47 protein-coding genes (2 of these 47 running past the window's edge) are annotated in these 57,671 nt (G+C 47.4%); 25 read left to right on the forward strand and 22 right to left on the reverse strand.

The features are described 5' to 3' along the window. Positions 1-56 carry the start of a glutamate synthase-related protein gene (locus ACO05Z_RS16850; protein ID WP_421903344.1) on the reverse strand. The gene continues 1,579 nt to the left of window position 1, outside the view, so 56 of the gene's 1,635 nt are visible here — the first part of the coding sequence; its start codon is at positions 54-56; its stop codon lies beyond the left edge, outside the window. Then, positions 20-1,156, reverse strand: a complete 1,137-nt coding sequence (locus ACO05Z_RS16855; RefSeq protein ID WP_421903345.1) for a glutamate synthase — start codon at positions 1,154-1,156, stop codon at positions 20-22. The genes ACO05Z_RS16850 and ACO05Z_RS16855 overlap by 37 nt, the downstream gene beginning before the upstream one ends. Before the next feature lie 312 nt (positions 1,157-1,468). Between ACO05Z_RS16855 and ACO05Z_RS16860 the strand changes: the two genes are divergently transcribed. Next, a complete protein-coding gene (locus ACO05Z_RS16860) occupies positions 1,469-1,651 on the forward strand; it encodes a hypothetical protein (protein ID WP_421903346.1) in 183 nt (60 codons plus the stop codon). 390 nt (positions 1,652-2,041) lie between these two features. After that, positions 2,042-2,341 (forward strand): hypothetical protein, encoded by a 300-nt coding sequence (locus ACO05Z_RS16865; protein WP_421903347.1) that lies wholly within the window; start codon positions 2,042-2,044, stop codon positions 2,339-2,341. A gap of 5 nt (positions 2,342-2,346) precedes the next feature. Here ACO05Z_RS16865 and ACO05Z_RS16870 read toward each other — a convergent pair whose 3' ends face one another. The 3 genes from ACO05Z_RS16870 to ACO05Z_RS16880 all read right to left on the reverse strand — a co-directional run bounded on the left by ACO05Z_RS16870 (position 2,347) and on the right by ACO05Z_RS16880 (position 4,934). Beyond that, positions 2,347-2,970, reverse strand: coding sequence for a TetR/AcrR family transcriptional regulator (locus ACO05Z_RS16870; RefSeq protein ID WP_421903348.1), 624 nt, complete (start codon positions 2,968-2,970; stop codon positions 2,347-2,349). A 16-nt stretch (positions 2,971-2,986) separates the two neighbouring features. Next, on the reverse strand, positions 2,987-3,568 hold the full coding sequence (locus tag ACO05Z_RS16875) for a class I SAM-dependent methyltransferase (RefSeq protein WP_421903349.1): 582 nt from the start codon (positions 3,566-3,568) through the stop codon (positions 2,987-2,989). A gap of 175 nt (positions 3,569-3,743) precedes the next feature. Then, positions 3,744-4,934, reverse strand: coding sequence for an HD-GYP domain-containing protein (locus ACO05Z_RS16880; RefSeq protein ID WP_421903350.1), 1,191 nt, complete (start codon positions 4,932-4,934; stop codon positions 3,744-3,746). A 405-nt stretch (positions 4,935-5,339) separates the two neighbouring features. Here ACO05Z_RS16880 and greA point away from each other — a divergent pair, with 405 nt between their 5' ends. The 5 genes from greA to ACO05Z_RS16905 all read left to right on the forward strand — a co-directional run bounded on the left by greA (position 5,340) and on the right by ACO05Z_RS16905 (position 9,077). After that, a complete protein-coding gene (greA, locus tag ACO05Z_RS16885) occupies positions 5,340-5,825 on the forward strand; it encodes a transcription elongation factor GreA (protein ID WP_421903351.1) in 486 nt (161 codons plus the stop codon). Between the two features lie 110 nt (positions 5,826-5,935). After that, positions 5,936-6,706: a hypothetical protein gene (locus ACO05Z_RS16890; RefSeq protein WP_421903353.1), complete on the forward strand. Its 771-nt coding sequence runs from the start codon at positions 5,936-5,938 to the stop codon at positions 6,704-6,706. Between the two features lie 85 nt (positions 6,707-6,791). Next, positions 6,792-7,226, forward strand: coding sequence for an META domain-containing protein (locus tag ACO05Z_RS16895; RefSeq protein WP_421903354.1), 435 nt, complete (start codon positions 6,792-6,794; stop codon positions 7,224-7,226). A gap of 17 nt (positions 7,227-7,243) precedes the next feature. Beyond that, positions 7,244-8,431 carry a sensor histidine kinase gene (locus tag ACO05Z_RS16900; protein WP_421903355.1) on the forward strand — a complete coding sequence of 396 codons (1,188 nt, stop codon included), beginning with the start codon at positions 7,244-7,246 and terminating at the stop codon, positions 8,429-8,431. Positions 8,432-8,447: 16 nt separating this feature from the next. Continuing rightward, positions 8,448-9,077: a phosphatase PAP2 family protein gene (locus ACO05Z_RS16905; protein WP_421903356.1), complete on the forward strand. Its 630-nt coding sequence runs from the start codon at positions 8,448-8,450 to the stop codon at positions 9,075-9,077. Between the two features lie 67 nt (positions 9,078-9,144). On the opposite strand, the gene ACO05Z_RS16910 is transcribed toward ACO05Z_RS16905, so the two are convergent. The 8 genes from ACO05Z_RS16910 to queF all read right to left on the reverse strand — a co-directional run bounded on the left by ACO05Z_RS16910 (position 9,145) and on the right by queF (position 18,219). Beyond that, positions 9,145-12,282 carry an efflux RND transporter permease subunit gene (locus ACO05Z_RS16910; protein WP_421903357.1) on the reverse strand — a complete coding sequence of 1,046 codons (3,138 nt, stop codon included), beginning with the start codon at positions 12,280-12,282 and terminating at the stop codon, positions 9,145-9,147. 65 nt (positions 12,283-12,347) lie between these two features. Beyond that, a complete protein-coding gene (locus tag ACO05Z_RS16915) occupies positions 12,348-13,526 on the reverse strand; it encodes an efflux RND transporter periplasmic adaptor subunit (RefSeq protein WP_421903358.1) in 1,179 nt (392 codons plus the stop codon). A gap of 147 nt (positions 13,527-13,673) precedes the next feature. After that, complete coding sequence (locus tag ACO05Z_RS16920) at positions 13,674-13,976, reverse strand: late competence development ComFB family protein (protein WP_421903359.1); 303 nt, start codon at positions 13,974-13,976, stop codon at positions 13,674-13,676. A 158-nt stretch (positions 13,977-14,134) separates the two neighbouring features. Then, positions 14,135-15,373, reverse strand: a complete 1,239-nt coding sequence (locus ACO05Z_RS16925; protein ID WP_421903360.1) for a diguanylate cyclase — start codon at positions 15,371-15,373, stop codon at positions 14,135-14,137. 107 nt (positions 15,374-15,480) lie between these two features. Then, positions 15,481-15,900 carry a putative zinc-binding protein gene (locus tag ACO05Z_RS16930; protein ID WP_421903361.1) on the reverse strand — a complete coding sequence of 140 codons (420 nt, stop codon included), beginning with the start codon at positions 15,898-15,900 and terminating at the stop codon, positions 15,481-15,483. 129 nt (positions 15,901-16,029) lie between these two features. Then, a complete protein-coding gene (locus ACO05Z_RS16935) occupies positions 16,030-17,166 on the reverse strand; it encodes a permease (protein WP_421903362.1) in 1,137 nt (378 codons plus the stop codon). Positions 17,167-17,252: 86 nt separating this feature from the next. Then, positions 17,253-17,582 (reverse strand): ArsR/SmtB family transcription factor, encoded by a 330-nt coding sequence (locus ACO05Z_RS16940; protein WP_421903363.1) that lies wholly within the window; start codon positions 17,580-17,582, stop codon positions 17,253-17,255. Between the two features lie 133 nt (positions 17,583-17,715). Continuing rightward, entirely contained in the window at positions 17,716-18,219 is a 504-nt protein-coding gene (gene queF / locus ACO05Z_RS16945; RefSeq protein WP_421903364.1) for a preQ(1) synthase, read from the reverse strand. Between the two features lie 254 nt (positions 18,220-18,473). Between queF and ACO05Z_RS16950 the strand changes: the two genes are divergently transcribed. The 3 genes from ACO05Z_RS16950 to ACO05Z_RS16960 all read left to right on the forward strand — a co-directional run bounded on the left by ACO05Z_RS16950 (position 18,474) and on the right by ACO05Z_RS16960 (position 23,014). Continuing rightward, the gene (locus ACO05Z_RS16950; RefSeq protein ID WP_421903365.1) at positions 18,474-19,121 is read left to right on the forward strand and encodes a queuosine precursor transporter; all 648 of its coding nucleotides are present in this window, start codon (positions 18,474-18,476) and stop codon (positions 19,119-19,121) included. Between the two features lie 101 nt (positions 19,122-19,222). Then, positions 19,223-20,323 (forward strand): substrate-binding domain-containing protein, encoded by a 1,101-nt coding sequence (locus ACO05Z_RS16955; RefSeq protein WP_421903366.1) that lies wholly within the window; start codon positions 19,223-19,225, stop codon positions 20,321-20,323. Positions 20,324-20,335: 12 nt separating this feature from the next. Continuing rightward, positions 20,336-23,014 carry an ATP-binding protein gene (locus ACO05Z_RS16960; protein WP_421903367.1) on the forward strand — a complete coding sequence of 893 codons (2,679 nt, stop codon included), beginning with the start codon at positions 20,336-20,338 and terminating at the stop codon, positions 23,012-23,014. Position 23,015: 1 nt separating this feature from the next. Here ACO05Z_RS16960 and ACO05Z_RS16965 read toward each other — a convergent pair whose 3' ends face one another. Together ACO05Z_RS16965 and ACO05Z_RS16970 are read right to left on the reverse strand one after the other, a co-directional pair. Further along, positions 23,016-23,927: a GGDEF domain-containing response regulator gene (locus ACO05Z_RS16965; protein ID WP_421903368.1), complete on the reverse strand. Its 912-nt coding sequence runs from the start codon at positions 23,925-23,927 to the stop codon at positions 23,016-23,018. Further along, positions 23,927-28,723, reverse strand: a complete 4,797-nt coding sequence (locus ACO05Z_RS16970; RefSeq protein WP_421903369.1) for a response regulator — start codon at positions 28,721-28,723, stop codon at positions 23,927-23,929. The genes ACO05Z_RS16965 and ACO05Z_RS16970 overlap by 1 nt, the downstream gene beginning before the upstream one ends. Positions 28,724-29,155: 432 nt before the next feature. Between ACO05Z_RS16970 and ACO05Z_RS16975 the strand changes: the two genes are divergently transcribed. The 4 genes from ACO05Z_RS16975 (at position 29,156) to alr (ending at position 35,287) form a co-directional block, all read left to right on the forward strand. After that, complete coding sequence (locus ACO05Z_RS16975; protein WP_421903370.1) at positions 29,156-30,781, forward strand: sigma 54-interacting transcriptional regulator; 1,626 nt, start codon at positions 29,156-29,158, stop codon at positions 30,779-30,781. Positions 30,782-31,262: 481 nt separating this feature from the next. Continuing rightward, positions 31,263-32,384 carry an alanine dehydrogenase gene (gene ald, locus ACO05Z_RS16980; RefSeq protein WP_421903371.1) on the forward strand — a complete coding sequence of 374 codons (1,122 nt, stop codon included), beginning with the start codon at positions 31,263-31,265 and terminating at the stop codon, positions 32,382-32,384. Positions 32,385-32,627: 243 nt separating this feature from the next. Beyond that, positions 32,628-34,022 (forward strand): alanine/glycine:cation symporter family protein, encoded by a 1,395-nt coding sequence (locus ACO05Z_RS16985; RefSeq protein ID WP_421903372.1) that lies wholly within the window; start codon positions 32,628-32,630, stop codon positions 34,020-34,022. 116 nt (positions 34,023-34,138) lie between these two features. Continuing rightward, positions 34,139-35,287, forward strand: coding sequence for an alanine racemase (gene alr, locus ACO05Z_RS16990; RefSeq protein ID WP_421903373.1), 1,149 nt, complete (start codon positions 34,139-34,141; stop codon positions 35,285-35,287). 545 nt (positions 35,288-35,832) lie between these two features. On the opposite strand, the gene ACO05Z_RS16995 is transcribed toward alr, so the two are convergent. The 6 genes from ACO05Z_RS16995 to ACO05Z_RS17020 form a co-directional block, all read right to left on the reverse strand. Beyond that, a complete protein-coding gene (locus ACO05Z_RS16995; protein WP_421903374.1) occupies positions 35,833-36,687 on the reverse strand; it encodes an ABC transporter permease in 855 nt (284 codons plus the stop codon). Then, positions 36,684-37,538 (reverse strand): ABC transporter permease, encoded by an 855-nt coding sequence (locus tag ACO05Z_RS17000; RefSeq protein WP_421903376.1) that lies wholly within the window; start codon positions 37,536-37,538, stop codon positions 36,684-36,686. The genes ACO05Z_RS16995 and ACO05Z_RS17000 overlap by 4 nt, the downstream gene beginning before the upstream one ends. A gap of 2 nt (positions 37,539-37,540) precedes the next feature. Beyond that, a complete protein-coding gene (locus tag ACO05Z_RS17005; RefSeq protein WP_421903377.1) occupies positions 37,541-38,623 on the reverse strand; it encodes an ABC transporter ATP-binding protein in 1,083 nt (360 codons plus the stop codon). An 86-nt stretch (positions 38,624-38,709) separates the two neighbouring features. Further along, a complete protein-coding gene (locus ACO05Z_RS17010) occupies positions 38,710-39,768 on the reverse strand; it encodes an extracellular solute-binding protein (RefSeq protein ID WP_421903378.1) in 1,059 nt (352 codons plus the stop codon). A gap of 263 nt (positions 39,769-40,031) precedes the next feature. Further along, positions 40,032-40,127 (reverse strand): MetS family NSS transporter small subunit, encoded by a 96-nt coding sequence (locus tag ACO05Z_RS17015; protein WP_015853176.1) that lies wholly within the window; start codon positions 40,125-40,127, stop codon positions 40,032-40,034. A 2-nt stretch (positions 40,128-40,129) separates the two neighbouring features. After that, positions 40,130-41,638 carry a sodium-dependent transporter gene (locus ACO05Z_RS17020; RefSeq protein WP_421903380.1) on the reverse strand — a complete coding sequence of 503 codons (1,509 nt, stop codon included), beginning with the start codon at positions 41,636-41,638 and terminating at the stop codon, positions 40,130-40,132. Positions 41,639-42,142: 504 nt separating this feature from the next. Here ACO05Z_RS17020 and ACO05Z_RS17025 point away from each other — a divergent pair. Both ACO05Z_RS17025 and ACO05Z_RS17030 read left to right on the forward strand, forming a co-directional pair. Then, entirely contained in the window at positions 42,143-44,695 is a 2,553-nt protein-coding gene (locus tag ACO05Z_RS17025; RefSeq protein WP_421903381.1) for an ATP-binding protein, read from the forward strand. A 343-nt stretch (positions 44,696-45,038) separates the two neighbouring features. Further along, the gene (locus tag ACO05Z_RS17030; RefSeq protein ID WP_421903382.1) at positions 45,039-46,643 is read left to right on the forward strand and encodes a SulP family inorganic anion transporter; all 1,605 of its coding nucleotides are present in this window, start codon (positions 45,039-45,041) and stop codon (positions 46,641-46,643) included. A 200-nt stretch (positions 46,644-46,843) separates the two neighbouring features. Here ACO05Z_RS17030 and ACO05Z_RS17035 read toward each other — a convergent pair whose 3' ends face one another. Then, complete coding sequence (locus ACO05Z_RS17035; RefSeq protein WP_421903383.1) at positions 46,844-48,757, reverse strand: sigma-54-dependent Fis family transcriptional regulator; 1,914 nt, start codon at positions 48,755-48,757, stop codon at positions 46,844-46,846. 495 nt (positions 48,758-49,252) lie between these two features. Between ACO05Z_RS17035 and ACO05Z_RS17040 the strand changes: the two genes are divergently transcribed. From ACO05Z_RS17040 to ACO05Z_RS17080, 9 genes are all read left to right on the forward strand, one after another. Beyond that, on the forward strand, positions 49,253-50,374 hold the full coding sequence (locus ACO05Z_RS17040; RefSeq protein WP_421903384.1) for an NAD(P)/FAD-dependent oxidoreductase: 1,122 nt from the start codon (positions 49,253-49,255) through the stop codon (positions 50,372-50,374). After that, positions 50,367-50,687, forward strand: a complete 321-nt coding sequence (locus ACO05Z_RS17045) for a (2Fe-2S)-binding protein (RefSeq protein ID WP_421903385.1) — start codon at positions 50,367-50,369, stop codon at positions 50,685-50,687. Before ACO05Z_RS17040 ends, ACO05Z_RS17045 begins: the two co-directional genes overlap by 8 nt. Then, entirely contained in the window at positions 50,684-52,108 is a 1,425-nt protein-coding gene (locus ACO05Z_RS17050; protein ID WP_421903386.1) for an FAD-dependent oxidoreductase, read from the forward strand. The genes ACO05Z_RS17045 and ACO05Z_RS17050 overlap by 4 nt, the downstream gene beginning before the upstream one ends. Positions 52,109-52,163: 55 nt before the next feature. Beyond that, positions 52,164-52,514, forward strand: a complete 351-nt coding sequence (locus ACO05Z_RS17055; RefSeq protein ID WP_421903387.1) for a RidA family protein — start codon at positions 52,164-52,166, stop codon at positions 52,512-52,514. A gap of 29 nt (positions 52,515-52,543) precedes the next feature. After that, complete coding sequence (locus tag ACO05Z_RS17060) at positions 52,544-53,041, forward strand: TRAP transporter small permease (RefSeq protein WP_421903388.1); 498 nt, start codon at positions 52,544-52,546, stop codon at positions 53,039-53,041. A 1-nt stretch (position 53,042) separates the two neighbouring features. Next, positions 53,043-54,347: a TRAP transporter large permease gene (locus tag ACO05Z_RS17065; protein ID WP_421903389.1), complete on the forward strand. Its 1,305-nt coding sequence runs from the start codon at positions 53,043-53,045 to the stop codon at positions 54,345-54,347. Positions 54,348-54,485: 138 nt separating this feature from the next. Beyond that, the gene (gene dctP / locus ACO05Z_RS17070) at positions 54,486-55,484 is read left to right on the forward strand and encodes a TRAP transporter substrate-binding protein DctP (RefSeq protein ID WP_421903390.1); all 999 of its coding nucleotides are present in this window, start codon (positions 54,486-54,488) and stop codon (positions 55,482-55,484) included. A gap of 109 nt (positions 55,485-55,593) precedes the next feature. Next, positions 55,594-56,871 (forward strand): hypothetical protein, encoded by a 1,278-nt coding sequence (locus ACO05Z_RS17075; RefSeq protein WP_421903391.1) that lies wholly within the window; start codon positions 55,594-55,596, stop codon positions 56,869-56,871. Between the two features lie 410 nt (positions 56,872-57,281). Then, positions 57,282-57,671: the 5' portion of a tyrosine-type recombinase/integrase gene (locus tag ACO05Z_RS17080; RefSeq protein ID WP_421903392.1), read on the forward strand. The gene runs 798 nt beyond the window's last position; 390 of the gene's 1,188 nt are visible here — the first part of the coding sequence; the start codon lies at positions 57,282-57,284; the stop codon falls past the right edge of the window.

The raw sequence follows: 57,671 nt of genomic DNA on the forward strand, positions 1-57,671 counted from the left end.
CAGTTCAGGTCTTTAACGCCTAAAGTTGACGGGGTAATTGGTCTTTCTGTGAGCATGTCTGTATCTCCTTGCAGTCGGGTCCGACGATTACTGTATCGAGGTGCATGGGCTGAAAGTCTTTGGACTTGTCGCGGTCAGGGATGACAGCGTCGATGCCGCAGACTTCGGAAGAGAAGGCGTAAATGCCGTCTTTACCGCCCACAATGCCGGGACGAAGCTTCTTGCGATCCTGAACCATGAACATGGAACCGTCATCAAGGGTTCCGATTACACAGTTGGGGCCGTCAATGATCATCTTGCGGCAGGAACGCTTCAGGGTCGCAAGGAATTCACGATCCGGATGGTCGGCCATTTCATGGTCCATGAGCGGGGTGATGACGTGCTTGTAGGCACTGATATCAAGTCCCAGACGCTTGGTGGTGTAATGGGCGATATGGGTGAAGACCTCGGAATCGGACTGGTAGCCCTCGTAGCCGGGTACGTTTCTGGACTGCAGATATTCCTTGATGGGGATAAATGCGGTGTTTTCGCCATTAGTCATGGAGGCAACGCCTTCTATAAAGAATGGGTGACAGGCGTAAAGGTTGATGGCGTAGTTGGTGTTCTGCCTGCCCTGCGCCAGAATGCGGCGGGCATAGAGGTTGCGGTTAGCACCAAGCTGGAGCCATTCACCGATTTCAAGGGGATCACCGACTTCTTTTACAATGATAGTATCAGGCCAGAAAGAGAAAACCATGATATCGCCGTCTTCTTCGCCCATTTTGCGCAGTTCAAGGCGCATTTCCACCAGTTTCTGACCCTGCTGCTCAGGGGTAAGCTGGTTCCAGCCTCTGGGAACCTTATAAGCGATTGCTGCATATGTTCCGCGGACAGGAGTACCTTCCGGCGGTTCGGTCTCAGGGGTGTAAAGGATGCTGTACTGGGACTTGAAACCATGATCCATGGTATATTGTTCCAGTCTACGCAGACCGGCTTCGGTAAAAATACCGGAAAGGATGGGACAGCCCTGCAATTCTTCTTCAAAACGACCACCCAGTCCCCTGAGGCAGAGACCAACGCCGGAGCCGTCATGACCTTCTTTCATTGTATTAAGGGCATTGATGGCCAGCATGGGTGAAATCGGATCGCGACTTGTAAGCGCAAATAAACGGCACATATTGTCAGCTCACTCCATGATTATAAGGTTCAACAGGTGCAGCGGCCCGGGAGGCAGAAATCGGACGGTTCCGAGACTCTGGAAGGTTTCCGGCAGGCAGCTGACATGTTTTTATTGAAAAATGTATCAGCCAATGCGGCTCTAATCTATAAATATTTCGAAATGAGTAATATGTGCCAGCTCTATTTTGACGTTTTGAGTTTCCAGCTCTCAAAATTGACACAAACGTTTTTTTCAGGGATCTGAAATTGAATCGAAATCAGGTTATAAAAATCGTCTTTTTGAAGACTAGAGCGATTCAGAGATTTGACAATGTCAGAAAAAAACAATTTTGGCAAACAAAAATACGAAAATGAAGTTTTTAAATCTAAAAAGGACCTTTCCCAAGACACAGAACAAGTCAAACACCCCCCAAAAGGCAACATTTCCGGTCTACAATCCAATCGAACACAAACAACACAAAATACTAATTTAATTGCATTTAAATCAAATTAAAATTCGCGCAACAGGATAATTATACCAAAGTGACAAATCCGAAAGGCACACCATTCAACTTTTGGCAAAAAGTGACAAACCACTCCCAAAAACGCACTTCACGGATTATTGATCGCGTAATTATGCAGCCATAAATCAGGCTTGTGGATAGCTAAGCAAAACAAGCAGTCACTCAAAGCAACCACCTCAACCTCACGACAACTCAAAAAATTACAATTTTGATAAAATTTACAACACACACCAATTCTACCCTACAAATCTGTAGGTTGCTATGTTGTTAGAAACGACAACGGCATAACGAATCAAACAAACATATCATCTTATACGGCTTGCCCATTTTCGTACAAAAAAGTTATGCTCAAAACGCAATCAATATTAAGGAGAGCACAGATGAATCGCGAAGAGATCCAAAGAATATTTGAAGCTTACTTTGAGAAATACAAAAAGACTGAAGGGGACCGAACAGCGTGGTCAGCGGTCTGGCTGGAAACAACCGGGGCGGGGGTACTGGAACTGAACATGACTAAGTGCCCCAAGGGGACCACGTTCAAAATTTTCGTGAACAAGAAAAAAGAGGCGCAGATTCTGGACTGGGATGCGTATTTCGCAACCATGGACGAAATATCAGCCAGATTTCCAGGCCTCTACAATGAAGAAAAACTCTTCGCTGAAATGGAATTTGTTATTTGATGCAATCAGGGCTGAGGGACGAGCAAGTAACTTTCAAGCATCATCACCATCTGAAAGACAAGACGGTCTTCCCCCACATCTGAATCAAATATCACAGCCTTATGCGATACCTCTTCCACCACAAGATGAACCAGTTCGGCTGCAGCCTCAAGATCGTCCACTTTCAAATGATGCTTCTGGGATTCCAAAAACTCCAACAACTTTCCCCGAATCCTGCGGTCCCGCTCCCGGCCAATCGCCGAGATTTCATCATCTGTCGCTTCAAGGGCCATCACTTCGCGAAAAAACATTCGGTTGCTGCGATGTGACTCCACAGAATAAACTCCCAGCATGCGAAAGGCCTCACGAATGGACTTACCTTCACTAAGCATGGTCCGGGCCTTGGCAAAAATATCATAACTCATCTGCCCTTGGAGCATGTTCATTACTTCAATGAAGATCACCTTCTTGTTCTTGAAGTAGCGGTATACCGATCCGGTAGCAACCCCGGCAGCGGCGGCAATATTTTTGGTATTGGCTCCGGCGTATCCCTTTTCAGAAAATACATCCAGAGCCGCTTCCAAAATATCATTTCTGGTCACATCCGCCCTGTCCTGCACAGGTTCGAAGTTTCCATGCTTACGTATCATCTTGATCCTTTAAAGCTTAATGAGTTTCCGGTTTCCGCAGATAAGCCTTCCGAGCCATAAAAGACGGTGGCAGATTGTCCACTTTAAAACCGATTTCAAGGGCTATTTTCAATTCCTGCTCAAAAAAATCTGCCCTGACATGATTGCGCGGCTCAGTAAGCAGAAAACCACCTCCCGGTACCAGCAGAGCAAAAATTTCCTGCAAGGTTCTACGCTGATCCGGTGTTTCATGAATGACATTCCCGGCAATCACAAAATCAACCTTACTGGGATAACCGATACTATCCGCAGTGCACTGATGCAGAGTAACAATCCCGGCTACACCGGCTTTGCCGGCTCTCTTGATGGCGATTTCAAGCATCTTATCCTGCAAATCTACAGCAACCACTTCGCCTTCACTACCCACCAGCTTTGCCGCGCCGATGGAATAATGCCCCAAACCGCAGCCGAAATCCAGCACCCTCATCCCGGGACGCACCCATTGCTTGAGAGCCTTATCTGCCGGATCAATCATCCGGCGCAACTTGTTGTCAAAAGTATATGCCACCCACCACGGGCAGACGTGCATGCTATCATTGCTTTGCTCTGCTTTTGCCATAACTATTTTCCTCCTCGTTTTTTATAAAATGAACCTTGGTTCACCTTAAGTCAAGATAAAAAGTCGAACTAAAGTTCATTTTTAAGGCAAAACTTACCTATCTCCTTAAAATATAGGACAAAAAAAGCCGGATTCATAACAAATTTGAATCCGGCCGCACTGATATCTTAATGATCTAGATTAAGAAACGCGAAAGCTGTTGCATATCAACACCCAGAGAACGCGGGTCCGGCTGACGCAGAACCTGAACTTCCTGCCCATCTTTCCTATAAGTGGCAAGATCAAGACACTCTGAATGCACAGGCTGCATCTTACTATTAAACAAAACCTTGACCTTGGGGTGTCGCGGCTTGGTTTCATTGGTTTCCAGCACAAGTGCAAAACGGAGATCATCCAACTGGACCATAGTTCCCGGAGGATAAATACCCATTACCCGGATAAAGCGGTTCAAGTAGGCGGGATCAAAATCAGTTCCCTTCCATTTATACATCTGGCTCAAGGTCTTGGCCGGGGTAATGGCTTTCTTATAAACCCGGACACTGGTCAGCGCATCATAGACATCGCTAATGGCAATAATGCGACCAAAAGGATGAATTTCATCCCCTTTAACACCACTGGGGTAACCGTTTCCGTCGAACCGTTCGTGGTGTTCAACAACACCACGCAGGACAGCCCGGTCAAGCCCTTCAACTCCTTTCAGGACTTCCAAGCCCTTCTGCGAATGACTTTTCATTACTTCATATTCAGAATCAGTAAGCTTACCGGGTTTATTAAGTACCTTGTTCGGGATACGGCCCTTACCCACATCATGAAATAAAGCCGCAATACCAAGCATCTCAAGCTCTTCACGCTGTAAGCCGAGAGCCTTGCCCAGCAGCAAGGAATAAAGATTCACATTGATGCTATGAGTATATGTGTACTCGTCATACCTTTTAAGAAAAGCGAGAGTCAGAGCGGCAGGCTCATTGGTGGTCAGGCTGTCAATAACCTCACCGACAATGGGAGCGGCCTCCTCAACAGCCACAGTCTTACCCTTGCGCACGTCCTCAATAAATTTACGGGCATAATCGAGGGCTTCCTCGTGAACCCGGCGTGCTTCAGGCAGGGCGTCAGCCATATTACGTGCTGCATCCTCAGCAGTCATCGCCCCTTTATCGCAGGTGAAGCCCATATTCGGCAGGACCTTACCGGTTATTATCTCGACTTTTTCTGTGTCATCAGGAAGATATTTGGCTATATCTTCGTATGATTCAATATATTTGCCGACCTCAACCAAAGGATCGTGAAAAGTCCCGGCTCCATAGCTCTGGACATACATTCCCGGTTTAACGTCTTTTTTATCAATAATTTTTACTTCATCAGCCACCAGAGCACCCTCGCAATCATAAAAACAAAAATTCCCGCTAGGACAAAGACCTTATCCTTAAAAATATATTTTAAAAAGGCTCTTTCCCTTAAAATATTACTTCAATAAAACCAGTTTATTACCGTTACAATTATAAATTAAAATTAACTGCAACCCACCTTCTCCATAGCTCCTAAATGTTATTTCGCACCCGCCAACACTTCAGTAATATTAAAAAAACAGCAAAACTATTTATCTTTTACCAAATGCGACTTGACCTAGTTCAAAGGATGTTCTACCCAGAACTTTCAGCAACTGACTGGTTGCCCTGTAACCTGTACCCATAGCAGCTTCACTTCCGGAAAGACCTTTTCGGCAGTGGCTGCATTTTTATTGACAACGACGGAATAATTAGAGGTTTATGGAATGAGCAATATACCCATTTCAAAAGAAGGATTTGCAAAAATCAAAGCAGAACTGGCATCTCTTAAAAAAGAGCGCCCTGAAGTAATCAAAGCTATTGCGGAAGCACGTGAAGAAGGCGACCTGAAAGAAAATGGTGGCTATCACGCAGCTCGCGAAAGACAGGGAATGCTTGAAGCGAAGATCAATTACATTGAATCCCGCATCCCCCAGTTCAATGTTGTAGACATGACCACCCTCGGTGGTGAAAAAATCACCTTCGGCGCGACCGTTACTCTTGAAGATATCGATACCGGCGACGAAAAAACCTATACCATCATGGGACCGGATGAGAGTGATTTCAAAAAAGGAATCATCTCCATTGAATCCCCGGTGGGCAAGGCTCTGCTCGGTAAGATTGAAGGCGACGAAGTTGTGGTTAACGCACCCAAAGGCAAAATCGAATACGGCATTGTCTCTGTAATCTTTAACGGACCTATTTCCCAATAAAACAGGTTTTCCGTCAGCCAATAACAGGGCCGCAGGTTCTGGATTAATGCAATTAAACGGGGGTGTGCCTAGGCGCATCCCCGTTTTTATAATCAACAGCGGGCGTTCACATGCACGGCACGGAAATATTTACAGACAACATATCCTGCTCCGGGTACTGCTCCGGGTACTGCTCCCGGTGCGAAACCACCCACACTTTGAGTCCGGGCAACACTGTACAGTTCTGCCTTGAACTGATGCAGAAGCTGAACAATGAGAAATGTACAGACTTTGATCTGCCCCCGGAGCAGCGCCATCCTGATTTTTCAACCGACTATCTTTTCGGGAAAGCCCGTGGACAGATGTTCGGGATCATGACCTATCTGGATAATGATGGTTGTGAACGATCAGCCAAGGCATTTTCCGGACAGTACAACGGACATTGGGAAATTCCCGGCTGGGTAAGCCCGATCATCAACCCGCACGAATTCCAAAACCTGACTGAATCAACAGAAAAGGAAATTAAGAGAATCGGCAGGGAGATGGCTGAACTGAATACCGGGAATGCTGAATACAAGGTTCTTTCTTCCCGGCGCAAAAAACTTTCACAAAATTTGATGCGCGAAATTCACGCCATATACAGAGTCCATAATTTCAGGGACGAAACCCGGCCCATGCCGGAGATAATACACGGATCGAAAGGAATCCCCACCGGGACTGGAGATTGCTGCGCCCCGAAACTGCTGAACTTTGCAGCCCGCAACGGTTATACCCCGCTGGGAATTGCAGAATTTTATTACGGCAAGGAAAACCGTTCCCGCACAAAACAACACAAGCAATTCTACCCCTCCTGCACTGAAAAATGCAGCCTGATCCTAGGCTATATGCTCTGCGGCCTCTAGAAACGTTCTCCAGCAATTTATTTGATATTTTTCTGTCAAAAAGAGATCTTTCAAAGTACAATCCAATCTACGGAGGAATCTTTTTATGAAAATGTTCTATTTGAAAAAAATTATTCTGCCTCTTTTAACTGTTTGCGCATTTATACTCATTTCCGGCTGCGCACCAAAACAGACCTACTATCCTGTTTATGAAGATCCCACTAACACCAAGTGGATTGCAGAAGACATCGACGGCAAGCCCATCGGAGGATTCGCCCATATCTGGATGCGCCTTGACAGCAACGGTAAAATCTACGGTTCCGGCGGCTGCAACAGCTTTCGCGGCGACTACACTTATGTAAACGGACAATTCAGTACCGGCCCACTGGCTATGACCCGCAAAAGCTGCCCCAAAAATATGAATCTGCAGGAATTCAAATTCATGCAGGCTTTGGACAATGTCAGCACCATGCAGGAACGAAACGGCATGCTTTATATGGAAGGTGATGGCAACTCCCTGCTTTTCTATAAAGGCCATTAATCCAAATGGGATATTGCATGAGCGAAGATGTATACTCCCAGAGTTGTCCGGCCGAGGAGTTCAATCCTTGCAGCCCGGACATTCTGGATCAGCACGAGAGGATAAAAAAAGACGTTGCTGCGGAATTAATCAATTCCGTACCTAACCCGGCCTTTATTCTCAACAGCGACAGAAGAATCATCCTGTATAACGAAACACTTTCCGCTGCTGTCGGAGAAATACGGGAAAATATGATTCTGGGGCGCCGCCCCGGAGAACTGCTCCGCTGCTGCAATTCGCGAAAGAATTGGTGCGGTGAAGCTGTTCCTTGCGTCCAATGCGGAGCATTGAGAGCTATCCAGACTGCCATGACCGGCAACAGGGCTGAGGAGGAATGCATGCTGCTGTCCAATGTGGATGGTCAGGTCAAGGCGTACACATTCAAAGTCAACGCATCACCCATAAAAATCAAGGAAGAGCAATATTTCATAATCCATCTGACTGATATTTCAGACAGCAAGCATAAGGAAATGATGGAGCGGGTCTTCCTCCATGATCTGCTTAATGCTGTAAACGGCATCACTAATGCCGGAACACTGATCAAAGAGGACGCAGTAAAAAGCGAACACCGCGAGCTTGCCGGAATGATCGTTGACCGGGCCAAATTCATGGCAAACGAAATTGATGCCCACAGGATGTTCATCTCCGCCGAGACCAGACAGCTTGAAATTAATAATGAACCGGTAATCGTAAAACAGGTGCTCGAATCTGTCAGCGCCTTTTATTCCGGCAGCCAAATAGCAAAAGACAAAAATATCTCCCTTGAATCTAAGATAGAAGAATTCGCCTTAACTACTGACAAGAGAATTCTTTACCGCATAGTTGAAAATCTGGTTAAAAACGCCATTGAAGCCTCTCCGGCAAACAGCACTGTGACTATTAAAGCTGAAAGTAAAAACGGCCACGCTCTATTCACTGTTTCCAATCAGGGAACTATCCCCATGACCATTGCCCACCAGATATTCAAAAAATCCTTCTCAACCAAAGGGAAAGGCCGGGGACTTGGTACCTACAGTGTAAAAATGTTCACTGAAAATTACCTCCGGGGAAGAGTCTGGTTTGATTCATCACAAGATGACGGCACCAATTTTTATGTGGAGATTCCCCTTTCCCCTTCAGCTGACCCGCTGGAAGTTGATCCCTGTCCCCGACGTCTGCAGAACTAACCAGGAAGGAGCATTCATGACTGACAATCCCAAACGGTTGTCCCTCTACACAACAGCAGGCGCGCTTGCTGCACTGCTGCTCATTGTCCTCTTTTACCAATCTTATGATCTGCCCATAGCCAAAGCGGCCCATACCCTCAAGGGGACATTTGCGATCACACTAGGCAAGCTGCTTAGCGACCTTGCCTCCAAGCATGTCATCCAAACCATCTCATTTCTGGCTCTGCTTGGCGGAAGCATAGATGCCATGCTGGGTGGACTACGAACCAGATCCCGGGCCCTGCTACTGCTGGCATTTTCAACCATGACAGCCATGCTTATCGGCGACGAACTGAAATGGTTCTTTGGACGCTGTCGCCCGCCTTTATTCTTTGAAGACGGCTCCTACGGCTTTACTTGGTTTTCCGGAAAATACCTGCAGAACTCATTTCCTTCCGGGCACACCCTGCGCATTTTTTCGTTAGCCACAGCAATAGCCCTAATACTGCCACGCAAAAAATATATCCCGTTTATTCTGGCCGCACTGGTTGGAATCAGCCGGGTTGTGGTTGGTAAGCATTATCCCGCAGATGTGATCTTTGGCTGTTTCATAGGCATTACCTGCGCATTATGGACGCATTACTTTTTGTACCTGCGAAACAGATAGTAAAAATAGAAAAAGCCCCCATCGGAACTCTCCGGCGGGGGCTTTTATTTTGAACTTGAATTATCGGTTACTCATCAGAAGGGGCAGTCTTGTCAACAACGCCCGTCCTGTTCCGAATCTTGATCAGGACAACATAGAAGAGCGGCACGAACAATACCCCGAGAACAGTCGCTGCGATCATACCCGCAAAGACAGAAGTACCGAGTGCGTGACGGCTGGCAGAGCCGGCCCCCTGCGCAATTACCAGCGGCACAACGCCGAGGATAAAGGCAAAGGATGTCATAAGAATGGGACGGAAGCGGAGTTGCGCAGCCTGAATGGCAGCATCAATAAGCGGAACTCCTTCCTCATACTTGGCTTTGGCAAACTCAACAATCAGAATTGCGTTCTTGGCCGCAAGTCCGACCAGCATGATTAAACCGATCTGGGCATAGACGTTGTTATCCAGCCCTCGCAGGAACTGCCCGGAGATAGCCCCGAACACACCCAATGGTACCGCAAAAACAATTGCCAGCGGAATAATCCAGCTTTCATACTGTGCAGCAAGCACGAGGAAGACCATCAGAACCGCCAAGGCAAAGATTACGATAATCTCGCCACCTGATTTTTTCTCCTGATAAGCAATGTTGGTCCAGTCAAAGCCATAGCCTCTGGGAAGGGTATCATGAGCAATCTTTTCCATAATAGCCATAGCCTGCCCGGTACTGTAGCCCGGAGCGTTGGCGGCAGTAATCTCAATAGCCCTAAACAGGTTATAGCGCCTGATATATTCCGGCCCAAAGATCTTCTTCTGGTTAAGCAGTGTTGAAAGGGGAATCATCTTCCCGGTATCTCCACGCACATGAAACTTGGAAACATCTTCCGGACTGGTCCTGAACTGGGAGTCAGCCTGAGCCATAACCCGAAAAGTCCTGCCGTACTTATTGAAATCGTTGATGTAATAACCACCGAGAAAAGTCTGCATGGCGGTAAAGATTTCGTTGAGCGGAATACCCAATTTGCGGACTTTATCACGGTCCACATCTACAAACAGCTGCGGTACATTGGCGCTGAAAGTGGAGAATATCCCGGTCAGCTCCGGACGCTTTCTGAGCTCAGCCATGTAATCCTGAGCTGCCTGCGCAAGCTCTTCAACAGTTCCACCGGAACGGTCCTGCAATTCAAACTGCAAACCGCCTGTGGAACCGATGCCGTTAATTGGCGGCGGGTTAAAGCAAATGATCACAGCTTCCTGAATAGCCATAACTTTCTGCTGCACCTTGCCGAGTATGGCATTGACATGCAGTTGCGGATCAGTTCGCTCATCCCAAGGATCAAGAGAGGCAAACAATGTTGAGGTGTAGGATGAATATGCACCGGTGATCAGGTTGAACCCGCCCAATGCAAAATAAGTTTTCACACCGGGTTCATTCTTGAGGATTTCTTCTACCTGTTTAGCCACTGCATCCGAACGTTCCAAAGAAGCACCTTCAGGCAGCTGCACATTGATCATGAAGTAACCCTGATCCTCGTTAGGCACAAAGCCGGTGGGCACAGTCTGGAAAAGAGTGTAAGCCCCGAACATCAAGACCCCGAAAATTCCCAATGCAATCACAGATTTGCGGATAATGATCCTGACCCCGGAAGTATATCCGGCTGTGACTTTGCTGAAATACTTATTGAAGTACTTGAAGAACCAGCCTAACGGACCGCGCATCTCCTGCTGCGGTCGCAGCAGCAATGCAGACATTGCCGGAGAGAAAGTCAGTGCGTTAACAGACGAAATTGCCACCGAAACCGCAAGAGTCAGTGCAAACTGCTTATAAAGCTGACCGGTAATCCCGCCCATAAATGCAACGGGGACGAATACGGCAATCAGGACCGCCGTAGTTGCGACAATTGGGCCGGAGACCTCTTTCATAGCCTCTTTGGTGGCGGTCTTGGCATCCATCCCATCTTCATCAATCTTGGCCTGTACGGCCTCGACCACAACAATGGCATCGTCAACAACAATACCGATGGCCAAAACCATACCGAACAGAGTCAGGGTGTTGATGGAGAATCCCAGTACCTGAAAGAACGCAAAGGTACCGACCAAAGAAACCGGGACCGCAATCATAGGTACAATAGTGGCCCGCAGGTTCTGGAGGAAGATAAAAACAACGATAAAGACAAGGGCCATGGCCTCATAGAGAGTCTGCATGACTTCATCAATAGATGCGGTTACGAACAAAGTTGTGTCGTAAGGGATGTCATATTTCATCCCGGCCGGGAAATAGCCGGAAAGTTCCTTCATGGTGGAGCGAACGTTTTCCACAATATCAAGAGCATTCGCACCGGGCAGCTGATAAACAAGCAGCATTGCAGACTCAAGCTCATCCTGTCTACCGAATGCAGAATAGGATTTAGACCCCATTTCAACACGGGCCACATCACGGATATGGACAGTGCTGCCGTCAGGGTTGGCTTTGACAATAATACTGCCGAATTCTTCAGGCTCGCTCAAACGGCCTTTGACCCTCACGTTAAGCTGAAACTGCTGTCCGGAGGAAGCCGGGGGCTGCCCAACCTGTCCTGCCGGAGCCTGTAAGTTCTGCTCCTGCACGGCAGCAATGATGTCATCAGCGGTAATCGCCAGCCGGGCCATTTTATCAGGATCCAGCCAGATACGCATGCCGTAATCCTGATCACCGAAAAGGGTAACACTACCAACTCCAGGAATACGGGAGATGGCATCAAACAGGTTGATCTTGGCATAGTTGTTAAGGAAAAGAGAATCGTAGGTGCCTTCAGGGGATATCAAGCTGATTACACAGATCATACTTGAAGATTGTTTCTTAACACTTACCCCTGATTTAGTAACCTCAGCAGGAAGCTGGGGAGTGGCAAGGCTGACCCTGTTCTGGACATCAACGGTAGCCAATTCAAGGTCACGGCCCAGATCAAAGGTCACGTTGAGCACCATACGTCCGTCATTGGAACTGATGGAGTTCATGTAAAGCATATCCTGCGCACCGTTGACCTGTTCCTCAATGGGGGCCGCAACAGTCTGCTCCACAACATCCGCGCTGGCTCCGGTATACTGGGCCGCAATCTGCACTGTGGGCGGTGCGATTTCAGGATACTGGGCAATGGGCAGGGTAAAAATACTCAGCAAGCCCACCATTGTAATAATAATGGAGATAACGGACGAGAAAATGGGTCTGTCGATAAAGAAATTGACCATGGTTCTTCCTGCGAAAAAAAATTATCTCCCCGCTTATGCGGGGAGATTTACTATATTAAATGGGATTATTGTTTCTTCATTTTGGAACTTTCGTCTGAAATCTCAGGGCTGACCGGAGTTCCGGGGCGAATCTTGTTCACGCCGTCAGCAATAATCAGGGTCCCGGACTCAATTCCGGATTTGATAACTGTGTTGCGGTCATCGCTATAATCAACGATTATCGGCTTCTCAACAACAGTACCGTTGGCAACGGTCAACAAGGATTTACGTCCCTGAACGTCGAGCAGTGACCTTGTAGGCACAACCAGCGCATTGGGGTACTCCTTAAGGCAAACCACAACCTTGGCGTACTGTCCATCACGCAAGATTCTTTCCGGGTTGGGAAATTCAGCCCGGATACCGAGGGTTCCGGTGGAAGGGTCAACAGCACGGTCTGCCATATTAAAGGTACCGTTATGGTTATAGTAACCGCCGTCGGCCAGAATGATTTGAAGATCACTTGGTCTATCAGGCTTACCTTGTTTTCTGCGTGCTTCCATCTCCCGGATAGCAACAAGGTATTCTTTCTCAGGGATACTGAAATTCACATAAACAGGGTCCACAGCAGAAACAGTGACCAGCACGGTTGATTCAGCAGCAACCAGAGTTCCCGGCTCCACCTGAGTTCTACCGATAATGCCATCCATGGGAGAATTAATCCGGGTAAAACCCAAATCCAGATTCGCCTGCTCCACCTGTGCCTTGGCATTACTTACGTTAGCCTCAAGCACCTGCTTGTCGGTAATCTTGGAATCGAATTCTTCACGGCTGACTGCACCTTGATCAAAAAGAGCCTTGAACCGCTTGTAATCCTTACTAGCCTTGGCAAGAGTCGCTCTGGTGCTGGCAAGTTCCGCTTCTGCTTTTTTCAAGGCTTCTGTGTAAGGACGGGGGTCAATAACGAAAAGGGGCTGACCTTCCTTAACGCGCTGCCCTTCAGTGAACAGCCTTTCCTTAATGTGCCCCTGCACCCGGGCTTTGATATCTACGGTCTTCAAAGCTTCAATCTGGGCAACATATTCGCCCATTACAGGAAACCGGTGTTCTGTAACCTTGATAACTTTAACAGGCATAGCTTGAGCTGCAGCTTGTTCTTTTTTATCATCACCCAAACATCCGCCCAGTACAACCAACATGGTCAGCAGGACAAAAAGAAAAACAACGGATGCCTTCAATTCAGCAGCCGCACGAAAAAATGGTTTCACAAATTCCCCCTAAGTAATATTTCAAAGAAAGGGACCACGCTTGAAACAGTAATCCACTCCCAATCACATTTATAATAAAAAGCAAGGAGACATTAACCGATTACTATTTCAAAAAAAAGTAAATTATTATGTATCGCACCATAGAAGCTAATGATGCAGCCTGTCCTTTATCTGCTCAATTGCCCGCGGGATTTCTTCTGCAGCCAGCAACTTCAAATTATCATATTCTGCTTTGAATTCAGCGCTGGGATAAGTGCGGTCAGCAATACTGGAAGAGTACAGGCTCGGAATCTTATTCAAAACCACACAGGCAATATCAAACAAGCACTTATCACACTGACAAAATTCAATTTCCGCCCGCCCAATAAGAGCTTGCAATTCATCATATACTATCTCTTCAGCAAGATTGACGATTTCATCACTCTTAAAGAATTCCTTCATCGACAACATGGTCTCCCCCTTTGCTTGAACCATTAAGGCGTTAACACTTATTATACAAAGTATAGCGCACAACAACAGGTATTCAAAGCCATTTTAAAAAACCATGAACAAAAAAATCCGACACGAAAAAAACACGCCGGATCATTTAATACAAAGTAAATGTTCCATTACCAATCACAAAGAACCTTATTCCTTCCTGTTCTTTTGGCTTCATAAAGCTTGCCATCAGCACGGCTTACCATTGCAGTAAGGGATTCATCCATATTTGCCGTAGCCCCGATGGAGACAGTAAATTTAATGCCCTGCCCCTTGTACTCCACAGAAAAGCCCTCTGCCAGCACCCGGAAATCTTCAAGGAACTCAACAAGCTCATCCGCTTGTACCTCCTCAAGGAGAATTGAAAATTCCTCTCCCCCAAACCTGAAAACCAAGCCGGCATCCCCTACATAATCCACCAGCAGAGCGGAGAATTCCTTTAAGACCTCATCTCCGGCATCATGACCGTAGGTATCGTTAACCATTTTAAAATGATCGATATCAAGCATGACCACACAAAGCTCACTCCCACCAACGATAGCCTGCTCATACAAAGCTGTGCCATGCTCGAAAAAATATCTCCTGTTCCAAAGCCCGGTAAGAAAATCTTTATTGGCCTGTTCGCGGGAAGCTTGGATCAGTTCAAGGAATTCCAGGTTGGAGTTAACCCGGCAGAGAATCTCCTCAACAGAAGCGGTCTTCTGGATAAAATCATTGGCCCCTTGTTTAAGGAAAAGCGGGGCTGTCCGGGACTTGGTGTCTGAAGAGAGGACAACTATGCTCAATTCATCCATAGGCCTGATGGTTCGCAAATGGGCCGTTAATCTCAGCCCATCCATACCAGGCATATTGTAATCAGTCAGGACCAGTTTGATGTCACTGTTTTTATAAAAAACCTTTGTAGCAGAATGACCGTCATCAGCCTGCAGCACGGTCAATCCCTGACGCTTGAGAATTCTGGAAATCCAATCTCTCACTGAAGCGGAATCATCTACCACCAAGACCTTGATACCTTGATTCTTGTAAACACGGCTGACAATGCGGGCAATGTACTCAGCTTGATCGGGCTTCTTGAGCACGTAATCAACAATATTCTTTTGGGAAAGGGTATTAAGTACATGTTCATCAAGTGAGGCAGTAACTGCGATAGCAGGTATCCTATGCTCAAGAAGCAGGTTAATACCGCTGCCATACTCCACCTCATCAAGCACCATACTGCTCAATCCGGCAAAATAATCATTTGCAGCAATCAATCTTTCTGCACTCTCGTAAGTGCTGGCATGGTCGCAAACAAACCCGGCACGTTGTAACGTCGATGCGATAAACGATGCTGTAGCCTTGCTTGGTTCTATAATAATTACTTTACTCACTAAAAAACCGACCCCAATATAGAAACAAAAAAGGTTAAGCCTGAACTTAACCTTACAATGAACCAACAACTATCAACAAACCATTATTAATTTGTGAAACAATGCTTTTATTCTCTGACACATGTATCGCACCCACACACAGCATACTTTGAATCCGCCCGCTGCTGCCCGAACAATAACTTTATCTTCTTGCGCAGCTCTTCCAACATTGCAGGGTCAACTTCAGAAACGGGACACTCCACCCCCATCTTGGTCAAACAAAAGGTGTGCACAGGCTTAATACCCATCTTGTTCAACATAATCTGTGAACACCCCTTTTCACAGCCGTCAATAACGATGAGATCCCTGACCTTGCCAGCCTCTTCAACGCACTCGTCAATTCCGGCACCGATCCCCGCAAGGCAGACCATCTTGGCAAATCCGCTTCTGTTAAGTTCCACAGCAAGACTGTTGGCAGCCTGACCTGACCCCGATCCACCGGAACAACTTATAACCATAAACCCGGTTTCATATTCTTCATCAATCATACAGTACCTCCCGAAAAGATTGTTCCGTGTATAGGATAACACAACTCATGCCTGAGGAAAAAGCCCAAAAGAAAAACAGCCGCACTGTCCTATGGACAATGCGGCTGACAAGAACCAATTCAGGCTAAACTAAATAATCATGTTAAAAAGATAGCCGACAATAAGAATTCCACAAGCCACAACCCCGACAAAGACAGCAATAAGCTTAGGCTTGAGGACCTTACGCAGAATGACCATTTCCGGGAATGAAAGGGCGATAACACTCATCATGAAGGCCAGAACTGTTCCAAGAGCAGCCCCCTTGCCCAGCAAGGCATCAACAATGGGAATAACCCCGGCGGCATTGGTATACATAGGAATACCCAGCAGGACAGAAACAGGAACAGCCCACCAAACGCCCTTACCCATAATGGAAGCCATCATGTCTTCGGGAACATAGCCGTGGATGGCTGCACCGGCGCCAATACCGATAACAACATACAGCCAAACCTTACCTACAATATCCTTTACGGAATCAATACCGAAAACAACACGGTCCTCAACGCTCATTCCGTTCTGCGGACCATTGTTCTGGGCATTAGCCAGCTTGACCCAGCCTTCCACATGCTTTTCCATGCCCAGTCGGCCGATAACCCAGCCGGCCACAATAGCAATGGAAATACCGGTAATGAAATATAATGCAGCGACCTTCCAGCCCATTAGCCCATAGAGCAGGACCAGAGCTACTTCGTTAACCATGGGTGCGGAAATCAGGAAAGAGAATGTCACGCCCAACGGGACTTCCCCGGCCACAAAACCGATGAACAGCGGTACTGCTGAACAGGAACAGAACGGGGTGACAACACCGAGCAGGGCGGCGAGGACATTACCGTAAGATTCTCGTTTCCCGGCCAGCACTTTTCTTGTCCACTCCACAGTTACGTAGGAACGGACAATGCCGATACCGAAAACAACCAGTACCAGAAGCATCAACACCTTGGGGGTGTCATAAATGAAGAATTGTACCGCTTCACCAAGATGGCTGCCCGGAACTAGACCGAAAAGCTCAAAAGCCGCGTACTTGGAGAATGGAAGCAACTGCGAGTAAATTGCGTACCAGAGAAGCAGCCCACAGGCCATTGCCGCCCAGAGCGCATTTCCACTTATAGGAAGAGTTGATTCTTGATGCTCTTCAACAGCAGCTTCAGGTTCAGATTTCATACCCAGAGGCTCCAAGCCCTTGGGCTCAGATGAACACGCACATGGTTTGATATTTAGTTCTTCCATTGTTTTCTCCCGTCTTTATATTTTGCCAAATACGAAACTATTTACTCAAAAAAGAACAGCTACAATTAAACTGCAGCTGTTCCTGCTTACAATTTTTTAATGGAACTTGAAGCGTAGGCCTTGGCCTGCTCCTCAAATTTCTTCGCGAAAAAATTTTCAAGACAATTCAGGAATCCCGGCACACAGTCCATATCCAGACGGTAGTACACGTTGGTCCCCCGCTTGCTGTCCTTGAGCACCCCTGCGTCCTTGAGCAGGGAAAGGTGCTTGGACACGGTGGATATATCCCGTCCCACGATGGGAACAATATCGCAGACGCAAAGTTCGCCATCACACAAGGCCTCCACAATAGCAAGCCTGCTGGGATGCCCCAGTGCCTTGAACACTTTTGATTTTGTCTCGATATTTGCTGTCATGATAACTTCTCCAAACTTTCCTGTTTGGCAAAATATAAAAATTAATCCAAGTCTGTCAAGTTCCAGCAATCAAAATTATCTATGAACAACAGACTGGAAACAGATAACTACTGAATATAGCGCGTAAATAAAATTAAGCGGAATGTCTAGCTGATTCCATTTTCCATTCACGAACTGTCTCGCGGACATCTTCATACTGCGCGCTATCTTTTTTATAGTGCTCAGCAAAGACGTGCAAGGCTGTTCCACCGCGGGGAGAGAATATGCCTTTTACCCGCATCCACAGTGGAGAAAGCCGACCCACGAAATGGTCAAGCATATTATTGGTGATGGTTTCCATAAAGGACTGATGGTTGCGGTAAGCTCCCATGTACAGCTTGAAACTCTTGGACTCAACGCAGAGTTCATCGGGGATGTATTCCACAATGATCGTCGCGAAGTCCGGCTGCCCGGTAACCGGGCAAAGAGAGGTATACTCCGGGAATTCAATGCTGATGATATAAGGCCTGCCCGGAAAATTATTCGGGAAGGTCTCAAGAATTTCGGGACCGGGAGTGTTGTAGTTGTACTCTGTTGCCCCGGCCTGACCGAGAGAAACAAGAGCTTCGGTCTTATCCTGACTTTTTGTTGTTTTCACAGTGATCTTCTCCATAGATAAACAGTCTAATCTGAAAAGTGCCTTAATCGAGTCACGGCTGTTAGCAGCTTGGACGCCAAAAGAAAACCTCCACGAAGCCTTATTTCCATTTTGACTTTTCACTCAAATGCTGGCAACCCTCACCTTGAATATTTGCCCCGAAACGGAACTGTCGAGGCGCGGGACTTTCTCCCTTTTGCTCGTGTCGGGCGGAATCCGTTTCAAAACAAGAACTTCCAACACAAGGGAACCCAATGCTCTCTTCAACATTTGAACGCAAAGCGTTCACTCTTCTGACGAGCCTTTTCATCGGCTCGCTGGTCATGGCCGCGGTTGTATCAACCAAGATCATCAACATCTTCGGCTTTTACGCCCCCGCAGGAGTACTGGCTTACTCCGTCACCTTTATTGTCTCTGATATTATCAGCGAAATCTGGGGAAAGGAACGGGCAAACGAAGTTATCCACTGCGGATTCTTCGCCCTGCTGACCGCCATCGCCCTTTCATGGGCCGCCCTGCACTGGACAGCCGCCCCCTTCTGGCACGGACAGGAAGGCTTTGCCAGCGTACTCGGCAACACCCCGCGTATCGTGCTGGCCTCCCTGCTTGCTTATCTGGTCAGCCAGACCAACGATGTCTGGCTCTTCCACTTCCTGCGCAAGCTGACCAACGGAAAACACCTCTGGCTGCGCAACAACCTCTCGACCATCATTTCCCAGCTCATTGACTCAACCATCTTTGTCACTGTTGCTTTCTACGGGGTCATGCCCGTAACCGATATTATCATCGGACAATGGGTCGCCAAAGTCTGCATTGCCTTTCTGGACACACCGCTGGTCTATGCCGGAGTCAGCCTGCTCAGGCAGCGTACTCCGCTGGCCGTCACCTCCTCCCCGCTCTAAATATGTCCTTCGCGGGCTGAGCCTGCGCAGTTACATTTAGCTGTTATTCTGATATACTGTCTCCATATTTCCCGTGAAAATACTGAAATATGGAGACAGTAATGAATCTAAGACGATTTCTGGCCGTCATGGCCCTCGTTTCAATTCTGCTTCCCGCCATCCCTGCTAAAGCCGGGAAATACTATACTCTCGACCAATATATAGAACGTCATCCCAACGAAAAAGTTCTGGAAGACAACTTCAACAGACTCGTAAACAGAAATGACGTTAAACAGCTGAATAAGCAATTAAGCCCCAAAATAGCCATTGTATATCCTGGCGGACAAGTCTCAGACTACTGGCGCAGGAGCAGCAAATCCTTTGAAAACAGGATGAAGCAATACGGTGCTAGCCCCCGCATTTTCAGATTTTATATCAATTCCTCAGATTCAATGGGCAAGCAGGCCGCAGCTTTCCATAAGGCTTTGGAAACCAACCCGGACTACCTCTTTTTCACCCTTGATGCCTTGCGTCATCAAAGAATGATTGAACCGATCCTCATTACTGGAAAACCGAAAATCATACTCCAGAACATAACCACCCCGCTCAAGGCATGGGAAGATAAGCAACCCTTTATGTATGTGGGGTTCGACCATGCAAGGGGCACAAGGATGCTCGCAGAATATTTTGCCCGCAAGACAGGTGGACGCGGCAAGTATGCGATTCTCCTGCCGAACCCCGGTTATTTAAATGAAGAAAGAGGTAAAACTTTCATTTCATATATGGACAACAAGACCTCCCTCAAACTGGCCACAGCTTTCCGCACCGGAATCAATAAAGACAAAGCCCGGGTGGCAGCTTTAAATATTGCCGAACAACACCCGGATGTTAAATTTATTTACGCCTGTTCCACAGATATTGCCCTCGGTGCAGTAGAAGGACTGCAGGAGAAAAAGATGCTCGACCGGATCATGGTAAACGGCTGGGGCGGAGGAACACCGGAGATAAAAGCCCTTGAAAAAGGAGAACTGGATGTCACGGTAATGCGCATCAATGATGACAACGGAGTTGCCATGGCCGATGCAGTGGTTCTTGATATGCTTGGGAAAAAATCACAAATCCCCCTTGTATTTTCCGGCAGGTTTGAAATATTGGAAAAAGGTGTAAGTGCGAAAAGACTGCACCAACTGCAACAGGAAAGCTTTCGCTACTCCGGAAACTAAAAGGATTCATTAATGAAGCGTTTTTCAGGGAAGGCCCTCGGGCTGACAATACAACTGCTAACCCCTATGCTGGCACTGGTGGTTGTCATGGGAATATTCATATTCGCATGGTCTTTCTATTTATCCAAAACCACCCTTGAAAACGAAATAGCCATTGATATTGAAAAGACCGAAAGCATTGTTGCACTTTCTCTGAACAACACTCTGGAAGACATCAAGGACGACCTCATTGAGATGACCCTTGATCCAAGTTTCCGGGGCGCAATCATTTCCGGGGACAGCGAATCCCTTGACCAGAAACTGTACGAATTCATGAACTCCCGCCAAGGCTACCTGCTGGATGTCCTGACCATTTACCGGGAAGGCCGGAACTGGGTTGAAGCCGGAGTGATAGAGCTGCCCATCATACAACTGCGCAATAAATTCAAAAATACAATGACCACGTCCCCGGCATGGGGGTATCTCTCGTTCAGATCATTGAATACTATCAGAACCATGCTGGTCTGCGCTGTACCGGTCTTCAACGAACATACAGGTGAAGTTGCCGGCATTCTTTACGGCGGGATTGATCTGAACGCCAACGTATCTTTTATCGACCGGCTGAAAAAGGTATCCACAGCAATCAATGCAGCCCTTGTCAGCAGGCACAGGCTGATCATAAGCACATCCAATCCATCCAAAACGGAAATGAAAAAACTCATCGACTGGACCCTTGGCATTCAGCCGGGTGAATTCAAGATTGATGAGGAACAGATCTACTCCACCATCCAATTGCTTCCGCAACAGGCAGACAGCCCCCTGCTGTTCAGTTTTGTAAGGAAAAACCCCGCCTTCCAATCCCTGAAAAAGAATTACATGCAGAATCTGGGCATTCTTCTTTCGCTGGCAGCCATTTTGGCCATATTTACTGCCTGGGGATTGCAGAAGAGAATCCTGAGGGCCCTGAGGATGCTGACCGATTATGCCCAGAATGTGGCATCGGGAGAGCGGGAAACAAACTTTATGCCCGGTCAGGTAAGGGAATTCAACCAGTTGGGTTCAATGCTGGAAAACATGGTTGCAAAGCTTGATGAAAACAGCGCCTATATTTCCAAACTATTCTCCTCAGCAAAGGCTCCCATCATCAACTGCGACATAAACGGTTCCGTACTGGCTATGAACCCGGCAGCAGCCAACCTTGCAGGTTTTGCAGAAAACGAGATCCATGACAAATCACTGACTTCTTTCTTCTCCAAGGATTTTCACGAATCCATTGATGAAGCCCTGCATCAGGCAGTTAAAGGTGATTTTACCCCGGTCTTGGAACTTCCGGTCCACTCAGAGGACGGAGATGAGAAATATTTCATCTGGACTTTCTCTCCGGTACGCATGGGAACAGCCACGGATGATGCTGATTTTATCCTGCTGCAGGGACTTGATGTAACTGAGAGCAGAAGGGCAACCCAAAAAGCGCAGGAAAGTGAAGCACGGCTGCGCCAGATTATCGACCTCCTGCCACAGGAAATTTTCGCCAACGACCTAGAGGGAAAATTCCTGCTGGTCAACAGCATCAAAGCAGAAAAAATGGGTACTCCAGCTGATTCTATCACCGGAAAAATGCTGCCCGAAATCATAAAAGACCCAGTGGAAGTAACCCGCATTCTTGAAGATGACCGCATGGTCATTGAAAGAAATGAAAAGCTGCTCACCGAAGAAAGCTTCAGGGACGAAGACCGGATTACCCATTGGATTGAGACTACACGGGTTCCCTATATTTCAGCCGAGAACAACACCCCGGCCATCCTGACCATTTCCACGGATATCTCCCGTATCAAGGAAGTTGAGCAGGAAATGAAATCCTTGAACAAGGAGCTGGTGGAAAGGGTTGCCATGCGAACCACAGAACTGGAAAACGCCAACTCCGCCCTGCTGAAATCAATGGATGAGCTGCGCCAGACGCAGGACAAGCTGGTGGAAACGGAAAAGATGGCTTCCCTCGGGGAACTTGTTGCTGGAGTAGCCCATGAAATCAACACCCCGCTGGGTATCAGTGTGACCAGTGCTTCTTTTATTAAAGAACTGACTGAAACTCTGCAGCACAACTTTGAAGACGGAACTATGAAAAAGTCGGACCTTGAAAAATTCCTGAAGACAGGCAGCGAGGCCCTCGACAACATAATGAAAAATCTTGAACGCTCAGCAACACTGATCAGTAACTTCAAGCAACTGGCGGTGGACCAGGCCTCAGACGATGTCAGGCAGGTCAACCTGCACGAATACATTCAGGGGATACTGCTTTCACTGAAACCTAAATTCAAGGAATATAAACACGAGCTTACCGTGGACTGCCCCAAGGGGATGGAAATCAATATTTCACCGGGCTCTTTAATGCAGGTCATAACCAATATTGTGACCAACTCACTGACCCATGCCTTCCCGGACACGGATAAGGGCAAAATATCCATCACTGCCGAGCGTAGCGAAAGAGGAGTAAAGCTTATCTTCTCCGACAACGGTATAGGAATGGGGAATGAGCAGGTACTGAAAGTATTTGAACCGTTTTACACCACGGCCAGAAGTGCGGGAAATACAGGACTGGGCATGCATCTGGTGTACAACCTTGTGACCAGAGCATTGAACGGGACGATTAAATGCCAGAGCTCTCCGGGAGAAGGGACATCATACGAGATCTGGTTCCCCGAGGGAGAATAAATCAGGTCAGGTCAGTCCAGAGGACCATATTTCTTCCCCTGCGCTTGGCCTCATAAAGCATTGAATCTGCACCTACTGTCAAATCCTGTGCTTTTGAAAAGGTAGACGGAACCACGGTCACTCCGCCAAGACTTACCGTCAGCACATTGCTTACTGAAGAAAACCCATGCTTGATACCCAGCTCAGAAATCAAGACCCTGATCTTTTCAGCAATATACCTTCCGCCATCGGAATCAGTGTCCGGCAGCAAGAGAACAAATTCTTCTCCGCCGTACCGTGCGGCAACATCAGCCGGACGCTGGACCTCGGACTGAAGGACCTCAGCAACTTTTTTCAGGACCTCATCCCCGGCGGTATGGCCGTAGTTGTCGTTATACTGCTTAAAACAGTCCACATCGAGCATGGCAAGTGACATTTTATCCCCGGAACGGCTGCACCGACGCCACTCCCTTTCCAGCGCAAGCTCAAAACTTCTACGGTTGGGCATTTCAGTAAGACCATCCAGATTAGCAAGGCCTTCCAGAAGCTTACGCTGTCTGGCTATGGTCAGATGATTCTTGATCCTTGCCTTGACAATTGGAGGATGGAAAGGCTTGCGGATATAATCCACGGCCCCCATTTCGAGACCTCGGGCCTCATCATGCTCGGAATCAAGAGCGGTGATAAAAACAACCGGGATATCCTTGCTCTTATCTGAAGATTTGATTTTACGCAGGACTTCATACCCGTCCATTTCCGGCATAAGCACATCCAAAAGTACCAGATCCGGAGGATTCTCAGAATTCACCCGATCAAGAGCCTGATTGCCGTTCTTGGCCAAAACAACCTTATAATCCTGCCGCAGCAGATCCGAAAGAACATTTAGATTCAAACGCTCATCATCGACAATCAGAATTTTAGATCTCTCTTCCATCAATCCCATCCTTTATCCAGCGTGATATTCAGTTCACCGGCAATTCGTTTCAACAGGGAACGTCCATCATCAAAATCAAAATTTTCAATATAGCGGGTTAACTCTGCAAGCTGCTCTTCAAAACGTTCCAGATTAAAATGGGTTCGCAATTCATCAAGCACATCGCCACATTCAGCGTCACCTTCACCAAGCATTATATACAGCTTATTAATAAGATTAAAACTTTTTTCTTTATCGTACACATATTCCCGGAAGTTATCCTCACTTACAACCTTAAGTCCTTGCAAACCCTCGATTACCAGATCAAGCTCAGAAACAAAAAGCTGTAGGTCACCTTCATATCCACTACGGTCCTCCTCTCGAAGATCACCTTCCAGAATACGGCAGAATTCATAAAGCTTTACAGCTCCGATATTTCCGGAAATTCCTTTCAAGGAATGAATTTTAATCAAGGCCTGTTCCGGTCCTGACTCAGCCATAACTGCTTTCAATTCATCTTTAAAACCTGCATATCGTTCCTTGAATCCCTGCAATACCTTCAGATAACTATCCTTCTTACCTCCGATATTACGTAATCCCATTGCGCTGTCTATACCGGGGAAGTCAGGCAGATCTTCATCAGCCTCTGAAAGGTCTCTGGAATCAAGGACATAAGTAATATCACCTGCGTCCAGATATTTATCCAAAGCCTTTTTCAACTCTTCAGGATCAATAGGCTTGGTCAAATGTTCATTCATACCGGCTTCGAGGCTTTTCTCCTTATCACCCGGCATGGCATGAGCGGTCATAGCCAAAATAGGCAGATTACTGTAGCGATCATAGGATCGGATTATCTTAGCCGCAGTCAGCCCGTCCATTTCCGGCATCTGGATATCCATAATGACCAGATTGTACGCTTCTTCCTCTAAGGCCTCCAAAGCCTTGCGACCATTACCGGCCACATCAACTTCAAGCCCCATACCTTCCAGCATTCTCCGGGCAACCTGCTGGTTAAGCTCGTTATCTTCAACGAGTAGAATCTTCGGTTTCTGCCCGGTTAATTCCAGCTCAACAGCATCCTGCAACTCTGCAGCAGGAGGATCAGCATGTTTTTCCTCATTGAATTCACCCAGCAAAGCAGAATACAATGAAATACGTGAAACCGGCCTGGTAACAAACCCATCGACACCAGCAAGGGCGGCTTCCTTACGGAAGGATTCATCTGAATTTACAGGAGCCATTAAAACAATCGGAACATGCTCCAGCGAAGAAATATCCCTGATCTGATCAACGACCTCAAACACATGCATGTCTTGCAATTTTGCGGAGACCAGAATCAAACCGAAGCCATCCTTATCCACCTGCCTTTCAAGTCGTTCAAGTGCACTGGAAGCTGATCTATCCACAGCAACCATAAAACCGGCTTTTTCCAATGTGGAACGGATAAATTCACAGGCCAACCTGTTGCTATCAATAACAAGAGCTTTCAAGCCCTCTTTGCCTGCGGGTAAGGCCATGCTGCTGCCCTTGTCCATAGCAGTCAGTTGCACGGTAAAATAGAAAGAGCTCCCCACTCCGGGCTGACTTTCAACATTGACGGTCCCACCCATTAATTCCACAAGAGACCGAGCAATAGCCAATCCCAGCCCGGTCCCGCCGTATTTGCGGGTGGTGGAAGCGTCTGCCTGCGTGAAGGAGTTGAACAGCATGGTTATTTCCTCACTGCTCAAACCAATGCCACTGTCCCGGACAATAAATTTAATCTGCGCTTTATCGGTGCAGTTCTCTTCACAGGAAACAATCAGGTTGACTTCACCCTTATCAGTAAACTTGACCGCATTGTTTGCAAGATTGGTCAGCACCTGCTCAAGCCGTAAGGGATCACCGCGCAGGAACAAAGGAACTTCAGGTTCAACAGAAAGGACAAAATCAATACCTTTAAGCTCTGCCTTGACCGCGACCATGTTGCATATTTTTTCCAAAACATGATCCAACTGGAACTCAACATCCTCCAACACGAACTTACCAGCTTCAATCTTTGAAAAATCAAGAATATCACCGATAATTGACAGCAGGGAATCAGCCGAGGACATCATTTTGTTTAAATATTCACGGTGCGCCGGATCAAGGTCGGCACTTTGCATCAAATGCCCGAATCCAATAATGCTGTTCATGGGCGTACGTATTTCATGACTCATATTAGCCAGAAATTCCGACTTAGCGCGGGTAGCTGCCTCCGCAGCCAACCTTGCCCGGTTAAGTTCCTTTTCCACCCTCCTACGCTCGGTCACATTACGCATACACTCAACAGCACCGACAATCTTCCCGGAATGATCACGCAATGGCCCAGCAACACCCCAGAAATAGGCTCCCTGCCCATTGAAAGCCCTGGGAGTATATACTTCACCGTAAAGCATTCCGGAACGGCGCTCTAAAGACTCATAGCGGTCAGTCAAAGGCTCAAGATCATCCCTAAGGGCGAAATCAATAAGGATCGGTCTACGTTCTCCATAAAAAGGCAATGCATATTCATAATCGACTTTGCCGATCATATCTTCCTTGCTAACCCCGGTAACCTCTTCAACGGCCTTGTTCCAAGCGACCACCCCCCCTTCACTATCGATAACAATCGTCGGGTCTGGCAGAAATTCGATAATATCGTTCAACCGCTGATAGGAATCCCGCAACTCATTTTCACTTAAACGTTTTCTGGTCACATCCCGGAAGCTCCAAACCCTGCCTACAATATCAGCTCCGATACGCTGAGGATTGGAGTATTTTTCTACAATTCTACCGTCACTGAGTATAAGTTCCTCGACCTGTCCAGACTCTGACTCCAGAGAATAATCCCAAAGCCCGTGGGCAGAATGATCATTACTCACCTGCTCCGCAATATATCCGAACACATCAGAAACAACTCCGGATTGCAGAACATGTTCCGATATATTCCACATACTTGAAAAGCGTGAGTTCCATGCCACCACCTGTCCGTAACCGTCCACGGCAAGGATACCGTCAGCAGAAGATTCAATGGTAGCGGTCAGAAGGGAAACAGAACGCTCGATCTCTTCCTTGCTCCGGCGCTTCTCCGTTACATCACTCAAAGTAGCCTGAATCAGGGGAGTTCCGCTGATAATCATCTTACGGGCACGGACACTGGCGAAAAATTCCTCCCCATCCGAACGCCTGCAGATAAGGTCAAAATCCAACCCGCCAGAATCCATTGTAGTCTTAACCCATTCGCCCAGCAAAGCATCCAAAGATTCACCTTCAAACTGATTAGGGGAAATAAGATTTTCCGGTCGGTATGAAAGTAATTCTTCCTCTGATCCGCAGCGAAACATTGAGACAGCTTCAGGATTGGCACTGAAAAAATTATAGTCCAGATCCATAAGCAATATCGCATCACTGGCATTGTCAAAAATGGACCGATACTTGATCTCCCTTTCTTTCAGGGCCTCATTCTGCTCCCGGCCCTGCTCCATGAGAGACAGCCTCTCAAGCGCAAGCCCCACATAGGTGGAAAGAAACAGCAGAACCTCAAAGTCTTTTTTATCAAGGGGCTCACTGTCACTATAAGTCTGAACAGCCATAACCCCCACAACATCACCATGAAGCTTCAAAGGGACACCAAGCCAGATGTTGCATTCCGGACCGATAAGCCCGTACTCCCCTTCTCCGCGGAGTTGCATGCGGGTAGCCAGATCACCAAATAAGGGTTCACCGGTTTTGACAACATAATCAGTTAAACCGATCCCCATTTTCCGCGGTGCCGGAGCATTCTCTCTTTCATCTGAAAAATATGGAAAACTAATAGTGCCTGTTTCCCGGTCATAGGCAGCAATATAAAAATTTCGCGCATGCATCAGTTTATTAACCTGCCCCTGCACAATTGAATAAAACTCATCAATGCCTGAAACCCGCGACACGGACAGAGCAATCTCATAAAGGATATTATGGGCTTTCTCCATGCGGCGACGCTGCGCAACCTCAGTATTCAAAGATTCATTGAGTCTGAAAAGCTTGCGGTTCCAAAAAATGATTGTGGTCAGAGCAAGAACCATGAACGCAAAAAGAAGCAGTATCTCAGTATAGTCCACAGACTGTTCGTAACGGACATCAAACCATTTCTTACGAATTTCACGGTGGGAATTATCACTGATGGCAGCAAGCGCTTTATTGATGATAGACAAGACTTGGGGGTACTCTGGAGCTACGCCGATACGGTGCTCAAACTCAAACTTGGTAGTTCCCGCAATTTTAAGGTTTTCCACTCCAAGCCTGTGCATATTATCGACCACCACTGCAAGGTGGCCCACAAAAGCATCAACCTGCCCCTTGGTCAAAAGCAGCAGCCCATCTTCCACATCGGAAGTGCCGACCAGTTCGATCTCAGGAAAATTATCTTCCACGTAATGATAACTAGTGTACGATTGTCCTGCAGCGACCCTCTTACCGTTCAACTGCGATAAATCCCTTACTGCGCCATGTTTATTTCCGGTAACGATGACCAAGGGAAATGAGACATAAACATCAGAGAAAAGGACTTCCCTTCCGACCATATCCTCGCTGCTAAGAGCCGGAATAACATCCAGCTCACCTTCAGTATATTTCCGGAGAACATCAGCCCATGATTCACTGGCAACAAACTCAAATTTCAAGCCGGACATTTCAGAAATCATCTGCATATAGTCCGCTATGATTCCCCGGAACTGTCCTTCTTCATCAATTATAGACAAAGGTTCCCAGTCCACCTCACTGATTCTGAGTGGCAAACCGCTGCGGATGAACTGCTCTTCTTCAGGAGTTAATTTCAACGGAAAAGAAGAGCTATCCTGCAGGACAGGATCAGCAAAGACAGCCCCGGAGGGAATGCAAGAGATCGGAACGACGAGACAGAAAAAAAAGAAAAGAACACATGAAAATTGAGAGCGAAAAGAAAGGTCATTGTCCGGAGTCTTAAAAATCAATGTCACTGTCCCCTTGTAAGAAACTATTACGGTCTTAACGAAAATAGCATCAGTAAGTACAATGAACAAGGCGGGGTTTATTCCTGAGAGCCGTAATTCATTTTACCCGCAACCAAGATAATGGAAACTTATATTACCAAAACATACAGACATGCTTGTTTTAACCCGTAATTAACAACGCTTAAAACTTATCGGTCTCAAAAGTTACCACTTACCTCTTTTCTTTCCACTCACAAAAAGATACGGTCATATCCAGACAACGTACAAAACGGGGAAAGAATGGTTGAAAACAAAAAGTATAAACTTCTGTTTAGGGACCGCATCGGGATCGTTTTTGACATCACCAAACTCATGATGGAACACAAGCTGAACATCATCAGTATGGAAGTTGAGCAGAAAGAGGGCTTCGCTCAAATTTCAGTGGAAATTGAGGGAGGGCACACCCTTGATACCGAAGAAATGCTCACTCTATTTGCCACCCTGCCCGGAATTGACAGCCAGACTGAACTCAAAAGGCTTCCACAGGAAAAAAGAGAGAAATGGTTCCGTACCCTTTTTGACGGCATGAGTGAAGGCATTGTCTCAGTTAATTCCAAAGGCATCATCAATACCGCAAACAGTGTAGCCTGCCACATCCTGAACACCCCTTACGAAAGCATTGTCAATACCTATGTAGGTGAAATAACTCCTAAAAACAATCTACTCATGGAGTGCATGGAAAAACGGATTCCGGTCAATAGAAGGAAATCCGCGGTCACCAGCACAGGCCGGGTTGATTTTTACGGATCAGCAAAGCCCATCCACGATTCACAAGGAGATTTCGTTGGCGCAGTCCTGCTCATGAAGGACCTGCAGGAAGTCAAAGCCATGGTTGATGCGGTCATGACCCCCATCGACTTCAAATTCGACGACTTCATCGGCGAGAGTCCGGCTATCAAAAACCTGATCACCTTTGCCAAGCGTATTGCCGAGCTGGATACAATTGTCTCCATCACCGGAGAAAGCGGCACAGGTAAAGAACTTTTCGCCCGGGCCATCCACTTTGAAAGTGGCAGAACCGGTCCCTTCATCCCCATCAACTGCGCAGCGCTGCCCGAACAACTCATTGAAAGCGAACTTTTCGGATACATTGACGGAGCCTTCACCGGAGCAAAGAAAAAGGGCAAACCCGGACTCTTTGAAGCAGCCCAGAACGGGACTATATTCCTTGATGAGATCGGTGACATGCCCCCCGGACCGCAGGCCAAGATATTGCGCGTCCTGCAGGAAGGCTGCGTACGCCGCATCGGCGGGGTGGAAGAGATTCCAGTCAATGCCCGGGTTATCACCGCAACCAACAAGAACCTGAATGATATGGTTGCTGCCGGGGATTTCCGTGAAGACCTTTTCTACCGCATCAACGTCTTGAACATCCAGATTCCCCCCTTACGCGAACGGCACTTAGACATAACACTTATGGCTGGCAGATTCCTGAACCGCTTCAACCGCAAGCTGGAAAAGAAAGAGCAAACTATCAGTGTAGCCGGGCAGCAAAAGCTGTTGCATTACAGTTGGCCGGGCAATGTCCGTGAATTACAGAACGTGATTGAACGGGCCTCAATCTTCAGCAACTCAAATGAAATTTCCGCAGACTCAATCCACCTGAACTCAAAACAGCAATCAAGTTGCGGGCAGCAATGCAGGGCCATACCCACCACTGTAGAAGTAGGCACATCCCTGAAAGATATGGTCGGCAAATATGAGGTGCAAATACTCCTTGAGGTCCTTAATTCTACTTCGAGCATCCGCAAGGCATCTAAAAAGTTGGGCATTTCCCATACTGCACTACTAAAGAAAATTGAAAAGCACAGATTGCGTAATGAAAGCAAGATCCTTCCATGGGAACCTGCAAAATCCACCAGCTAATCCAACTCAAAAAGACTACCCCAAACCCATCCCCGTGACTCTGAAACAAGTCACGGGGATCTTTTATGGTAACTTTTTATACCAGCTATCCCTCCTTTTGTTTTCACCGATCAACGCAGATTTCACCAGACATATCTACAATGGAAACATTTACTACCATTTCATATAATTCCTTAAATTAAAGACGTTTAACTCAATACAACAGCCCACTCTGGAAACTTTTCATACCGAACTGCCCTCTTTTGAACCGCTCCATAATGCGTGATTATTTTGTGAATATTCGCACAATATTTAATTTTTTCTCATAAACTTCCGTTTTCATAAATCTTTAACTTCACACCAATATTCAATTTCACGCTCTTAACATTTTTTGGCATGCGGATTGCCATAAGAGAAACCAACCAAGAGCTCAGACTCTATTTTTCAACAGCTGTCCCGTCGTGATTGCGGGGCGTAAACAAACAAATCAGGAGAAGTGGAAATGAAAGTTGGTATCTTGAAAGAAATCAAAGCGGAAGAGAACAGAGTTTCCATGACACCATCCGGTGTTGAAGTTATGGTTGCCAACGGCCACGAGTTGTGGGTTGAAAAATCCGCCGGTGTAGGCAGCGGTTTTTCCGATGAAGACTACGTTGCAGCCGGAGCAAAGATCATCGACACCCCTGCTGAGATTTATGCAGAATGTGAAATGGTCATGCACGTTAAAGAACCCCAGGCTTCTGAATACGACATGGTTCGCGAAGACCAGATCGTTTTCACCTACTTCCACTTTGCTCCTGATGAGCCCCTGACCCGTGCATTCGTTAAGAACAAGTCTGTGGCCATCGCTTATGAAACTGTAGAAGGCGATAAAGGCGATCTGCCCCTGCTGACCCCCATGTCTGAAGTAGCTGGACGCATGTCAGTTCAGGAAGGCGCCAAGTACCTCGAACGCTACTTCGGCGGACGCGGCATGCTCATGGGCGGCGTAACCGGTGTTACTCCCGCAAACGTTGTTGTTATCGGCGGCGGTGTAGTTGGTACCAACGCAGCCATGATGGCCTGCGGTCTGGGCGCTAAAGTAACTATCCTCGACATGAACCTCGAAAGACTGCGTTACCTCTCCGAAATCATGCCCAAGAACTGCTTCCCCATGATGAGCAGCCCCGCACTCCTTCGTGAGCTGGTCCAGGAAGCTGACGTTGTTGTCGGCGCAGTTCTGGTTGCCGGTGCTAAAGCACCCAAACTGGTTACCCGCGAAATGCTTAAAACCATGAAAGACGGCTCCGTTATCGTCGACGTTGCCATCGACCAGGGCGGTTGCTTTGAAACCTCCAAGCCCACCACCCACGGTGATCCCGTCTACGACGTAGAAGGAGTTATCCACTACTGCGTTGCCAACATGCCCGGTGCAGTGCCCATGACTTCCACCATGGCCCTGACCAACGCTACCCTGCCCTACGCTCTCGAGATCGCAAACAAGGGTTGGAAACAGGCAGCTCAGGACAGCCGCGCAATCAGAACCGGCCTGAACATGGTCGGCGGCAAGGTTACCTACAAGGGCGTTGCCGACGCATTCAACCTCGAATTCACTCCCGTTGAAGGCGTTCTCTACGACAACTAAAAAATATAAAATCTGCTGACAATTCAGACAAATAAGTCAAATCAGGAAGACTGTTGAGAATGAGTTAGAAATAATCGCAAAATACACTGGGGCAATGCGCAGGCTGTTCTGCGCATGCCCCAGTGTTTTCCTATAACCCCACAGGAAAGAGAGGGCCGGTCTGCTCACCGGGACTCTTTACACCACAGCTGGAGTTTTCTCGGCAGTCTTGGATGTAACCTGAAAAACTTACAAGGGGATGATATGGAATTCTTGACTTTACTGGACGGACTGGTTGGAAAAGTAGGGGCCTTTGCTTGGGGCCCGCCCATGTTGGTTCTGCTCGTCGGAACCGGGATATGGTTAACTTTCTCTCTGCGCGGACTGCAGTTCAGAAAACTGTGGTACGCCCTTTACCTTGCCCTCATCAAACGCAAGGAAGACACTGACGAACCCGGCGACATCACCCACTTCCAGGCCCTGATGACCGCCCTCTCCGCAACAGTGGGAACCGGTAACATTGCCGGTGTTGCAACAGCCATCGCAGTAGGTGGCCCCGGCGCACTGTTCTGGATGTGGATGACCGGCCTCGTGGGTATGGCCACCAAATACGCGGAAGCTGTTCTGGCTGTTAAATACCGCATCGTTGATGAAAACGGCGAAATGAGTGGTGGCCCCATGTACTACATATCCAAAGGCCTCAAAATGCCTTGGCTGGGTACCCTCTTTGCAATCTTCGCATCCATCGCCGCTTTCGGTATCGGTAACATGGTTCAGTCCAACTCCGTTGCCGATGCAGTTGAAGCCACTTACGGCATCTCCCCCTACGTTACCGGTGGACTGCTGACAATCCTGACCGCTGCCGTTATCCTCGGCGGTATCAAAAAGATCGGTAAAGTTACCGGACTGCTCGTGCCCGTCATGATCGTTTTCTACATGGCCGGCGCATCCTACATCATTCTGATCAACATCGCTGAAGTTCCCGCAGCAATTGGATTCATCGTAGAACAGGCTTTCAACCCCACCGCAGCAGTAGGCGGATTCGCTGGTTCCACCATTATGCTGGCTGTCCGCATGGGTGTTGCCCGCGGTGTATTCTCCAATGAATCCGGTCTTGGTAGTGCTCCTATTGCAGCAGCCGCAGCCCAGACCAAGCAGCCCGTAACTCAGGCTCTGGTCTCCATGACTCAGACCTTCATCGATACCATCATCGTCTGTACCATGACCGGCCTTGTTCTGATCCTCACCGGAACCTGGTCCAGCGGTGCTACCGGTGCTGAACTTACCACCATCGGTTTCGGTGCAGGTTTTTCCGGCGGTGAACACATTGTAACCATCGGTCTGATCCTTTTCGCCTACTCCACCATCCTCGGCTGGTGCTACTACGGTGAAAAATCCATAGAATACCTGTTCGGCGTAAAAGCAGTACTGCCCTACCGCCTCGTATTCATCTGCTTCGTAGGCATCGGAGCCATTGCAAAACTCAGCTTTGTTTGGAACCTTTCCGACACCTTCAACGGACTCATGGCTATCCCCAACCTTGTCGGCCTTCTGCTGCTGACCCCGGTTGTAGTCTCCGAAACCAAGAAGTACTTCGCAAAGCAGGAAGAAAAATCCGCAAGCATGGAACCCTCCACTGCTACCGAAACCAAAAAATAGTTTCGTAAAAGCATAAGAACATACGGACCCCACATCGCACTCCTTCCGGGCGAATGCCACCGCCCGGAAGGAGTTGCTGAAAATTTCATCAGGCTTGCAGGAAAACGAGGTGCACCATGAATAACCCTAAAGCTTTCGCCCCCATCTGGGCAGAAGTAGACCTATCCTCAATCAGACATAATTTTGAAGAAGTTCAACGCCTTGTTAAAAATCAGCCCAGAATAATGGCTGTAGTGAAGGCTGATGCCTATGGACACGGCCTTACCAAAACAGCAGACTGCTTAAATAAAGCCGGCGCAGACTATTTCGCCATAGCACGCTTGGATGAAGCAATCGCGCTACGCAATCACGGTATTGAAAAACCGATCCTGATTCTCGGCTACACTCCTCCTGAGGCGACAGAAGAACTGCTTAATTACAATATCACCCAGACCGTATTTTCAAACGACTATGCCTCTGAGCTTAACAAAGCGGCCAGTCAGGCAGGGAAGAAGCTAAAAATACATATAAAGGTAGACACCGGAATGGGCCGATTGGGAATCGTGGACGAATCCAATCACGAGGCACTGCTGGAATCAGTCAGCGCAATCAATTGGCTCCCAAATCTGGAAGTAGAAGGCCTTTTCACCCATTTCGCTGCAAGCGATGAGGCGGACAAAACAAGTGCGCTTGAGCAGCTGAGACTTTTTAAAAGTATTATAACGGACATTGAAAGAAGAGGAATCAATATCCCCCTCAAACATGCTGCCAACAGTGCTGCAATAATCGATCTTCCGGAATCATATCTGGACATGGTCCGTCCCGGGATCATGCTTTACGGGCTCTATCCTTCAAACGGAGTTCATCAGCAGAATGCCGACCTCAAACCGGCCATGCAGATTAAGGCCCGCATAGCACAGATCAAGGAAGTTCCCGCTGGATTCAGGATCAGCTACGGGCATACCTACACCACCCCAAGCGCAACAAAGCTGGCAACAATCCCGCTCGGCTATGCGGACGGATACAGGCGACAACTCTCCTCAGCCGGAAAAGTACTGGTCCACGGACAGCAGGCCCCCATAGTAGGCAGGGTATGTATGGACCAGAGCGTCATTGATGTAGGAAAAATCAAGAATGTTAAGGCCGGGGATGAAGTGGTCATCATCGGCAGGCAGGAACACGCTGAAATTCCAGCAGAAAGGATGGCCTGCGAGCTTGGGACTATCAATTACGAGATTGTGTCCACGCTCATGGCCAGAGTTCCAAGAATTTACAACGACTCATAAATTTATACAAAATTTTCTGACTGAAGCCTTAAATGCGCATTCCCTCAAACTCAGTGCACTCCGCTTCCGGACACCACTGCCGGAACAAAGGCTTCAATCAGGGAACAGCTATCCGCACAAAAAGCGTTCTTCCAATCCGCATCACGGAACAACGCCGATAACCACGGAAGCTGTCTGGAAGTTCATGCAAATGGACATTGGCCGAAGGCAGGGGAATCCCCGATTCCTTCTGTCGGACACGACCTAAGACCCAGCTGGAAAGAACATGGAAGAACTCCATGCATGGCAACGGCGAATGGAGGTACTTATCAACCGAAAAGTATATACTCAGAAACCACAAAACTCCGGACAGCCCCATGGCTAGACAAGGCTGTATAACCGGAAAGACGCCGTGCAACTCTGGCGGCAAACGAATTCTTAAGCTGAAAGTACAGACAGAGTTAATGGATTCTTACCCAAACACTGCCGTTTGGGGTCATGGCTAAGGCGTGTATTATTAAAGCCCAGTCCCGGATTAGCGGGGCTGGGCTATTTTTGTTCAAGAGCTACTCCTCCCGCTTGGAGAAATAGAGATTGCAAAGCGCCAAAAGCGAAGTACCCACAATAAGCATCAGCGAGACCGCATTGATCACCGGGGTGCTTCCGTCACGGACCTGCAAGTAAAGGTTGATGGGCAGGGTCGGTTCGGAACCGACCAGAAAGAGAGTGGTGTTGAAGTTCTCAAAACTCATCAAAAAGGCCACCGCCCCGGCACCAATGATGGCCGGACGCAGGAACTTCAGGGTGATGTGCCAGATCACCTCCAGCTGTGTTGCCCCTAGATTCAGGGCTGCCTCCTCAAGGGAATGGTCAAACTTGCGCAGCCTTGCCGAAACCACAAGGGTGACAAAAGTGGTGATGAAGGAGAACTGCCCCAGAACCACCAGCCAGAAGCTAGGCCGAAAGACTTCAAAATCAAGCCCGAAAGTCTCATCAAAATATGTCCCCGCAGTGTTGGAAGCCAAAAGCAGAGAAATACCGAGGATAACTCCGGGGATAACCAGCGGGGCCAACATCAGAAAATAGAGCAATCCTTTAAAGGGAAACTCTTCCTTCTCAAATAGGAAACTGGCGCATGTACCCACGATAACGCTCAAGATGGAGACAAAGAACGCAGTCTGAAAGCTGGTCACAATGGAACGCAGGTTCTGGTCATCATGGAACAACCCTATTCGATCCGGACCGCTGGAAAGAAACCAGTCCAAGGTAAAACCCTTCCACGGCAAAGAGGGAAAATCTGAATTGTTGAAGGCCAGCACACAGGTAACCACCAGCGGGGCAAACAAAAAAAGAAAATACAAAACAATGAAACAATTGAAGGACCAATTGTATGTTTTACTGCGCGGCAGGGAACGAATCATGATGCCACCTCCCCGAGTTTCTGGCGAGTAAGTTTAAGCCCGGCCCAGATGATCAGTGAACTCAAGATCAGCAGTAGGAAGCCAAAGGCTGAGCCCTGATTCCAGTTGAAGCTGGCAATGAACTGATTGTAAATCTGCTCCGTGAACCAGAGGGAGTTCTTACCGCCCATGAGGTTCGGGGTAAGGTAGTTACCGAGCACAAGCATGAAGACCACAATAGAGCCGGAAGTTATGCCCGGTTTACAATGGGGGATGATTATGGTCCGCCAGATGGTCCATTGCCCGGCTCCCAGATCGTGGGCCGCTTCGATAAGGCTGTCGTCAAGGCTCTCAATGACCGAAACCAGCGGCACAACCATAAACAGCATGGAAGTATAAACCAAGCCCATGATCATGGTTGCGTCATTGTAAAGCATTTCGATGGGCTTATCGATCAGCCCGATCTTGAGCATGAAGAAATTAAGCACCCCGGACTCGCGCAGCAGGATCATCCAGCCGTAGATACGGACCAGCTCACTCACCCAGAAGGGCAGCAGTAGCATAATCATCAACGCCCCCTGAACCCGCGAGCGGGCCAACTTGGCAATATAGAAAGAGACGGGCATTGAAATCAGAAAGACAATGAATGTGGTCACAATTGCATAGAGGCAGGTACGCACAAAGGTAAGCCAGTAGACTGGTTCATCAAAAAAATTGATGTAATTCTGCAGGGTCCAAACCATGTCGCCGTAATCATTCTCCCCCCTGAAACTCATGGTCAACAGATCACAGAGCGGCAGCACTATTAAAAGCAGCAGCCACATAATTACCGGAGCGAAAAATATCCAGAAAACCATTCGTGAACGGGGCATAGCTACTCCTCCGCTCCGAAACAGATACCGGAATCAGGATGCCAGCCCACGGAAATCTCATTGCCCGGTTCGATGTGATCAAAGCGGCGGTTCTGGGGCAGGCTGACGATCAACTCATGCTCCTCTTTGGTCACGGTCAGCAAGCGGCTGTTAGCCCCGTCAAAAAGGATACTCTTTACCGTCACTTCAAAAACATTCAAGCCAGTGCGGTCCTTGGGTTCAATGAGCATGGCCTCAGGACGCAGAAATAAATCAGCCCGCCCGCCGCAAGCACAAGCACTGTGGGGCTTGGTCTGGAAGGTATAGCCTTCATCTGTAAGAATACTGACTTTTTCCGCGTCACTCTCAACGACCTTACCACTCCACTTGTTGTTGTCGCCCACAAACTGAGCCACAAAAGGAGTTGCGGGTTTTCCGTAAAGTTCCTGCGGGCTGCCAACCTGCTCGAAGCGGCCATTATTCATAACCGCCACCCGGTCGGACATAACCAAGGCCTCTGACTGATCGTGGGTTATGTAAATGAATGTCGTGCCTACCTTGGCCTGCAACTTCTTCAGTTCCACCTTCATCTGCTCGCGCAGCTTCAAGTCCAACGCACCCAACGGTTCATCAAGGAGCAGCACTGAAGGTTCCAGCACTAAACAACGTGCAATTGCCACCCGCTGTTTCTGGCCCCCGGAAAGCTGATTGATCTGTTTCCCGCCATAACCGGGCAGCCCAACCCGCTCAAGAATAGTTTCGATCTTCTTCTTGATCTCAGCAGCCCCAACCCCGCGCCTCTTCAGCCCGAAAGCTATGTTTTCAGCAACATTCATCATGGGAAATAGAGCCAGATGCTGGAAAACCAGATTAACCGGACGTTTGTTGGGCGGCACCCCGAGCATGCTCCCGCCCCGTATTACTATGTCACCGGAAGTGGGTTCTTCAAATCCGGCAATCATACGCAGTAAAGTGGTCTTGCCGCAGCCGGAAGGACCGAGAATAGAAAAAAAAGATCCGGCGGGAACATCAAATGAGACACCGTCAACAGCGGTAAAATCGCCGAATTTCTTCACCATATCAGAAACAGAAAGATCGTTAATCATGGAGCATCGTCCGGGGTAGAAAATTGAACAAAGGCGGAGAGTCCGAAGACCCTCCGCCGCAGAGAATGTTATTTCAACAGCGCTGCCTAGTTTGCAGCCTTGATTTTATCGAGAATCTTACCTTCCATGCTTTCCAGCTTGGCAGGCACCGGAGGATACCACTTAATATTGTCGATAACTGCCTGCGGGAAAGAGCGTGCAAAGTTATCTGCAACAGCCTTATCTGTGTACTTCAGGGCATCTGCAGATGCAGTGGCGTATTTTTCCTTGGAGGAAAAGTAGCCTGCGTTTTCAGGCTTCATCATAAAGTTGATCCACTTGTAGGCAGCTTCAACGTTTTTAGCCTTGGCAGGGATAGCGAAAGTATCGATCCAGCCAAGAGCGCCCTCTTTGGGAGCCTTGAAATCGATGGCTTTGTTATCAGCATGCAGCTTCCATCCACCTGCATCCCAAGCCATGGCAACAAAGACTTCACCGGAACGCATGGACTCCAGCAGGGAATCGCCGTTGGCCCAGTAGTTTTTCACAATAGGTTTAGCTTCGATCATGGTCTCGGCAATTTTGTCGAGCATGGCTTTGTATGCTTTGGGATCATCATAGAGTGCGAAAGGATCATAGCCGAGAGCAAAGCCCATGGCGATAAGAGTAGGTCTCTTAAGACGGTAGCTCACGCGACCTTTGTACTTGGGATCAATGAGAGCTTTAAAAGAATCAGCTTTCGGTGCCTTGTCGCTGTTCACGATCAAACCGGAAGTTCCCCAGCAGAAAGGCGCAGCGTAGGACTTATCTTTAACAAGAGTGTTGGCTTTAACCGCGGTGAGCATAGAGGGAATGAACAGGCTGGAGTCAAGCTTGGAATAATCCATGGCCTGATACAATTTATATTTGGCCTGTACGGAAGAAATGCGGTCCTGAGAAGGCTGGGCAAGGTCAAAACCTGCACCGCGGGTGGCCCGCAGCTTGGCAATCATTTCTTCGTTGTTGGAAAAAGTGACCTCAACCTTGATTCCGGTTTCCTTCTCAAAGGTATCAATCAGTTTCTGGGGAGCGTACCCTTTCCAGGTTAACAGTTTCAGAGTCTCCGCCTGAGCAGTTCCGGCCAGAGCAAACACAGTCAGCAAAGCAAATACTAGAATCCTTTTCATGACAAACTCCATATTTATGTAACAAACAAGCGATTAATTCCGCTTGTTGTTACAGAGACATACAAAGATGCACACCACCAACTCGTAACAAAACAGCAAAGGTCACGTTACAGTTATATTTGGATTCAAGGCAAGAATTTTGGTTTTTTCCCCAAAGCGAAAACAATTTGTACGATTCCGAAAATATTCCATTACATAATCGAAGCCCTCCCACGCACAAGCGCAGGAGGGCTTCGATTAATTTAATTCTATTCAGCTAGTTCTTACTGGTTCTTGAAGGCAATGCGGAAACAGGCATAAGCCCCGCCCCAAGTGATCCCCAGTCCAAAAAGCATCATGATGATTGCTGAGAATTCCATATCTAACTCCTTTTCAGGAAGTTTCTGTTGATACCAGTAACATTGACAAATCCGCCTTCGCTACGGGCACAAGCCAGACCGAAAATCAGGCAGATAACAAGTGTAGACCAACCGAATGCAATAGTGGCCGGAGTGGAATAACCGCCATAGTTATTAGAAATGTCACCCACGAAGTTTGAAACCAGCATGAAACCGAGCATTGCGGGGATCACAAAACGCAGGCTGTTCATCCAGAGTGCGCCTACTTTGATCTCGGAAGTCAGGTTCACGTGGTTGCGCAAATCATCAAGCTTGCAAAACCAAGCCACAAAAATGATCTCAATGAAGCCACCCATGAGGATGCCGAAGTTGTTGATAAAGTGGTCCACGATATCAAGCAGGAGCAGGCCGCCGCCGGTGGTGAAGGCGATGCTGACCAGAAAACCAAGCACGCATAAAATGGTGGCTGCAACCTTACGGGAAACATTCATCTTATCGATAAGTGCAGAAACAACAACCTCGGAAAGGGAGATCATGGAAGACAGCCCTGCAACAGTCAGTGCGAGGAAGAACAGTGTTCCGAAAAATGCCGGAGCGGGCATAAGGTTAATGGCTGTGGGAAGGGTGATAAAGGCAAGCCCTACACCGGAACCGGCTACTTCACTAACTGGAACGCCCTGCTGATGGGCCATGTAACCGAGCACGCTGAAAATCATAATCCCGGAAATGACGCTGAAACCGCAGTTGATAAAAACGGTCATACAAGCGTTGTTGGTGATGTCGGAATCCTTGGAAAGGTAGCTGGAGTAAGAAATCATGATCGCAAACCCGATGGACAGACTATAAAAGATCTGACCGAAAGCATCAGCCCAGACTTTTCCGTCCAGAATGGCATTGAAATCGGGCCTGAACAACCACTCAAGGCCATCAACAGCACCGGGCAGCATCAGCCCCCTGCCGATAAAAATAAACACGAGCAGGAAAAGCAGAGGCATGAAGATCTTACTGATCCGTTCAATACCGCTCTTAACCCCGGTAAAAACAGCCACGAAAGTCATCAACCATGCAGCAGCTGTGGCATAAAGAATTGAAGTCTGCACACCGCCCATATTCATGGGGGAATCAGTCAGGCCGAGGAATTCACCGAAAAAGAAATCCTTGGGCGAGGCAGTCCAGCCCTGATTAAAGGCAAGCAGGAAATAGTTGATGGCCCAAGCCACAACCACAACATAATAAGTGGTAATGATAAAAGAGACCATAACCTGCCACCAGCCAAGCCATTCCCATTTTTTGGAAATGGAGGAAAAAACCTTGGGAGCGGAGCCCTTGAATTTCTGGCCCAGACCAAACTCAAGAATCATGAAAGGCATACCTGCGGCAAGCATGGCCACAAAATAAGGAATAAGGAATGCGCCGCCGCCGTTTTCATAAACCATGTACGGAAAACGCCAAATGTTTCCCAATCCAATTGCGGACCCCACTGCGGCCATGATGAAGCCGGTACGTGAGCCCCATGTTTCTCTTTTCTGCATGTTGCTGTAACTCCTTGAAACAATTCCAGTTCCGCAACAGCTACGCGGAACCGGCATAAATAAAAAAATGAACATGAGCCACCCGGACGGGCAACCCTTCCTATAGAAGACAGGGCTAAGGAAATTATAAGTGAGCTTTCAACCGATCCTCCCGGAGAGACGGACACTGCGGCACAGACGTTTCAACGTTTTTAACGGGGAAAAGGAATGTTTTAGACAGGCTGATGGGAGCTGATAGCCCTTTGGGGCGGTTTAATAATCCAGATAACTACTGCGGTCAACTGCAGGAATGCTATTTTTTACAATTTGCGCCATTTCAGCCTGATTTTTAGCTATATATATTAAAATTATTTCCTCATTTTAATATATTCTCAGAAAAGCATCCTAAAAATCAACAAATTTTGATCTTTCCCCAGTCTTTTCAAAAGATGGAAAAAAAGACAAACGGAAGAATATATATTAGATGCGCATGACAGGTGAAACCAAAAGCGCCAAGGAGCTATTGTGAATACTCTGGATTTAAAAACGCTATTACTCAGCCACACGCTGGTAGCCCTCGTCAGCGGAGCAGCACTTTTCTGGCTCGGTAAGGACATCAATAAGCACAAATCCGTACGCTGGTGGGGGGTGGGGCTTATGTTCATGGGCCTTGCGGTTGCCTGTATGGCTCTGCGCAACGAGCTACCCATTTTCATTTCGCTCTTCATCGGAAACACACTTTCCTTTGCAGGAGCTTTGACCATATGGAACGGAAATAGAATCTTCCTGAACAAACGTCCGAAATGGCTGGCTTCAATTCTGATATCGTTAGTTCCGAGTATAACTCTCTATCACAATTTCTTGACCGCCCCGGACTTAGAATTCAGGTTTACCCTTGCCGTCTGTGTGATGAGTTTTTGCCAATTCCTTTCAGCGCAGGAACTATTCAGAAGCAACCGCCCGGTACATAAAAAAGTGGCCATTGTTTATATGGGCTTCAGCCTCTACTACCTTGTCTGGATGCTCTTTATGCGACTGTACCTGCAAACGAATACAATGCTTGAAGCATATTTTTTAATGGTTGCGTTATACGTCGCTGCAATTGTGTTTCAAGTTATGCAGATTGCAACAATGATCCTGCTGCTGAGCGACAGGAGCAGTGAAATTTTATTACGCGCCAAAGAGGAAGCTGAATCAGCCAACCGGGCTAAAAGCGACTTCCTCGCCAACATGAGCCATGAAATCCGGACCCCCATGAACGCCATTATCGGCCTCTCCGAAATGCTCTTAAAGGCGGAAAAAGAACCCAGCCGGGCCCATGACCTGCAAAGCATAAACACGACTTCTCGCTCACTGCTCAATCTGCTGACCGACATACTTGATTATTCTAAAATTGAATCCCATGAGATGGTAATTGAATCTGCCCCCTTCTACCTTGACCCTATCATCGACAATATTGTCGATGTAACTGCATTTTCAACAACCACCAAAGATATAGATATCGATGTACAAATTGATCCATCAACACCGCAGCGGATTGAAGGCGATCCCCTGCGGTTACAGCAGGTCCTCCTGAATCTTGTGAGCAATGCCGTAAAGTTCACCACCAAGGGATCAATCTCCATACAGGTATCTACACAAGCAGAACATGAAGAAAAGGCTCTGCTGACCTTTTCTATTACCGATACTGGAATTGGCATCCCCCCGGAAAAACAACCTGCTATTTTTTCCGCATTTGCTCAGGCAGACAGTTCTACAACACGAAAATACGGTGGGACCGGATTGGGACTGGCGATCAGCGCCAGCCTTGTCGAGTTGATGGGAGGAGAACTGAAGCTGGAAAGCACCCCCGGCATAGGAAGCCAATTCAGCTTCACTATTCCCTTGAAACCAGTCGAGATTGAACAGGAGGAAAGTTTACTCTGTTGGGAAGGGCTTGATGCAATATTGCTGGGCAACGGAAACAACTTAGCCGGACAAACGCAATCCTTGCTGCAAGCATTTGGCTTTAATGTAAGATTTCACAGCAGCACAGCCACACTATATGCAGATTTAGAAAATTTACCGGCTCTGGTTGTTATTACTGCAGCTGATTATCTGGAAGAACTTCCCCGGATACGTAAGGAAGTAGTGAAAGCTATCCCCGAAGGGCGCCCTCCACACATGCTCTGCTTTTCTTCGCAGAAAAATAAAAAAATATATGATTTTAATGGTTTTACAATAACCCAGACTCCAGTTCGCACCAAACGTTTATTTATGGAAATAGCACACGGGCTGAACCTTGCCGAAGCCCTGATCCCCGAGCGGTTTCATGAGAAAAGTCACGACGGTACCTCCTTTTCAAATGAACCAAAAATTCTTCTTGTGGAGGATACAGCCATTAACCGGGAAGTAATCGGCAGGATGCTCAGCTCTGCAGGAATACACGTTGATATGGCCCCCAATGGGCACGAAGCCGTCCGCAAAGCCACGGAAAAAGCCTACGACATAATCATTATGGACATCCAAATGCCCGAAATGGACGGATTTCAGGCAGCAGAACTAATCAAAGAACAACTTGGTGGACAATGCCCGAAAATCATCGCCCTTTCAGCCAGTGCTTCACGCAAAAACGCCACCCGAGCGGTAGAGCAGGGTTTTGCAGCATACCTGACCAAGCCGATCAGCAAAGAAGTGCTTTTGCATGAGATTGCCAGCAATATTCCAGTACGAAACATAAAACCACTCCGCGCAGAAAACGAACTGAATCTCCCGGGCATTGATTTTGAGGCTGCCATGGAGGACTACCTTGGAGACATTGAATTCTATAAAAACCAGCTTAAGGAATTTTCAAACAATATTGAAAAATTCCTGAACAACTTCTCTGAAGCCTGTGCTAACTCTGACATCCAGCGGATGAAACGATTACTCCACTCCATACGCGGAACAGCAGCACTGCTGAAGCTTACACAGTTCAGCACAAGAATAGCCGATATAGAATCAGCCATATCTACCGGGACAACCGAAAAGATTAAGCAGGAAACTGAAATTTTAATCTATCAGACGCGGACACTGCATTCGCAGCTGAAGACGCTCTAACCATCTCTAAAACAAACGCTTCAAATTTTAGTACCTGCGGGATTGCACTCAATGTGCAGTCCCGCGAGGGGCTTTGCTGTGCATTTCAAAATAATCACAATAATTGTTGACTACACAGCAATTCTCGTAAATAAGAGTCAGCTTTTGCAAAGTAAAACGCCATAGACACAAGACAAGTATTCATTTTCGTTTTCCATATCTTGTCGTAATCGCAATAAAAAACACCATAAACACTCAGTAGGCTGACCAAACGTCGGCTGGACTTCATATTTGCAGTAGGGACCGCCTGCGGTCTCTACTTCTTTGTTTTTGACAATTCCAACCCGCTTTAAAAGGATTTTTCGTGAATTCAAACAATCCCATTGTTTCCCCCTCCAACGGCAGTGTCCGGGCTGATATCTTTTCCGGATTAACCGTTGCCCTCGCCCTTGTCCCTGAAGCTGTCGCCTTCTCCTTTGTCGCAGGTGTCCCGCCCATGGTCGGGCTTTACGGTGCATTTCTCATGTGCATTATCACCGCGGTACTGGGCGGAAGACCCGGCATGATCTCCGGCGCAACCGGGGCCATGGCCGTAGTCATGGTCAATCTGGTTATGGAAGGCAACGCACTGGGCGGTCCCGGCTCATTTGCAGGGCTGCAATACCTGTTCTTCACCCTGCTTTTGGTCGGAGTATTCCAGATGCTGGCCGGTTTCTTCCGCCTCGGGAAATTCATACGCATGGTGCCCCGTTCGGTAATGATGGGATTCGTTAACGGGCTGGCAATTGTAATCTTCCTTTCCCAGCTGAACATGTTCAAATCAGAAGGGACATGGATGCAAGGGCAACCGCTCTGGCTCATGATCGGGCTGGTCGGTTTAACCATGGCAATCCTGACTATCGTGCCCAAACTGCATAAAAAGGCACCGGGTGCACTGATCGCCATTATTTCAGTTTCCGTCTTTGTCGCAGCAATGCAGATCGACACCCAAACCGTGCTCTCTTTCATCCAGTCCAACGGCGGAACAGGCATTAAAGGCGGCCTGCCTTCCTTTGCCATTCCCCAAGTGCCGCTGACATGGGACACACTTGCATTTGTCACCCCTTATGCCTTGATCCTAGCCGCAATCGGCCTGATCGAAACCCTGATGACTTTGTCACTGGTAGATGAACTCACCGAAACACGCGGCAGCGGTAACCGCGAATGTCTGGCTCAGGGAATCGGCAATTTCGTCAACGGTTTGTTCGGTGGCATGGGTGGCTGTGCCATGATCGGGCAGAGCATGATCAACATTTCCTCCGGTGGCCGCGGACGCCTTTCCGGTATTGTTGCTGCCGGAGCCCTGCTCTTTTTCATCATGTTCACTTCACAATATATTGAACAGATTCCCATTGCCGCACTTGTCGGGGTTATGCTCATCGTGGTCATAAAGACCTTTGCATGGAGCACCTTCAACATCATGAACAAGGTTCCCAAATGGGATGTCATCGTGATCGTGCTGGTAACAGTCCTGACCGTTAAGTATGACCTTGCCATTGCGGTAATCTGCGGCGTCATCATCTCAGCCCTGATCTTCGCATGGGAAAACGCCCTGCGCATCCGCGCCCGCAAGATGGTCGATGAGCAGGGAATCAAGCATTACCAGATCTACGGCCCGCTCTTCTTTGCCTCAACCACCCTCTTCCTGAGCAAATTCGACGTGCAGGGAGACCCGGACAAAGTGCTTATTGATTTCAAAGACTCCCGGATCATGGACCAGTCCGCCATCGAGGCAATCAACAAAATAGCCTCAATGTACGAAAAGGCCGGAAAGAAAGTTTACCTCGTCCATCTCAGTCAGGATTGCGTACGCCTGATCAAACGCGCCGAAAAAATTTGCGTAGTCAACATCCTGAAAGACCCCAGCTATTTCGTCGGCATCGACAACTATCAGCAATACATTGATAATCTGGAATTTGAAGCTCTGTAGGTTTCGGGATTATCTGAATAGAAATAAAAAAGGGTCAGCTTTTAGTAGCTGGCCCTTTTTTATTTTTTTGATCGAAACATCTTTTTTAAAAACAAATAACCTCAACAATACAATTATGAGACAAATCTTAATCCTTACACATAAATTAAACTCGACATGATATCTTAATATATTAGGGATTTAAAACCTTTTATCAGTGATTATATCCCGTATTTGTCCATCTTCCTATACAAAGTGGCGCGAGATATCCCCAAGAGCTTAGCTGTTAGCACCCGGCTATTATTTGTCTTTTTCAGGGTATCCTCAATAGCTTTGCGTACCACGTCATCTAAAGTCCCACTGGAATGAGGGGATACTTCCGGGACAACATGCGGCATTCCCAAATGTTTGACCTCAATAGTTTTCCCGTCGCAGAGATGGAGGGCCCTTTGTATGCAATTCTCTAATTCCCTGACATTTCCTGGCCAATGATAGCTGATAAGCAGGTTTTGAGCCTCCGAGCTAAGTGATGGAGGATTTGCTGCTCCTTCTTTCAGAAAAAGAGATACTAATAATAAAATATCATCCCGGCCTCTTTCTTTGAGAGGGGGAATATGGATGGGGAAGACATTCAATCGGTAAAAAAGATCTTCTCTGAATCGTCCGTCGCGGATTGCTGCAGGTAAATTCACATGCGTGGCGGCAATTATCCTTGTATCAACTTTTACGGGTTTGTCCGCCCCGATGCGGTAGACTTCCCCGGTTTCAAGAACACGTAGTAATTTAACCTGCATCGGGTGAGGCATGTCGCCTATTTCATCCAAAAGAATTGTTCCGGTATTGGCGAGCTCAAATTTACCCGGCTTTCCGCCTTTTGCTGCACCGGTAAAAGTTCCGTCCACATAACCGAAGAGTTCGCTTTCAAGAAGGTTGGAAGGTATAGCACCGCAGTTAATTGGAATGAATGGATTATTACATCGGCTGCTTTGGTTATGAATGGATTGAGCAAAAAGTTCCTTCCCGGTACCTGTTTCTCCTTGCAATAATACCGTGCTGTCTGACGAAGCAGCCCCTCTTGCTAATTTTACCGCCGTCATTAATGCCGGAGAAGAACCTACGATACTATCAAAAGTAAAGTGCGCACGAGTTCCTGCAATGTTTTGTGCTAGCTTGTATATATCTTTGACTTCATTAAAGGTGATGACAGCTCCAAGTCGTTCCCCTTTTTCTGATGCAACCAACTGGATCGTATGAATTAGGCTGATATGATTGTTTCTAACCTTAATACGAACTTCTTTATTTATCCATGATTCCGGGGATTTTTCCACTCGGTCTAAGTCAACATTCAAGCCTTGGATTTCAGATAGAGGGCTGTTTTCCAGATCGTCTCTTTTTAATATTTGTGCCCCTGCGCGATTAACACGCCAGATGTGTTTTTCGCTGTTGATAATAATCAGGCCGATACGGAAAAAAGAAATGGTTTGGTCTAAAAAGTTTAGGTTGGCAGCTAGTTCCCGGTTTCGACGCAAAACCCTTAATTGTTGCTCTGCGGCTCGGGCTGCTGTTGTGACCATATAAAGAGTATGGGCATGCGCTTGTTCGGAAGAACCAAACACGGCAATAATGCCGATAAGTTTTTTGTCCTTACCGAATATTGGAGCTGTGGAACTGGTTTGACCATGGGCTTGCCGGCAATAATGCTCGTCATCAACAAGTTGAATGGGTATTTTGAGCTTATGGGTCAGTGATATGGCTGTTGTTCCGACATCTTTTTCTGTCCATCTGTATCCCGGCACACAATTCCTTGCTGCAGAATCCTCAATCAGTTCCTCTTTTCCTCGTATGTAAAGAATATAGCCGTCTGAATCTACTGCAGCGATGATAAAATCATTTGGAAGCAAGAGCTTGTAAAATTCTTCGAACTGAGGACGTAGAATATCCAGCAGTTTTCTGTTCTGCCATCGCCGTTCGGATAGTTCCGCCGGGGAGAGCATCTTTTGGTGTTTATTTCTACGGACAGGATCAATCCCATATTCCTGTGACCGCTGGCAGGATAAAGCAATTTCTCTCTTCATTGCCTTGGGACTGATAATTTGCCCTTCTTTTATGACTGGAGCTGTCTCTTTTTTATACATATTCCCAACCCTGCTGTAATTCAGTCCTTTTTTATAGCATGTAAACATCTAATATTTAAACACTTATACCCAAAAGACATTATGTAACAAGATTGTATACCACCTCATCATGAGGAGGGGAAGAACTAAGATGATATAAATTAAAATGTCATGAAAATATCTATTATGTCTCATTATGAAACGCGTCTCATTATGAGACATAGTGTATTTAGAGCATTACCAGTACGTAGTTTTAGAAATTATGATTTCACCTATGTCTCAAATAGAGACAGCATTGCAGGCAAACAACCGCTTTCTTCCAATGAACTAACAGACGAAACAACTATTCTTTAAAATAAAAAGATTTTTAATTTCAGTGCTATACAAAACACTTTAGGATTTATCGAATAATGCTGGCACCACCTTTGCTTATTGATGTTGAAAAATTGCACGTTCCCTACCAGGGAATGTTTGATGAATATTTCAACCGCCGGAAATTCGGCAAGGAGAGTGCTAGTGCAGACAGCGGATGTTTTAGTCATCGGCGGTGGTATCACCGGATCTTCTACAGCTCTAGGGCTCGTACTCAAGGGGGCTGGCAATGTAGTGCTCTTGGACGAGCAGCTCAAGAGCCAGCGATTATCCCGAGGTAACTTCGGGCTGACCTGGTTTATGTGCAAGGGAGCTGGATATCCCGGCTATTCTCTTTGGTGCCGGAAAGCAGCTAAGGCATGGCCTGAGTTTGCGAATAGACTCGAAACTGAGAGCAAATACAATATTGAATTGGACTGGACTGGTGGCGCAGTACATGCTTTTGGGCAGGATGAATTGGACGGATTTGCGCAGTCTATAAAGACCATCCGTGAAGGCTGTGAAAGTAAAGGGATTGATTATCCTGTTGATATTTTGGATAGACAGCAATTTGCTGATTTAATGCCTAAGATGACTCTTGGTGAAGATGTTGCGGGCGCTATGTTTACCAAGGAGCAGGGGCACGTTAACCCTTTGAAACTTCTGGGCGCTGTCAGAAACTGGTTTCAAAAGTTGGGCGGAGTTTACCATGGTGCTCAGGGGGCAAAGGAAATCATTCCACAGTCCAATGGAACCGTTCTAGTTAAGACAACTACTGAAACATATGAATGTAAGAAACTCGTAATTGCTGCCGGACACGGTTCTGCAAGACTAACAGCTGCTCTTGGCGAAAAACTCAATATTTATCCCCAGCGTGGGCAGCTGATGGTAACAGCCCGCTGTGAACGCAAACTTGATTTCCCCCTGCTTAGCGTCCGTCAGACTCAGGACGGCACTTACATGATCGGCCTTTCAACAGAAAATACAGCTCTGGATGCGCGGGTAACAGCAGAAGCGATGAAATCTCAAGCAGCCAATGCAGTACGCATTTTCCCTGAGCTTGCAAATTTGAATTGGGTCAGGGCTTGGGGAGCTATCCGCGTTATGACTCCGGACGGCGGGCCCATCTACAGCAAAATTCCGGGCCATGACAATATCAGTGTTCTTGCCCTGCACTCCGGTGTTTCATTAGCACCTCTGCACACTGAAGTCATAGCTCCGTGGATATTAGGTGAAACAACAGACAACCAAGTATCAGATTTTTCAAACGGACGGTTCAATGCTTAAACATTCCACAACACCCACTGCTGAATTTAAACAGGATCAGGTTCCGACTGAGACAGTTTCAGTCCTTCTGGACGGAAAGAAAGTTGAACTTCCAAAAAATGTCAGTATTGCTGCAGGTCTTCTCAGCATTGGTGAAATCATTTCCCGTATTTCGCCATCAGCACATAAACCGCGTTCTCCTCACTGTCTGATGGGCGTTTGTTATGAATGCCTGATGGAAATTGACGGTGTTGAGCGACAAGCATGCATGACAGATCCTAAAGAAGGAATGGTAATCAACCGCCATTTAGATTCCAAAGGAGAAGACGCATGAGTCGCCATTACGATGTAATTGTGATCGGTACCGGACCTGCCGGACTGAGTGCTGCAACTTTGCTTACCAAAATGGGGCTTGATGTTCTGGCTCTGGACGAGCAGCAGCGCCCCGGAGGTCAGATTTACCGCAATGTGGAAGGAGCAGGAAAAAACCGCCTGAATCTTTTTGGTACGGACTATAGTGTCGGCCTTGATTTAGTTAATGAATTCAGGGCAGCCAATGTTAATTATGAAGGCGGGTCCTCTGTCTGGCAGGTCGAGTCCGATGGTCGCATTTGCTACTCAAAAAACGGAAAATCAAGCAGAATATCAGCTAACTATATCATCGCTGCCACCGGAGCTATGGAACGCCCTGTGCCAATCGAAGGCTGGACACTTCCGGGTGTAATGGGTGCCGGTGCAGCGAACAATCTGGCCAAAGAAGCCGGACTCACACCTAAGGGAAAAGTAGTTCTGGCCGGTAGCGGGCCCCTGTTGCTTCTCGAAGCCTCTATTCTGCTGAAAAAGGGTGTGGAAATCGCCGCCATTCTGGAAACTACAGACCTTATTCCGCCAGCAGATTCTGCAACCAAACTTCCTCAGGCTCTCATGGGCTGGAAGCTCCTCTACAAAGGCACAACCATGCTTTGGGAACTTCAAAAAGCAGGCATTCCTCATTATCGGGGTGTCCGCAATATCCGTGCACTGGGAACCGATGCGTTGAGCGGAGTTGAAGCCACGGTCAAAGGAGAAACACTGAACTTAGATGCTGATCTGCTGCTGCTGCATTTCGGAGTCATTCCTAACACCCATATTTTCAGGCAGGCTGGCTGCCAAATGGCTTGGGACAAGAAACTTAGATATTGGTACCCATCCTGCGACAGCTGGGGCCGTACCAATTTTGAAAAAATATTTGCAGCCGGCGACGGATGTCAGGTTCATGGAGCTATTGCGGCACGCCATAAAGGCACATTGGCTGCTCTGGAAATTGCCTGCTGCCTTGGTATGATCCCCGAATCCGAAAGAGATGATCTGGCTAGACCCGTTCTTAAGGATTTGAGGCATGACAATCTGCCCCGACCTTTCATTGATGCCATCTATGCACACAACCCCACACATTTCGAGTTTGAAAATGAAACCGTACTTTGCCGGTGCGAGAATGTCACCGTTGGAGACGTCCGCAAAGTTCTGGATGAGGGCGTTCGTGATCTAAACGAGGTGAAAACCATCACCCGCTGCGGTATGGGGCCCTGTCAGGGACGGATGTGCGGTCCGGCTTTGGCTGAAATTGTCGGAGAGTATCTTTCAGTTGAACCGGACCAGGCCGGACTTCTGGTTGTACGCCCTCCCTTGAAACCAATTCCGCTGAGTGAAATAGCTTCCATGGATCTTGGTGACGAAGGAACAGATGGCGGCAACTGGTTGCTGGACAAGAAGTAACAAAACGAGGGGGAGCTTCCTCCCGTTGTAAATTATAGCATTTTAAGGAGCTAAGATGAGTATCACAAGGATGGAAACAGCGAAGCGCATGAGCAGGATCGTGATTCACAATAATACCGTTTACCTTTGCGGGCAGGTAGCGGACAACACTGATGAACCTATCGGCCCTCAGACAGAAAGCATGCTTGGCAAGGTGGATGAACTTTTGGAAAAGGCAGGCAGCAGCAGGGAACATATTCTTTCTGCTACAGTTTATGTTCGCGATATGAAGGACTTTGCCGGAATGAACGAAGTTTGGGATAATTGGGTTCCCGAGGGACATGCCCCCGCAAGAGCCTGTGTTGAAGCACGGATGGCCCGACCCGATCTTTTAGTGGAGGTTTCAGTTGTAGCGGCGCTTAAGTAGTAAATTATTTCCATTTAGGAGGGATCTTCATGGAAAAATTCTTTAAATACGCATTAGCAGCTCTCATGAGCACTGTTGCCGCTCTTGAGTTCTACCAAGTAATAATGCGTTACATCTTCGAGCTGCCGGTGATGGGGTTGGATGAACTTTTGGTATATCCCACACTGTGGTTGTACTTCTTCGGCAGCGTAAATGCTTGTCGGGAAGACACCCAGATCAAGGCTAATGTTTTGGACATTTTTATGAAAACCGACCTCGGTAAACTGCGTGTGAGAGTCGTGGCCGACATAATGTCCTTGGTCGTTTCATCTTGGTTGACATGGTGGGCATGGGACTATTTCCTCTACGCATTGAGAATCTGGAAAGAAAGCCCGACTCTTTATATCCCAACATTCTGGGCCGAATGTGCATTTTTCATCGGCATGATGCTGATGACCATGTTTGTACTCTGGCACCTTATTAGAAATATCCGCCGTCTCATGTTGATTGCGGATCAGCCGGCAGTTGCCGCTAAGGTAGGAGTATAACATGGATATTGTTACCGTTTCTTTTATAGCCCTGGGCGTACTGGTGCTGATGCTCAGCTTCGGTGTTCCACTGCCTTTCTGTTTTGGCGGCGCTCTCATGGTTATGGTTTTTGTCGGTGATGCCACAATGAACGGCACCATGGTCTGGGGCTACAGCCAGCTTGCTAACCCGGTATTATTGTGTATTCCGCTCTTTGTCTTTGCAGGCACACTAATGAGTGAAAGCGGAATCGCTGAAAGTCTACTACGTTTTGTTAACGTATTCGTTGGGCGTATCCGCGGTGGACTGGGGGTAGTTGCAAGTGTCAGCTGTGCATTAATCGGTGCCATCTCCGGCAGCGGTCTTACCGGCGTAGCTGCTACCGGCCCTATCCTTATCCCGGAAATGGCCTCCAAAGGTTATCCTCGCGGGTACGCAACAGCACTTGTTGCAAACTCATCAATCCTTGGCCTGCTTATTCCGCCAAGTGTAACAATGATCATTTACGGCTGGGTAACAGACACCTCCATTCTGGCCTGTTTTCTCGCAACTATGGGACCGGGGATACTTATCACTTGTCTGTTTTGCGTAGTCAATATGGTACTGGCCCGTAAGTTTCCCTTAGTGCTTGACCCTCCTCAACCTGTAAAAGAGACCGCTCAGGAAGCCGTTTCCATGACCTCGCGGGCACTTCCTGCGCTGATCATGCCTCTGATTATCCTTGGTGGTATTTACGGCGGTATCATGACCCCGACCGAAGCTGCTGCTGTTGCTGTTATCTACGCAATTCCGGTTGGCCTTATGGTCTACAAGGGACTGACTTTCAAGACCTTCATTTCGGCTGCGAAATCTTCCGCCACTGCGGTCGGTGCCATTATGGTCATGATTGTTTTCAGCCTGATGCTAAGCCAGATATTCGTTATGGAAGATGTTCCTCAGGCTCTGGTTGAGGGTGTATTTACCATCACTCAGAACAAAGTAATCCTGCTGATCCTGATCAATTTCCTGCTCTTCTTTGTGGGTATGATCGTTAACGATATCACCTCGATTATTCTGCTTGCACCTCTGCTTCTACCCCTGATGCAGGCCATCGGAATTTCTCCGGTGCAGTTTGCCGCAATCATGGGTGTTAACACTGCTATGGGCGGGGTAACTCCTCCTTATGCAAGTATTCTTTATTTAAGTATGCGAATCGGGAAGGCAGAGTTTTCCGAAGTCATCAAACCGGCCATGATTCTCATCATCTTCGGATATGTGCCCGTGGTCTTCTTAACTTCTCTATGGCCAAGCCTCTCCCTGTTTTTCCCGGGACTGTTTGGCTATTAAAATCAGGAAATGGAACAAAGGATGTGAAGGGCTAGTCGCTGAATTTATTCAATATCAAGACCAGATGCGGATCGGTCTTTTGTCGATATATTCTTCACAAAATTAGAGACGACTAATTTCTTACTAAGGAGTATACACATGAAAATGCGTAGCGTTTATGGGATGATGGTACTTTTAGTCTGTATGGTTTTTCTTGCCGGAACTGCTCAAGCAAGGACTTGGAAAATCTCCCATGTTCGTCCTCAAGGAACAGCCATTGATGAAGACCTTCGCTGGTTTTCAACAAATCTTAAAGAAGCATCCGGTGGAAAATTAAAAACCAAGGTTTACCCTGCATCTGCTCTTGGCGATTACACCGTTGTTCAGGAAAGAGTAAGCCTCGGTGCTGTCGATATGGCTTGTCAGCCGCCGTCTTCCTCTGCGGACAAAAGATTCCAGCTTCCTTACTTCCCCTACATGATTAAAAACTGGGACCACGCTCGTAAGAACTACAGCGCCGGTGCTCCCATGCGTGAAACCGTTGCCGGTCTTTATAAAGAACAGGGTATCCACCTGCTGGCGGTGTGGCCTGTATACTTTGGCGGTATCTCCTTGAACACCAAACCAGTTAATCCTGGTGATCCTGATGCAGCTAAAGGTATCAAACTGAGAGTTCCCCCAATGAAAACCTTCCAGATGATGGCTGATAACATTGGCTACCTCGGTACTCCGATTCCTTTCTCTGATGCTTTCACCGCAGTTCAGACCGGTGTTGTTGACGGTGTTATCGGTTCCGGAGCTGAAGGATACTACTCATCCTTCAGAGATGTGACCAAATACTACATCCCTGCTAACACCCATTTTGAAGTCTGGTACCTTATCATGAACCAGAATACTTACGATAATTTGTCTGATGAGAAAAGGCAGGCTCTCGACAAAACTGCAGCTGAATTCGAGAACCGTCGCTGGGAAACTGCTGAGGCAGACCAGAAAGCCAACGAACAGAAGCTGGTTGACTACGGTGCAACTCTCGTCGAATTTTCAGACGCAGATGTCGCAAAGACTGCTGATAAAATCCGTAAAGTGGTTTGGCCTGAGATCCTTAATGACGTGGGCGTGGAATGGGGACAGTCCGTTCTTAATCGCCTGATAAAATAAGTCATCCCCTGCTTACAGCTTGTTAATGCTGTGAGCAATAACACTCTGGCCCGGAAAGTTGTTTTCCGGGCCAGTTTTGTTGTTTAATCCGGAAAAATGATTACACAGAATGTCCATGACTAATTATTTGCAACGCTACACAGGGTGGATGATCCTTGCCACCTTACTTCTATTTATCTTCAGCAGCCTTTGCCCTGCTCTCATTGTCTCTGTTGCTATATTGGCTTGGCTGGTCGTTATTATTGAATGGAACAAGCTGCATGTAGGGCCTCGCAGGCAAGCTAAATTTTTGTTTGCAGCCGGAATTACAGCGCTATTATTTTCTTATCAGCAAGGCGTTTTTCTTGGCTGGAAAAGAATAATCACCCAGAACTTACAATTACTGCCAATGTTTATTGCAGTTTCTTTTTTAGGGCTGACGAATCCAGACACTCAAGCTGATGATTTACCTAAAGGGAAATGGGCCATAGCGATAACTTCGTTCGGCACCAACTTACTTGGTGCAGTCATTAATCTTTCTATTTTGCTTGTCTTCGGAGATAGATTGGCGCGTAATGGCACCTTAACTAAAGCTCAATCCATTATTCTTGGACGTTCTTTCTGTGCGGCAGCATGGTGGTCTCCATTTTTCCTTGCAGCTGGGGTTGCTCTGACCTATGCGCCGGATATGCTTTATCACCGAACTGTCATTCCAGGAGTGTTTCTTTGCTTTGTGGCGATTTGTTACTCAATTATTGAGGTCGGGGTCGTGCGTAAACTTGATTTTTCAGGTTATCCCGTACGAATGGAAAGCATGACGGTACCTTTTCTACTCGCCGCGGGAGTCTTTGTCGGACACTACTTCTTTCCTGATCTGGGTATGATCATGTTGATTTGTCTTGTAGCTCCACCTGCAGCCATAATACTTATGCGTAACAGGCCAAGACGGCCTCTTCTTCACGACTTTATTAACAACCGGATCACTTCTACCGTCAGCCAGTTTGTTCTATTTCTGACGGCAGGCTTGTTCTCTAGTGGTATTACTTCAATTATTCAGGTTTACCCGCAAATATTCAATTTCGAAGGCAGTACATTCACCAATTCGTTATTTGCCATAATTTCTGCATTGCTCATCTTTTTGGGACTCATCGGCTTGCATCCTCTGGTAGGAATTTCCGTGATCAGTCCTCTATTGCTGCCTTTGAATCCTGATCACTCCCAAATTGCTTTTCTATTTCTCACTTGCTGGGCAATCTCAACAGGCAGCAGTCCGCTCTCAGGAGTAGGTCTTGTGCTTTGTAGCCGCTATCGTGTATCTGCACGCTCTGTATTAATGAATAATTTTCATTATGCAGTATTTATGTGGGTGTGTGCCAACTTGGTCAACATCTTTTATTTTGATACATGATTTGATGTATTCCCCTATTCTGTATCGGTCAAAACACCAACTATAAAACAACTTAGATTCGCAGTCTAAGCCCCCCTAAGAACGATCAATAAATCCCAATTTCATAGTCACAACCGGGAGAATACCAGTAGATAATCCAGACACAAAAAAAGGACTTACAACCATAAAGCTGTAAGTCCTTGTATTATCTGGTACCGGGAGCGAGACTCGAACTCGCAAGGGCGTGAACCCGGCGAATTTTGAGTCCGTTTTTTGGTGTTTCACAACAAATCACACAATCTCATTTAAATTCACTTAATATTTGTTTTAATTAAACTTTTAGCCAATTAAGCTTCACAAATTATCACTTAGGATCATTGTCCATACTCAAAAAAAGTTGTACAGGAGTTGTACAGAATTTGGAGGTAATGATGGCAACGAGACCCAAGTGGAACAAAACAAAGTATCCCGGAGTGCGTTACCGGGAACACGAAACACGCAAGCACGGCATTCAGCCGGACAAGTATTTTACCATCACCTACAAGTATAAAGGGAAGACCAAAACGGAGTCCATAGGCTGGGCCAGTCAGGGCGTTAAGGCCCAAGATGCTGCAAACGTTCTTAGTGAACTTAAGGTCAACCAAACACAGGGCAAATTTCCCCAGACACTAAAGCAGAAAAAGGAAATGGCTGCTGCTGAACTCGAAGAACAGGAAGCACGCGAGAGAGCCGAGAAAGACAAAGGTATCACCTTTGATGAAATCTGGGCTCAATTCTATCGACCGCAGGCGGAAGCCAACAAAGCGGCCAAATCATGGAAG

It is taken from the genome of Maridesulfovibrio sp. (assembly GCF_965230075.1).
Lineage (GTDB): Bacteria > Desulfobacterota > Desulfovibrionia > Desulfovibrionales > Desulfovibrionaceae > Maridesulfovibrio.

Bases quoted from the DNA above. Each gene is read 5' to 3' on its own strand.
- ACO05Z_RS17005 (WP_421903377.1), bottom strand. From the start codon at position 38,623: ATGATTAACGATCTTTCTGTTTCTGATATGGTGAAGAAATTCGGCGAT.
- ACO05Z_RS17075 (WP_421903391.1), top strand. From the start codon at position 55,594: ATGTCCATGACTAATTATTTGCAACGCTACACAGGGTGGATGATCCTT.
- ACO05Z_RS17050 (WP_421903386.1), top strand. From the start codon at position 50,684: ATGAGTCGCCATTACGATGTAATTGTGATCGGTACCGGACCTGCCGGA.
- dctP (WP_421903390.1), top strand. From the start codon at position 54,486: ATGAAAATGCGTAGCGTTTATGGGATGATGGTACTTTTAGTCTGTATG.
- ald (WP_421903371.1), top strand. From the start codon at position 31,263: ATGAAAGTTGGTATCTTGAAAGAAATCAAAGCGGAAGAGAACAGAGTT.
- ACO05Z_RS17000 (WP_421903376.1), bottom strand. From the start codon at position 37,538: ATGCCCCGTTCACGAATGGTTTTCTGGATATTTTTCGCTCCGGTAATT.
- ACO05Z_RS16900 (WP_421903355.1), top strand. From the start codon at position 7,244: ATGAGCGAAGATGTATACTCCCAGAGTTGTCCGGCCGAGGAGTTCAAT.
- ACO05Z_RS16860 (WP_421903346.1), top strand. From the start codon at position 1,469: ATGTCAGAAAAAAACAATTTTGGCAAACAAAAATACGAAAATGAAGTT.
- ACO05Z_RS16955 (WP_421903366.1), top strand. From the start codon at position 19,223: ATGAATCTAAGACGATTTCTGGCCGTCATGGCCCTCGTTTCAATTCTG.
- ACO05Z_RS16865 (WP_421903347.1), top strand. From the start codon at position 2,042: ATGAATCGCGAAGAGATCCAAAGAATATTTGAAGCTTACTTTGAGAAA.
- ACO05Z_RS17010 (WP_421903378.1), bottom strand. From the start codon at position 39,768: ATGAAAAGGATTCTAGTATTTGCTTTGCTGACTGTGTTTGCTCTGGCC.
- greA (WP_421903351.1), top strand. From the start codon at position 5,340: ATGAGCAATATACCCATTTCAAAAGAAGGATTTGCAAAAATCAAAGCA.
- alr (WP_421903373.1), top strand. From the start codon at position 34,139: ATGAATAACCCTAAAGCTTTCGCCCCCATCTGGGCAGAAGTAGACCTA.
- ACO05Z_RS17055 (WP_421903387.1), top strand. From the start codon at position 52,164: ATGAGTATCACAAGGATGGAAACAGCGAAGCGCATGAGCAGGATCGTG.
- ACO05Z_RS17060 (WP_421903388.1), top strand. From the start codon at position 52,544: ATGGAAAAATTCTTTAAATACGCATTAGCAGCTCTCATGAGCACTGTT.
- ACO05Z_RS16855 (WP_421903345.1), bottom strand. From the start codon at position 1,156: ATGTGCCGTTTATTTGCGCTTACAAGTCGCGATCCGATTTCACCCATG.
- ACO05Z_RS16960 (WP_421903367.1), top strand. From the start codon at position 20,336: ATGAAGCGTTTTTCAGGGAAGGCCCTCGGGCTGACAATACAACTGCTA.
- ACO05Z_RS16910 (WP_421903357.1), bottom strand. From the start codon at position 12,282: ATGGTCAATTTCTTTATCGACAGACCCATTTTCTCGTCCGTTATCTCC.
- ACO05Z_RS17045 (WP_421903385.1), top strand. From the start codon at position 50,367: ATGCTTAAACATTCCACAACACCCACTGCTGAATTTAAACAGGATCAG.
- ACO05Z_RS16940 (WP_421903363.1), bottom strand. From the start codon at position 17,582: ATGACAGCAAATATCGAGACAAAATCAAAAGTGTTCAAGGCACTGGGG.
- ACO05Z_RS16985 (WP_421903372.1), top strand. From the start codon at position 32,628: ATGGAATTCTTGACTTTACTGGACGGACTGGTTGGAAAAGTAGGGGCC.
- ACO05Z_RS16890 (WP_421903353.1), top strand. From the start codon at position 5,936: ATGCACGGCACGGAAATATTTACAGACAACATATCCTGCTCCGGGTAC.
- ACO05Z_RS16975 (WP_421903370.1), top strand. From the start codon at position 29,156: ATGGTTGAAAACAAAAAGTATAAACTTCTGTTTAGGGACCGCATCGGG.
- ACO05Z_RS16965 (WP_421903368.1), bottom strand. From the start codon at position 23,927: ATGGAAGAGAGATCTAAAATTCTGATTGTCGATGATGAGCGTTTGAAT.
- ACO05Z_RS16875 (WP_421903349.1), bottom strand. From the start codon at position 3,568: ATGGCAAAAGCAGAGCAAAGCAATGATAGCATGCACGTCTGCCCGTGG.
- ACO05Z_RS16950 (WP_421903365.1), top strand. From the start codon at position 18,474: ATGCTCTCTTCAACATTTGAACGCAAAGCGTTCACTCTTCTGACGAGC.
- ACO05Z_RS16995 (WP_421903374.1), bottom strand. From the start codon at position 36,687: ATGATTCGTTCCCTGCCGCGCAGTAAAACATACAATTGGTCCTTCAAT.
- ACO05Z_RS17020 (WP_421903380.1), bottom strand. From the start codon at position 41,638: ATGCAGAAAAGAGAAACATGGGGCTCACGTACCGGCTTCATCATGGCC.
- ACO05Z_RS17035 (WP_421903383.1), bottom strand. From the start codon at position 48,757: ATGTATAAAAAAGAGACAGCTCCAGTCATAAAAGAAGGGCAAATTATC.
- ACO05Z_RS16935 (WP_421903362.1), bottom strand. From the start codon at position 17,166: ATGGAAGAACTAAATATCAAACCATGTGCGTGTTCATCTGAGCCCAAG.
- ACO05Z_RS17065 (WP_421903389.1), top strand. From the start codon at position 53,043: ATGGATATTGTTACCGTTTCTTTTATAGCCCTGGGCGTACTGGTGCTG.
- ACO05Z_RS16895 (WP_421903354.1), top strand. From the start codon at position 6,792: ATGAAAATGTTCTATTTGAAAAAAATTATTCTGCCTCTTTTAACTGTT.
- ACO05Z_RS16920 (WP_421903359.1), bottom strand. From the start codon at position 13,976: ATGTTGTCGATGAAGGAATTCTTTAAGAGTGATGAAATCGTCAATCTT.
- ACO05Z_RS16870 (WP_421903348.1), bottom strand. From the start codon at position 2,970: ATGATACGTAAGCATGGAAACTTCGAACCTGTGCAGGACAGGGCGGAT.
- ACO05Z_RS17015 (WP_015853176.1), bottom strand. From the start codon at position 40,127: ATGGAATTCTCAGCAATCATCATGATGCTTTTTGGACTGGGGATCACT.
- ACO05Z_RS16930 (WP_421903361.1), bottom strand. From the start codon at position 15,900: ATGATTGATGAAGAATATGAAACCGGGTTTATGGTTATAAGTTGTTCC.
- ACO05Z_RS16905 (WP_421903356.1), top strand. From the start codon at position 8,448: ATGACTGACAATCCCAAACGGTTGTCCCTCTACACAACAGCAGGCGCG.